Source organism: Streptomyces sp. 351MFTsu5.1 (assembly GCF_000383655.1).
In the GTDB taxonomy this organism is placed as follows: domain Bacteria; phylum Actinomycetota; class Actinomycetes; order Streptomycetales; family Streptomycetaceae; genus Streptomyces; species Streptomyces griseorubiginosus.
In genome coordinates this window covers 57,672-115,342 of the sequence record NZ_KB911801.1, presented here as the reverse complement: position 1 = coordinate 115,342, position 57,671 = coordinate 57,672, and the positions used below count along the sequence as shown (strand labels likewise).

Genomic DNA, 57,671 nt, shown 5'->3' with positions numbered 1-57,671 from the left:
TTGATCAGCTCCAGGTCGCCGGCCTCCACGAACGACCAGTCCGTGATCGACTCCGTCGCCGCGAACAGCGTCTGCGGGTACGCCCCGTGCAGGATGGGGCCGTGGAAGATCCCGCTGGCGAGGTCGTCGATCTTCCGCGCCGCGACCAGGTCCGCCGGGTCCTGCGAGAAGGGCCTGACCGCCGCGGAGTTGAGGCTCAGCGCCACCGAGTTGCGGGCCGGCATGGACGCGCGCAGGGCCGAAGTGCCCAGTCCGTGCGCGAGGTTGAGCGTGTGCGCTGCCCTCAGCGAGGCCGCCGGGTCGGTACGGCCCGGTGCGTGCACCCCGGAGGCGTAGCCCAGGAAGGCCGCGCACCAGGGCTCGTTGACGGTGATCCACTGCTCCACCCGGTCACCGAGCGCCTCCCCCATGATCTGCGCGTACTCGGCGAAGCGGTACGCGGTGTCGCGCTCCGGCCAGCCGCCCGCGTCCTCCAGCTCCTGCGGCAGGTCCCAGTGGTAGAGCGTCACGGCCGGCTTGATGCCGTGCGCGAGCAGCTCGTCCACCAGCCGCCGGTAGAAGTCCAGCCCCCGCTGGATCGCCGGGCCCCGGCCGGTCGGCTGCACCCGGGACCAGGAGACCGAGAAGCGGTACGCCGTCAGGCCCAGGTCGGCCATGAGCGCCACGTCGTCGCGGTAGCGGTGGTAGTGGTCGACAGCGATGTCACCGTGGTCGCCGCCGGCGGTCTTGCCGGGCGTGTGGCTGAAGGTGTCCCAGATGGAGGGCGTACGGCCGTCCTCCCGCACCGCCCCCTCGATCTGGTACGAGGAGGTCGCGGCACCCCAGAGGAAGGAGGGGGGAAAGGTCACCGGGGTCTCCGGAGATGCGGAATCGGGCATGGAAGCGCTCCCATCGGAGGTCGTGAGACCGATTGGTAGAGGGGGAGGGGGAGGGGGAGGTGGAGAGGACAGTGGGCGGGGGCCGGAGCGGCGTCGGTCCGGCCCCCGGGAAGCCGAGGTCAGCCCTTCACGGCACCCTGCATGATGCCGCCCACGATCTGCTTGCCGAAGATCGCGAAGACGATCAGCAGCGGCAGCGTGCCCAGCAGCGCGCCCGCCATGATCAGGGACTGGTCCGGGGTGTAGCCCCGGCCGAGCTGCGCGACCGCGACCTGCACGGTCGGGTTGCCGTTCTGCGTCAGCACCAGGAACGGCCACAGGAAGTCGTTCCAGGTCTGCACGAACATCAGCATGCCGAGGACGGCCATCGCAGGGCGGGCGGCGGGGAACACGACGTGCCACACCACGCGCCAGCTGCTCGCGCCGTCCACCCGGGCCGCCTCGATGATCTCGTCCGGCAGCGCCTGGATCAGGTACTGCCGCATGAAGAACACCCCGAACGCGCTCACCAGCGACGGCAGGATCACCGCCTGGAGCTGGTCCGTCCAGTCGAGCTTGGCGACCATCATGTACAGCGGGATCACGCTCAGCTGCGGCGGCACCATCATCGTGCCGATGACGATCAGCATCATCGCGCCGCGGCCCCGGAAGCGCAGCTTGGCGAAGGCGAACCCGGCGATCGTGGACAGGAAGACGATGGTCAGCGCCGACACACCGGCCACGAAGGTGGTGTTGATGAACGCCTCGCCCAGATTGGCGTCGTTCCAGGCGATGTCGAGGTTGTGGAAGAGGTTGCCGCCGAACCAGAACGGCGGCGGAGTCTGCGCCAGCCGCTGGTTGTCGCGCGAGGCGGCGATCGCCGTCCACACCAGAGGCAGCAGCGAGCCGATGGTGAACAGGGCGAGGATGACGTACGCGATGGGTCCCGCGTGCATCTGCCCGCCCGCACGCGCCGACTTGGGCCGGCGCACCCGCTTCGGGGGCGGGGAACCCGCGTCCGCCGCGGGTTTCGTCAGGGTCGTCGTCACGGCCGGTCTCCTTAACTACTGGCGCGCAGCCGGCGCGAGATGACGTAGTTGACGATCCCGATCACGATGAGGATCAGGAACATCGTCCAGGCGATCGCGGAGGCGCGGCCCAGGTGCATGTTCACCCAGCCCTGCTCGTACAGGTACAGGCCGAGCGTCTGGAACTGGTGCTCCGCGCCGCCGGACGCCCCCTTGTTGGCGTCGAACAGCAGCGGCTCGCCGAACACCTGGCTGGCCCCGATCGTCGAGACGACGACGGTGAACAGGATCGTCGGCCGCAGCGAGGGCAGGGTGACGTGGAGGAACTGCTTCCAGCGGCTGGCCCCGTCCAGGGCCGCCGACTCGTACAGGTCCTGCGGGATCGCCTGCATCGCCGCCAGGTAGATCAGCGCGTTGTAGCCGGTCCAGCGCCAGATGACGATCGACGAAACGGCGATCTGCGAGGGCCACTTGTCGTTCTGCCAGTCGATCGCGTCGACCCCGACGAAGTGCAGAGCCCAGTTGATCATGCCGTAGTCGCGGCCGAAGAGCAGCACGAACACCAGCGAGGCGGCGGCGATCGAGGTCGCGTACGGCGCCAGCATCACGACCCGGTAGAAGGTCGACGCCCGCAACTTGTAGTTGAGGATGTGCGCCAGGCCCATGGCCATCGCCAACTGCGGGACGGTGGAGATGATGCCGATGGTCAGGGTGTTCTTCGCCGCGTTCCAGAAGAAGTCGTCGTCGAAGATCCGTGTGTAGTTGCGCAGGCCCGCCCACTGCATGTCGGTCGGGTCGGTGAGCTCGACCGTGTGCAGCGAGGCCCAGCCCGTGTAGATCAGCGGGAACAGGCCGAACGCGAGGAACAGCAGGAAGAACGGCGAGACGAACGCGTACGGGCTCCAGCGCATGTCCCGCTGCCAGCGGCGGGACAGCCGGGCCCGGCGCCGCTGGTCCTTCTCGTCGGGTACGGCGTCTGCGGGCGGGCGGCCCGGGGCCGCGCCCCCCTCCTCGAGGGGGAGCGCGGCGGTGTCGTGCCGGGTGGCCATACCGGTCACTTCTCCAGGTTGTTGTCGATGGTCTTGGTGGCCGTCTCCCAGGCTTCCTTCGCCGACTTGCCCTTCGTGACGAGGATGACGCCGTTGTCGGTCAGACCCTGCTGGATGATCTGGTCCTTCGGGCCGATCACCTGCGTCGGGATGGCCTTGGCGGCCTCGGCGAAGATCTTGCCGATGGGGGCGTCACCGGTCATCGTGTTCTTGGCGCCGGTGACCTGGGGCAGGTCGTAGGCGGCGGTCGAGCTCGGGAAGCTGCCCTGCACGGCGAAGAGCTTGGCCTGCTGCTCCGGCGCGGTCAGCCAGGTGATCAGCTTCTCCGCCTCCTTCACGTGCTTGCCGTTCTTGGGCACGGACAGGAAGGTGCCGCCCCAGTTGCCGGACTTGGGCGCGGCGGCCACGTCCCACTTGCCGGCGGAGTCGGGCGACGACTTGCCCTTGAGGTAGCCGAGCATCCACGGCGGGCAGGCGATCGCGGCGAACTTGCTCTTGGCGATCGTCGTGTCCCAGGCGGGCTGGAACTGGGTCTGCGCTCCGACCAGTCCGTCCTTGGCGGCCTTCGCGGTCAGGTCGAAGGCGTTCTTGATCGCCGGGTTCGTCTTGTAGATGACCTCGCCGGAGGCGTCGTAGAACTTGTTCTGCTCACTGCTGACGATCGCGTTGAGCAGACCGCCGGGCGAGTCCATGAAGGTGGTGCCCGCAGGGGCCTTCTTCTTGTAGGTCGCGCCCGCGGCGACGAGCTTGTTCCAGTCGCCCGCCCACAGCTTGCCGACCGCCTCACGGTCGCTGGGCAGACCTGCCTGCTCGAAGAGGTCCTTGCGGTAGCAGATCGCCATCGGGCCGATGTCGGTGCCGAGGCCGATGGTCTGGCCGTCCTTGGTGGTGGCCTGCTGCCACTTCCAGTCCACCCACTTGCTCTTGTCCACCCCGGCGACCTTGGACATGTCCACCAGCTTGTCCGCGTTGGTGGAGACGACCTCGGCGATGTTGCCGACCTCGATGGCCTGGACGTCCTGGAGACCGCTGTTGGTGGTGAGGTGGTTGACGAGAGCGGGGTAGTAGTTCTCGTTCCGCTCGACCACGTTCTCCTGGATCTTGATGTTCGGGTTGAGCTTCTCGTACTCCTTGTAGAGTCCGGCCTCCTTGAAGCCCTGGGTGCCGAACAGACCGAGGGTGATCGTGGTCTTGCCGCCGCCCGACGACGAGCCGTCGTCGTCGCCGCCGTCGTCGGCACAGCCGGCCAGCAGCCCGGCGCCCAGCGATGCGACAGCCGCGAGGACTACCGCCCTGTTGCGGGCGGATCGGGTATGTGCTCGCATTGCGTCCTCCTGTTGCCCTGACGTGCCGACCCCCCGGCCAACTGCGTTGTTGGGCCCGTTCGTTCTAGCTGCGGCTCGGGCGGGGAACGTGCGGGAAATGTATGTGTCAGGTACCGTGGGAGCGCTCCCATCGGTGATGTGTTGAAGGTTCGCGGGTCCGGGCGGGGGTGTCAAGGGAGTCGACGCGGAGAGATGCGTTCAGTTATCAGCCTGTTAACTGGACCGGCCCGGCCCGCCCGGCGCGCGGGGGCGGGGCACTCCGGCCCGGACCTGGGCTGTGGGGCAGAGCCCCCGCGACCGTCACTGGAGCAGGCGGGGCTGTTAAATTCCAGGCCAGCGCAAGACAACGGCGGAAGGCGGAGCCCATGGCAAGCCACGGAGCGCGAAGCCGGAGCGGGGGCCGGCCCACCCTCGAAGAGGTCGCCGCGCGCGCCGGCGTCGGCCGGGGCACCGTTTCCCGGGTGATCAACGGTTCGCCCCGGGTCAGCGACGCCACCCGCGCCGCGGTCGAGGCGGCGGTGGCGGAGCTCGGGTACGTCCCGAACACGGCCGCGCGCGCCCTGGCGGCCAACCGCACGGACGCGATCGCGCTGGTGGTGCCCGAGCCGGAGACCCGGTTCTTCGCCGAGCCGTACTTCTCCGACATGCTCAAGGGCGTCGGCGCGGAGATCTCGGACACCGAGATGCAGCTCCTGCTGATCTTCGCGGGTAGCGACCGCGAACGCCGGCGGCTGGCCCAGTACCTCGCCGCGCACCGGGTCGACGGCGTCCTGCTGGTCTCGGTCCACGCCGACGACCCGCTTCCCGACCTGCTGTCCCAGCTGGAGATCCCCGCGGTGATCAGCGGCCCGCGCTCGGCGGGGGAGACGCTGCCCTCGGTGGACTCCGACAACTACGGAGGCGGCCGCTCCGCCGTGGAGCACCTGCTCGCCGGCGGCCGCCGCGCGATCGCCCACATCACCGGCCGCCTCGACGTGTACGGTGCCCAGCGCCGCGTCGACGGCTACCGGGACGCGCTGCTCGACGCGGGCCACGAGGTGGACGAGCGCCTGATCGAGCCCGGTGACTTCACCGAGGAGGGCGGCCGCCGCGCGATGACGAAGCTGCTGGCCCGCCGCCCCGACCTGGACGCCGTCTTCGCCGGCTCCGACGTCATGGCGGCGGGCGCCCGCCAGGTGCTGCGCGAGGAGGGCCGCAGCATCCCCTCGGACGTGGCGCTGATCGGCTACGACGACTCCGCCATAGCGCGCCACATGGACCCGCCGCTCACCAGTGTCCGCCAGCCCATCGAGGAGATGGGCCGCCGCATGATCGACCTGCTCCTCACGGAGATCGCCGACCGCCGCCCGGCGGCGTCCCGTGGCCTGGAGCGCCGGCAGGTCGTCCTGGCGACGGAACTGGTCCACCGGACGTCGTCCTGACCCGAGCGGGGCCGCCCCGAGCCGCCTAAAGAGGTTGAACGCAAGGATCACTCGCGTGGGGGCGGGGACGGGGTCCCGCGTTCCGTCCGCGAACGGGCATGTGGGCTCTTTCGCGAACGGGCACGTCGGTTGGTTTTCGAGCAGGCACGTCGGTTGGTTTGCGAGCAGGACGTCCCCGACTGTCCGGCGCCCCGGTCCGTTCGGGACAGCGGACGGGGTCCCCTGTCCCGACCGTGCCCGACCCCTGCACCGCCCGGGCCGTCGTCCCGTGGTCATCCGCAGCCGCACCCGCCGGTAGTCGCGACCGCCTTCCGCGGTACGGCGGCACAGCGCGCCGTCGCGGCCCAGGGCGGCGCCCCCCGAGCCGGCTGAACGGCGCTGACCCGCCCGGGAGTTGACCGAGCCGTGGCGGCCGGTGTCGTGATGCTCAGCTCGTCCTGAAGTAGTGGCCCGCCTCCAGGTCCGGGATCAGGGCGGGGTGTTCCGGCTGCCAGCCCAGCAGCTTGCGGGTGAGGGTGGCCGAGGCCCGCAGGTCCACGGAGGCGAAGTGGCCGAGCCACCCGAAGTGGTCCGTCGCGTTCTCGGGGGCCACGCCCGCGACCGGCACGCCGAGCCCCTGCCCGATGGTCTCGGCGATCTCACGGAACCGCACGCCCTCGTCGCCGATCGCGTGCAGCCGTACGCCCGCCGGTGCCTGTTCCAGGGCCAGCCGGAACAGCCGGGCCGCGTCCAGGCGGTGGACGGCCGCCCAGTGGTTGGAGCCGTCGCCCACCATCGCCGAGACACCCTTCTCGCGCGCGAGGTCGATGAACATGGGCACGAATCCGTGGTCGCCCTCCCCGTGCACGGTCGGGGGAAGCCGCAGCACCGACGCGCTCACCCCCCGGTCGGCGAGTGCGAGCGTCGCGAACTCCGAGGCGTGCCGGTGCCGCCCGGGGGAGTCCGGGGCGGCCGGGTCGTCCTCGGTGCCGACGCGCCCCGGCGCGGTCAACAGCCCCGACGTGACGACGAGCGGCTTCCCGGTGCCTTCGAGCACGGCCCCGACGGCCTCGATCGCCCGCACGTCGGCCTCGCCGGAGGCGGGCAGGTTGGTGAAGTCGTGGATGAAGGCCAGGTGGGCGACCCCGTCCGCGTCCTCGGCGCCCCGGCGCAGACTGTCGAGGTCGGTCAGATCGCCGCGGTGCACCTCCGCCCCGGCGGCCCTCACCGCCTCGGCGGACCGGTCCGAACGGGCCAGCCCGAGAACCTCGTGCCCGGCGTCGAGAAGTTCGCGGGTGACGGCGGAACCGATGAATCCGGAGGCGCCGGTGACGAATACACGCATGAGAGTCCTTCGCGGTGACGAGTGATGCTTCCAGCACCTCCAGCCTGCGAAGGAGAGAGGGGGCCGGTCCAAAGCCTGTTTCGCATCGCGCAATACACCTCAGGCATCACCGCAGGTGAAACGCCTTGTACATCGACAGACGACGTCGAGGCCGGCATACGCTTCCGGCATGACCGATCTCGATCTGCGCCTGGTCCGGTACTTCACGGCCGTGGCCGAGCACCGGCACTTCGGCCGGGCCGCCGAAGCGCTGCACATCACCCAGCCCTCGCTGAGCAGGCAGATCCGCCGCCTGGAGCAGCAACTGGGCGCGCGGCTGCTGGAGCGGACCCCGCAGGGCAGCCGGCTCACCGAGGCGGGGGAGGTCTTCCTGCCCCGGGGGAAGGCACTGCTGCGGTCGGCGGGACAGGCGGCCGCGCTGACCCGGGCGGCCGCCGAGCCGAGCCGGATCACCGTGGGTTACACGCTGGGGATCATCGTCACCCCCGCGGTGCGCGCGCTGCGCGAACGGTTCCCGGACGCCGACGTCAGGACCGCGTACGTCGACTGGAGCGAGCGCACCTCGGCCCTGTCCGAGCTCAAGGCCGACGTACTGGTGACCCGGCTGCCCTTCCCCACCGAAGGGACCCGGGTGACCGTTCTCTACAGCGAGCCGCGGGTCGTGGTGCTCCCGGTCGGACACCGCCTGGCCGGCCGGGAGTCCGTCACCCTCGACGACATCGCCGAGGAGCCGATGGTCCGGGTGGCCGACCCGGAGTGGAACGCGTACTGGCGCATCGACCCCCGCCCGGACGGCCGCCCGGCACCCGGCGGGCCCCTCCTCGAGGGCGGCCTGGAGGACAAGTTCGAACTCGTCGCCTCCGGACAGGCCCTGGCCATCACCGCGTTGCCGCATGCCGGAGCGCTGCGCCCCGACGTCGTCGCGGTCCCGCTGGACGGGGTCGATCCGGCCCATGTCGTCCTCGCGAGCCGGGCCGAGGACCGCGGGCGTCTGGTGACGGGCTTTCGCCGGGTGGCCCGGGAACACCTCACCGGACCCGCCCGCTGAAACGACCTCAGCCGGTGACCTTGTTTCCAAGGTCACCGGCTGAGGTGATTGGGGTGAGTGACGGGACTTGAACCCGCGGCCACCTGGACCACAACCAGGTGCTCTACCAACTGAGCTACACCCACCATGTTCGGCTGCTCGGATCTCTCCGACCGGCCGAGAAAAAGTGTACAGGGTCCGAAGGGGTGCTCGCGCCCGGCTTTTATCGCGCAGGCAGGACGTGCTTCGCGGCGATCGTCTTGGCGGTGTCGGAGTCCGGCCCGGGCTGCGGGACGAAGATCGCCTCGCGGTAGTAGCGGAGCTCCGCGATGGACTCGCGGATGTCGGCGAGGGCGCGGTGGTTGCCGTTCTTCTCCGGGCTGTTGAAGTAGGCCCGGGGGTACCAGCGGCGGGCGAGCTCCTTGACGGAGCTGACGTCCACGATGCGGTAGTGGAGGTAGTCCTCCAGGGTGGGCATGTCCCGGAGCAGGAAACCGCGGTCGGTGCCGACCGAGTTGCCGCACAGGGGGGCCTTGCCGGGCTCCTTGACGTGCTCGCGGACGTAGGCGAGGACCTGCTCCTCGGCGTCGGCGAGCGTGGTGCCGCCGGACAGCTCGTCGAGCAGTCCGGACGCGGTGTGCATCTGACGCACCACCTCCGGCATCGTCTCCAGCGCCTGGTCCGGCGGGCGGATGACGATGTCCACACCGTCGCCGAGGATGTTCAGCTCGGAGTCGGTGACGAGGGCGGCAACCTCGATGAGCGCGTCGTCGGACAGCGAGAGGCCGGTCATCTCGCAGTCGATCCACACCATGCGATCGTTCATGCGACCACCCTAAGGCGGCCTTCACCGTTTGGGGTGACCGGTGTTGTCAAACGCCGGCCGGGCCGCGGTGGCCCGGCCGGCGTTCACGACCTCGCGTCACACGGTCACGTGCCGCTGCGCTGCCCCGGCAGGCTCGCCCGGCCGCCCACGTACAGCTCGCGGCCGTTCTCCGACGGCGGGCCCACGGAGGCCGGGGTGCGCCGGGTCTGGAGCGGTACCGGGCCGCCCTCCGGGTGCAGCTGCACCGGCGGACCGGGCGGGGGACCCGTGGGGCCACCCACCGGACCGTCGCTGTCCACGGGCCGCTCGCCCTGCGGCCGGCGCGCCCGGTACGCGGCCCGGTAGGCCGCGGGGGACGAGCCCAGCTGCCGCCGGAAGTGCCCGCGCAACGCCACCGGCGAGCGGAAGCCGCAGCGCCCCGCGACCTCGTCCACCGAGTAGTCCGAGGTCTCGAGCAGCCGCTGCGCCTGGAGCACCCGCTGGGTGATCAGCCACTGGAGAGGGGCCGAACCCGTCAGGGAGCGGAACCGGCGGTCGAACGTGCGGCGGCTCATGTACGCGCGCGCGGCGAGCGTCTCCACGTCGAACTGCTCGTGGAGGTGCTCCAGCGCCCAGGCGACGACCTCGGCGAGCGGGTCGGCGCCGATCTCCTCGGGTAAAGACCTGTCGAGGTAGCGCTCCTGACCGCCCGAGCGGCGCGGCGGGACCACCAGCCGGCGGGCCAGCGCGCCGGCCGCCTCGTTGCCGTGGTCCGTCCGCACGATGTGGAGGCAGAGGTCGATTCCGGCCGCGGTACCGGCCGAGGTCAGTACGTCGCCGTCGTCCACGAAGAGTTCTCGTGGGTCCACGTGCACCGACGGGTAGCGCTTGGCCAGCGTCGGCGCGTACATCCAGTGGGTGGTCGCGGGGCGGCCGTCCAGCAGGCCCGCTGCGGCCAGCACGAAGGCGCCGGTGCACAGGCCCACGATGCGGGCCCCCTCCTCGTGCGCGCGGCGCAGTGCGTCGAGCGCTTCCTCCGGTGGCGGAGAAGTGATCGAGCGCCAGGCCGGCACGACGACCGTGCCCGCGCGTGAGATCGCTTCCAGGCCATGCGGCGCGGTGAGTTCCAGGCCCCCTGTGGTCCGCAGCGGGCCTTCTTCGCCGCCGCACACCAAAAGGCGGTAGCGCGGCACGCCGGCGTCCTGGCGGTCAATCCCGAACACCGACAACGGTATGGAACTCTCGAAAATGGGGCCGCCGCTGAACAGCAGCACCGCGACGATCTCCTTGCGGCGTCGCCCGGAGAGCTTCCGGGCCGCGGCTTCCGGCGCGGCAGTGGAGTCGTGGCTCATCCTGCTAAGCCCCCCTCGGTGGTCGCGGCGCCCCTAACTTGTCGGGCATGTCGCTCCAGCACGTTTCCCCTCGGTCCGGCACGAGTCCCCCGCCGTAAGACGTCAAGATCGAATCTACTGTGTCCCGTGGTGCCGGGGTGACCAGTTCGTCATCCGGCACATTGTCGACTTGGCAACTTGGCGTAAAGCATTCGATCACGAAGCGTTGCACTCACGGGCCGTGCAGGGAAGTGCGCCTTGTGGCGGTGGCTAATCCACGTAGGGTGCGCGGGGCCCCCGAGACCCTATTCGTGCAGGTGGAACGGGGGTTGGAGGGTGGTGGAGGCACAGGACACGCCCAACGTGGAAGTTGGCTGAAAAGAATCGTCCCGGTGCATGGAAACCGGTCAGCCGACCGGTGTGCTTCCGCCGGTGTGACGACCGCCTCGGTGGGCCCCGGCGCCACTCCGGTGCCGGCGGCCGCGCTGCGGCACCTCTTCCTCCGCGTGCAGGCGGGCCGCGCCGCGCTCCGACTGGCGCAGGAGGATACGGCAGACGGCCGTCACGGCGGCGAGACCGAGCGCGGTGCCGGCGGCTCCGGCGAGCGAGGTGCCGTACCAGAGCAGCACCACGGGGACGAGGGCGCAGCTGAAGACCGCCCAGCGGACCACGTCCGTGCTGGAGTCCCTGGAGTCCTCGGAAGGCGGTCGGTGTCCGGTCATCGCATGCTCCCTGTGGCGTCTCCCCGTGGCGTGGCTCACGGGTTCAACGCGTGTTCGACCCGTCGGTCACTGTGTCGAGGGGCCGTCCGGGGGTCCGGTCCGGGGCGGGCGGGTGACCGGCGCTTGAATCCTGTGCAAACCGCCTGTACAGCGCAGCAACCATTGCGTTACGGGCGCCCCCTCGTGCATGCTCCCTGGAACCCCACAGCGCGAGGGCGGGATCTGGGCTAAGGATGCGTGGCGCCGTACCCTTGGGGGTATGGGCCGGGAAAGACGATTCCCGGACACAGCTCCGCCGCACAGGCCGTCCCTCCCGAACAAGGATCACAACGCCGAGACAGCCATGGCCGGTCACGAATTCTCCGAACCAGCGGACCGCAAGCGGCCCGTCGCCGATCCCACGGCGGCCGAGCCCCTGGCGGCCGAAGAGCCACGCCACGCCTGCGACCCCGCCTTCAAGCACGGCGTCGTCGTCGGGTTCGACGGCTCCACATCGAGCGAGCGCGCCCTCGCGTACGCCATCGGCATGGCCCATCGCTCCGGCTCGGGCCTGATCATCGTGCACGTCGCCAACCGGCTGCCCACCACCGTGTGGGCCGGCTGCGAGCCACCGGTCTTCGTCGATGTGCCGGACCACCGCACCGAGGTGCTCGGCCTGGAGCTCGCCTGCGCGGACTATCTGGCCGAGGTGCCCTGGATCCTGGTCGAGCGCGGCGGCGACATCTGCCATGAACTCGAGGAGGTCGGGCGGGAGTACGAGGCGGACGCGATCGTCGTCGGTTCCACCCACGGCATCGTCGGGCGCATCTTCGGCTCCGTCGCCGGGCGGCTCGCCAAGCGGGCGAAGCGGCCCGTCATCGTCATTCCGTAACGCCCGGCCCTCCCTGGTGAGATGGGTGAATTCACCGGCGCGCAGAGGTGTTTGTGCCTTTGTGAAGGGCATATAGCCGTCATGGGCTGCCGGCCGGGGCGTGACGGTCACCGGCCAAGTGGCAGTCGGCGCCGGGGTATTGGGCGGCCCCGGCGCGACCGAACGGACCCCCCGTGCGCGGTGGCATCACGAGGGGTCCGTCCCTGTGCGGGGCGAGCGCCTACTCGACCGTCACCGACTTCGCCAGGTTGCGCGGCTTGTCGATGTCCCGGCCCAGGGCCAACGCCGTGTGGTAGGCGAGGAGTTGGAGCGGGATGCCCATCAGGATCGGGTCCAGCTCGTCCTCGTTCTTCGGCACGACGATCGTCTCGTCGGCCTTTTCCTGGTGCTGGTGGGCCACCGCCAGGATCCGGCCGCTGCGGGCCTTGATCTCCTCCAGGGCGGCCCGGTTCTTCTCCAGCAGGTCGTCGTCGGGGACGATCGCGACCGTGGGGAGCGCGGGCTCGATCAGGGCCAGCGGGCCGTGCTTGAGTTCCGACGCCGGGTAGGCCTCGGCGTGGATGTAGGAGACCTCCTTGAGCTTCAGGGAGGCCTCGCGGGCCACCGGGTAGCCCCGGACGCGGCCGATGAAGAGCATCGAGCGGGCCTCGGCGTACTGCTCGGCCAGCTTCTTGATGTGCTCCTCCTGCTCCAGCATCTCGGTGATCTGCGCGGGCAGCTTGCGCAGGCCCTCGATGATCCGCTTGCCGTCGCGGACGGAGAGGTCGCGGGTGCGGCCCAGGTGCAGGGCGAGCAGCGCGAAGGCCACCGTGGTGTTGGTGAAGCACTTGGTGGAGACCACGCAGACCTCCGGGCCCGCGTGCACGTACACGCCGCCGTCGGCCTCGCGGGCGATCGCCGAGCCGACCACGTTCACCACGCCGAGGACCCGAGCGCCCTTGCGCTTCAGCTCCTGGACGGCCGCGAGGACGTCGTAGGTCTCGCCGGACTGGGAGACCGCGATGTAGAGGGTGTCGGGGTCGACGACCGCGTTGCGGTAACGGAACTCCGAGGCGGGTTCGGCGTCCGCGGGGATGCGGGCCAGCTCCTCGATCATCTGGGCGCCGATCATGCCGGCGTGGTACGAGGTGCCGCAGCCGAGGATCTTCACCCGGCGGATCTGGCGGGCCTCGCGGGCGTCCAGGTTGAGGCCGCCGAGGTGCACGGTGGAGAAGCGGTCGTCGATGCGGCCGCGCAGCACGCGGTCCACGGCGTCGGCCTGCTCGTGGATCTCCTTGTGCATGTACGTGTCGTGGCCGCCCATGTCGTAGGAGGCGGCCTCCCACTCGACGGTGGTGGGCTCGGCCGTCGTACGGGTGCCCTCGGTGGTGTAGGTGCGGAAGTCGTCGGCCTTGAGGGTGGCCATCTCGCCGTCGTCCAGCGTCACTATCTGCCGGGTGTGGGCGACCAGTGCGGCGATGTCCGAGGCGACGAACATCTCCTTCTCGCCGATGCCGAGGACGACCGGGGAGCCGTTGCGGGCCACCACGATGCGGTCGGAGAAGTCGGCGTGCATCACCGCGATGCCGTAGGTGCCCTCGATCACCCGCAGGGTGTCGCGGACCTTGTCCTCCAGCTTCTCGGCCTGGGAGCGCGCGATGAGGTGGACGAGGACCTCGGTGTCGGTCTCGGAGAGGAACTCGACGCCGTCCGCCTCCAGCTTGCGGCGCAGGTCGGAGGCGTTGTCGATGATGCCGTTGTGGACCACGGCGACCTTGAGGTCGGCCGACATGTGCGGGTGGGCGTTCACGTCGGAGGGGGCGCCGTGGGTGGCCCAGCGGGTGTGGGCGATGCCGGTGGTGCCCTTGAAGCGGGCCGGGACCTTGGCCTCCAGGTCACGCACCCGGCCCTTGGCCTTGACCATCTTCAGGCCCGCCGTCTTCGGCGAGGTGACGACGATGCCCGCCGAGTCGTACCCGCGGTACTCCAGGCGCTGCAATCCCTCCAGGAGGAGGGGGGCGACGTCACGCTTGCCGATGTAACCGACGATTCCGCACATATAGCTTGTGTCCCCTAGCCGTAGACCATGCGGCGCAGCTGCCTCAGTGTCAGCTCCGGCGGCGCCACCGCTCGATATTTCAGGTCCGCCTCGATCCGTCCGAAGATCTCCGCGTTCACCAGGCCCTGGGCCTGGAGTTCGCGGTGGCGGCGACGGACGTACTCCTCGGTCGTCTCGTCGAAGAACGCGAGCACGTCCTGGATCACCCGCTGTGCCTCGCCCCGGCTGAGGGGCGTGGACCGCGTCAGATGATCAACAAGTTCGTCGTGCACCCGGTAGATCCTGGGGGACCGGGAGCCGTTTCGCAAGAATCCTGCCCGATATCGGGCAGGCTGCTGTTGATGTTCTTATGAACGTCTGTTCGCAAGCTATCCATCCTCCGTCCCACACCCCGTTGCCCGCGGAGACGAGTTTCAGACGCCATGGACATTCCTCGCATGGGAGTACCGGACCAGCTCGCCGAGCGCATGAGCATGGCCGAACAGCACGAGTACCTGCGCGCCAGATTCTCCCGGCGCACCATGATCAGGGGCGGCGCCGTCACCCTGGGCGCCGTCACCGGTGGCGCGTTCGTGCCGGGCGCCGTCGCCCAGGCCGCCACGCCCACCCGGACCTTCGCCTCCGCCGCGACGGTCGACGGCTCCCTGGTCGCCCCCTTCGGGCGGCACCTCGCCTACGGCGCCGACGCCCGCACCGAGATGACGATCTCGTGGCAGGTCCCGGTCGCGGTCAGGAAGCCCTTCGTCCGCATCGGCGCCCACCCCTGGGACCTCTCCCGCAAGATCGAGGCCGAGGTGCGCACCCTCTACACCCCGGCCGGTGTCGGCGCCAGCGGCGACCACACCCAGTACTACGTCCACGCCAGGCTGAGTCACCTCAAGCCGGGCCGGACCTACTACTACGGTGTCGGCCACCAGGGCTTCGACCCGGCCGAGGCGCACCTGGCGGGCACCCTGGGCACCTTCACCACCGCGCCCGCGCACAAGAAGCCGTTCACCTTCACGGCCTTCGGCGACCAGGGCGTCAGCTACCACGGCCTCGCCAACGACAGCCTGATCCTCGGCCAGAACCCGGCCTTCCACCTGCACGCCGGCGACATCGCCTACGCCGACCCGGCCGGCCAGGGCAAGTCCGCCGACACCGGCTTCGACTCGCGGGTGTGGGACCAGTTCCTCGCCCAGACCGAGTCGGTCGCCAAGTCCGTTCCGTGGATGGTCAGTTTCGGCAACCACGACATGGAGGCCTGGTACTCGCCCAACGGCTACGGCGGCGAGGAGGCCCGCTTCACGCTCCCCGACAACGGGCCGGACAAGAAGCACCTGCCGGGCGTCTACTCCTTCGTCCACGGCAACACCGCGATCATCTCGCTGGACCCGAACGACGTCTCCTTCGAGATCCCGGCCAACCTCGGCATCTCCGGCGGCACCCAGACCACATGGTTCGAGGCGCAGCTGAAGAAGTACCGGGCGGCCAAGGACATCGACTTCATCGTGGTGTTCTTCCACCACTGCGCGTACTGCACCTCCACCGCGCACGCCTCGGAGGGGGGCGTGCGCCAGGAGTGGGTGCCGTTGTTCGATAAGTACACGGTGGACCTGGTCATCAACGGCCACAACCACCAGTACGAGCGCACCGACGTCATCAAGGGCGACAAGGTCGTCAAGAAGCTCCCGATCGGCGAGACCGCGTACCCCGAGACCGAGGGCGTCGTCTACGTCACGGCGGGCGCGGCCGGCCGCAGCCTGTACGCGTTCACCGCGCCGGACTCCTACGAGGGGCACCTGAACGAGGTCGACTCGGTCGCCTCCTTCATCAACACCAAGGACGGCAAGGTCAACGAGACCGTCGCCTGGTCCCGGGTGCGCTACCTCGACTACTCCTTCCTGCGCGTGGACGTGGAGCCCGCCCCGCGCGGCCACTACGCGAAGCTGAGGGTGTCGGGCATCGCCGAGACCGGCGACCGCATCGACCACTTCACGGTGGCGCGCAAGGCGAAGTAGCCCGGCGGGCCGGGCCGGGTGCGCAGACCTGGCCTGGCCCGTCACCGCGAGCAACCCCGGCGCGGTCCTACCGGCCCGCGAGGGGGTTGGTCAGGGTGCCTACCAGTTGCAGGGCGCCCGAGGGGTCCGCCAGGTCGACCATCTGCTTGTTGTTGCGCAGCTGGAGCCGGTTGAGGCAGGACAGGGCGAACTCGGGCGCGAACATGTCGTACTGCCGGAACCTGTCGGCCAGTTCGGGCACCGAGTGCTGGTAGTCGCGGGTGACCTCGGCGACCGTCCGCCAGAAGTCGTCCTCCTCCAGGATCCCCTCGGTGGCGAGGTTCGCGGCGAGGAAGCGGAAGAAGCAGTCGAAGACGTCCGTGAAGATCGACAGCAGCTTCTTGTCGTCCGGGACCTCGACCCGCAGCCGCTCGACCGCGGGCGGCAGCACCGCCTCCGGGTCCATGACGGCGATCTCCTCGGCGATGTCCTTGTAGACCGCCCGCTCGATCACGCCGTCCCTCAGGACCAGGATGACGTTCTCGCCGTGCGGCATGAACACCAGGTCGTAGGCGTAGAAACTGTGCAGGAGCGGGGTGTAGTAGGCGCGCAGGTAGCGGCGCAGCCAGTCGGTCGGGGTGAGGCCGGACCGCTCGATGAGCGCGCCCGCGAAGGACCGGCCCTCGTGGTCGACGTGGACCAGGGAGGCCATGGTGGCGAGCGACTCGCCGTCCTGGAGGGACGGCACCGGGCTCTCCCGCCACAGCGCGGCCAGCATCTTGCGGTACGGCGAGTAGCGGTCCGTGGCGGCCTCGTACTCCAGGTGCCGGTAGCCCACCGCGGCCCGCTCGCGGATGATCGACAGACCGGTGGACTTGAGCACCGGATCGCCCTCGATGAGCTGGGCGAGCCAGTCGTTGATGGCCGGGGTCGCCTCCATGTACGCGGCCGAGAGTCCGCGCATGAAGCCCATGTTGAGGACGGACAGGGCCGTCTTCACGTAGTGCTTCTCGGGGTGCGACCGGTTGAAGAAGGTCCGGATGGACTGCTGGGCCAGGTACTCGTCGTCGCCCTCGCCCAGGCACACCAGGAGGTCACGGGCGACCTCGGCGGCGAAGGTGACGGCGAGCTTGTTCCACCACTGCCAGGGGTGGACCGGGATGAGCAGGTAGTCGGCCGGGTCGAGCTCCTTGGCGCGCAGGACGCCGTGGAAGCGCTCGACGGTCTCCTCGCCCAGCTCCTCGCGTACGAAGGACTCGTACGTGATGCCGACGCCGGCCGTGAACGCGGCGCGGGAGCGGTGGGCGGCGAGCCAGACCAGACGGACCGGGCTCGCGGTCTCGGGGGCGTACGAGAGGTACTCGTGGACGCCGAAGCCGAGCCGGCCGTTGTTGGCGACGAAGCAGGGGTGGCCCTCGGTCATGCCGGTCTCGATGTCCTGGAAGCCGGCCGTCACCAACTCGGCGACCGGGACCTGCGGCTTGGTGAGCTTGTAGCAGGTGCCGGAGAGGGTGGAGGAGATCTCCTCCAGGTAGACCGGCAGGATCTCGTCGCTCAGGCCGAGGGTGTCCTTCAGCTCGATGAAGAAGTCCAGGGCCGCGAGGGGGAGTCCGGTGCCGTCGCGGTGCCGGGTGATCGAGTCGGCGTCGACCTGCCAGTGGTCGAGGGAACGGCGGACCGCGGTGAAGTCGTAGCGGGTCTTGCCGTCGTCGCTGCGGACGACGTACTGGTCCTTGTCGGTCTCCTCGGGCTCGATCAGCCGCTCGTGCGCGAACTCGGCGAGGGCCTTGCGGATCAGCAGTCGGTTGGCGGTGTCCCAGCGTTCGGGGGAGAGGTGGGCGACGGCGTCGGTGAGGCTCACGCGGTCACCCCCGTCGCGGCCAGGAACTGATCCCGGGTGCAGAAGCTCAACAGGGCCTTCTTCTCCGGCTTCTGGATCTCACGCTCGGGCACGAACCCGACCGCCTCGTTCAGGGCGTGGACGGCCTTGTTGGAGACATCGGGTTCCACGACGACCCGCTGGACGGCCGGGTCCTCGAAGAGGTGGGCCATGACGGCGGTGATGACGGACCGGGTGAAGCCGTGGACGGGCGTGTCGGTGGCCGGGGTGAGGAAGTGCATGCCGATGTCACCGGGCCGCGGCTCGTACAGGCCGACCAGCTCGCGGTGGGCGGGGTCGTACTTCTCCATCAGGAAGGCGGGCTCGCCGTCCTTGTCGAGGCCGAGCAGCGCGTGGTGGTGCTCGTCGGCCGCGATGTCCATGTAGGCGCGCTCGACATCCTCCAGTGTCGCGTCCTGCATCATCCAGAACGCGGCCTTGGGATGCGTGACCCACCCGTGCAGCAGCTCGGCGTCCTTGAGCGGGTCGAGCGGGCGGAAGGTGAAGGTGTGGGGGGTGGTCATACGGAGAACTCCTGGAACGCGATCGTCTTCTCGACCGGGTAGTACTCGGTGCCGAGCAGCTCACGGATGATGCAGCTGTTGCGGTAGGCACCCATGCCCAGGTCGGGGCTGGTGATGCTGTGGGTGTGGACTCCGGCGTTCTGGAGGAAGACGCCTCTGCCCGTCACGTCGATCGCGTAGGTGCGGGAGACGTCGAAGTTGCCCTGGGAGTCGTACACCAGGCGGTCTCTGACCGGGGCGAGGAACTCCGGTTCGGCGTACTTGTAGCCGGTGGCGAGGACCAGGCCCTGCGTCTCGATCTCGAAGTCCTTCTCCTGCTCCTCCTGGCGGAAGCCGAGCGTGTACGTGCCGTTCTCGTGACGGGCGCTGCGCAGCGAGGAGTTGGTGAGGAGACGGGTGGGCACCGGGCCGCCGAGGTTCTTCTGGTAGAGCAGGTCGAAGATCTCGTTGATCAGGTCGCCGTCGATGCCCTTGAACAGGCCCTTCTGCTCGGCGGTGAGCCGGTAGCGGGTGGCCTCGGGCAGCTCGCGGTAGTAGTCGATGTACTCCGGGGAGGTCATCTCCAGCGTGAGCTTGGTGTATTCGAGGGGGAAGAAGCGCGGGGAGCGGGTGACCCAGTTCAGCCGGTACCCGTGCACGTCGATCTCGGAGAGCAGGTCGTGGTAGATCTCCGCCGCGGACTGCCCGGAGCCGACGATCGTGATCGACTCCTTCCGCTGGAGCTCCGCCTTGTGCTGCATGTAGCGGGAGTTGTGGAAGAAGTCGCCGCCCAGACCGCGCACGGCCTCCGGGTGGTGCGGGGAGGTGCCGGTGCCGAGGACCAGGTGGCGGGCGCGGAACTCGGCACCGGTGTCGGTGCGTACGACGTACACCTCGTCCTCGTACGTCACCTCGGTGACCGTCGTGCCGAAGCGGACGTTGCTCAGCTTGTTCGCGGCCCAGCGGCAGTAGTCGTCGTACTCCACCCGCAGCGGGTAGAAGTTCTCGCGGATGTAGAACGAGTACAGCCGCCCTTTCTCCTTCAGGTAGTTGAGGAAGGAGTACGGCGAGGTCGGGTCGGCGAGGGTGACCAGGTCCGACATGAACGGGGTCTGGAGGTGGGCGCCGTCCAGGAACATGCCGGCGTGCCACTCGAAGTCGGGCTTCGACTCCAGGAGGATCCCGTCGAGTTCGTCGATGGGCTCGGTGAGACAGGCGAGGCCGAGGTTGAACGGGCCGAGCCCGATCCCCACGAAGTCGTAGGTCTTGGTCGGGACTTCAGGACGCGCGGTCAAGGGACTCTCCCAGGTACTGCTCGGCGTGGCCGGCGATCAGGTCGAGGACGGCGGACATGTCCTCGACCGTCGTCTCGGGGTTGAGCAGGGTGAACTTCAGGTAGTGGCGGCCGCCCACCTTGGTGCCCGCGACCACCGCGTCACCGGAGGCGAACAGGGCCTTGCGGGCGTACAGGTTGGCGCGGTCGATCTCGGCGGGGTCGGTGACCGCGGCCGGGATGTAGCGGAAGACGAGGGTGGAGAGGCTGGGCTCGACCACGACGTCGAAGCGAGGGTCGGCGGCGAGCAGCTTCCAGCCCTCGGCGGCCAGGTCGCAGACCTCGTCGAAGAGCTCTCCGATGCCGTCGGCGCCCATCACGCGCAGGGTCATCCACAGCTTGAGGGCGTCGAAGCGGCGGGTGGTCTGGAGGGACTTGTCCACCTGGTTGGGGATTCGTTCCTGCACCATGCGGCGCGGGTTCAGGTACTCGGCGTGGTAGGTGGCGTGCCGCAGCGTGGCCGCGTCGCGCACCAGCACGGCGGACGAACTCACCGGCTGGAAGAAGGACTTGTGGTAGTCGACGGTGACGGAGTCGGCGCGCTCGATGCCGTCGATGCGGTCCCGGTACTTCAGGGAGGCCAGCAGTCCGCAGCCGTAGGCCGCGTCGACGTGCATCCAGGCGCCGTACTGCTCGCACAGTCCGGCGATCTCGGGCAGCGGGTCGATGGAGCCGAAGTCGGTGGTGCCGGCGGTGGCGACGACGGCCATCGGGACGAGGCCCTCCCGCTCGCAGCGCTCCAGCTCGCGGGCGAGCGCGACCGTCTGCATCCGCTTGTCGGCGCCCACGGGGACGGAGACGACCGAATCGGCGCCCAGGCCGAGGAGTTTGGCGGACTTCTTCACGCTGAAGTGGCTGACCTCGGAGGCGAAGATCCGCAGGTCGGCCAGGTTGTCGGTCTTGGCCTCCTCGCGGGCCAGCAGCAGGGCCTGGAGGTTGGACTGGGTGCCGCCCGAGGTGAACACGCCGTCGGCGACCGGGCCCAGACCGATGCGTGCGGTCGTCCAGTCGATCAGCTTGCGCTCGATGAGGGTGCCGCCGGCGGACTGGTCCCAGGTGTCCAGGGAGGAGTTGACGGCGGAGAGGACCGCCTCGCCGAGCACGGCCGGGATGACGACCGGGCAGTTGAGGTGGGCGAGGTAGCGGGGGTGGTGGAAGTAGACCGCGTCCCGGAGGTAGACGTCCTCCAGCTCGTCGAGCACCGCCGTGGTGTCCAGCAGGGGCTTGTCGAGGTCGATCTCGTCGATGCGGGGGGAGAGGGCGTCGACGCCGACGCCGGTGAACGGCTTGGTGGTGGTGGCGAGTTTGGCCGCCACCCGCTCGATTCCTTCGGTCACGGAGCGGCGGTACGTCTCCGCGGTCGTGTCATTGAGCAGGTGCGAGCGCATGCTGGGGTCCTCCGGTGGGGACGATCCGTGCGGGACGGGGCAGGAGCGGGGTGGTGATCCCGGCTTCAACTTAGGTAAGCCTAACCTAACTAAACAGGAGGGAAACCCGCCCCTGCCGTGACCGCCGTCACGTCCACGGCGGTCATTCGGCCGCGCGCAGCTGCTCCTCGGTCATGCCGAGCCGCCAGTACCCCACGAACGTCACCCGGCGCCGGTCGACCCCGCGCTCGCGCACGAAGTGCCGCCGCAGCTCCTTCACGCACCCGGACTCCCCGGCGATCCAGGCGTAGGGATGCGTGGCGGGCGGAAGTTGGGTCTCCCGGATGACGTCGAGCGCACTCTCTCCGACGAGCCAGGTGATCTCGGCGTCCGCGTCGGTCGCCAGATCCTGGATGTCCCCGGCGTCGTGCACCTCCAGCCAGACCCGGGCCCGCTGTCCGGCGGGCAGCGCCTCGAGGATCGCGGAGACGGCGGGCAGCGCCGTCTCGTCGCCCCACAGCAGCACGAGATCGGTGTCGGCGGGCGGACGGAACCGGATGGCCCGGTTGTCGGCGATCGCGGGCCCGAGCAACTGGACCCTGTCACCGGCGGAGGCACGTGCGGCCCACCGGGACGCGGGCCCGGCGGGCTCGTGCAGCACGAAGTCGAGGTCGATCTCGTCGGGTTCGCGGCGGAGAGCTCGCAGGGTGTACGACCGCATCACCGCCCGCACGTCATCGGGCTGCTCCCGCCAGGCCTGCCACCACCCGTCCCCGAGCTCGACGGGAACCCCGGGCTCGGTCCGCCCCTCGGCGGGGAGGAAGAGCGACAGGGACTGGTCGTGCCCGTGCGAGTGGAACGCGCCGAGGTCGTCTCCGGTGAAGGTGACGCGGACCGAGGACGGCCCGAGCCGCCTCGTCCGTACCACCTGGAGTGAGAAGAAACGGAACGGGGCGGCTACGGCCGTGGTCATACAGAGCTCCTGAGGTTCAGGAAGACGGAAGGGGTTAACTGACCTTCTTCGCGGTCTCGATCGCCTTCGCCAGGTTCTCCACCATCGCCACGCACTTGTCGTACGACGGAATCGGCTCGGGAGAACGCGAGATGACCTGCCCCGCCTTCACGGCGGGCAGCTTCTTCCAGGTCGCCTCGGTGATGTCGGCCGGCTGGATCGTCGCCGTACGGTCGTCCATCATGATGATGTCCGCCGGGTACTTGTCGACGTTCTCCCAGCTCAGCGACTCGTACCAGCCACCGGAAGCCTTCAGTACGGACGCCGACGGCTCCACGAAGTTCACCCCGAGCGCCTTGAAGTACTCGAGGTCGACGGAGAGGTTGGAGCCGGAGACGTAGAAGACGTCCTGTGCGGCGGACCCGGCGAGCACCTTGATGTCGGGGTGGGCCTTGGCGGCCGCCCGCAGTCGCTCCGACGCCGCTTCGAACCGCTTCTTCGCGTCGGTGACCTTGGCCGCCGTCATGTCCGCGCCGAGGGACTCGGCCAGCTCCCACACCTTCTGGAGCGGCGCGGTGAGCTGACGGTCGTACACGGAGATGCCGACGCTCGGCGCGAGCTTCGCGATCTTGGAGGCGGAGGCGGCCGGGACGTACCAGAGCGTGCCCGCGCTGTCGAACATGGTGGTGATGAGGACCTCGGGCGCGAAGGCCGCGTACTGCTCGACGTTGAACTGGTCCCAGACGTTGCCGAAGACCGTCAGCTTGCTGACGTCCATGTCGCCGGCCTGGACATCGGCCTTGCCGTCCTTGGTCTTGGTGGGACCGAAGACGCCCTTGACCTCGATGCCGTAGTCGTAGAGCGCGGCCGCGACCCCGGTGAAGGCGACGATCTTCGTGGGGACCTTGTCCAGCTTCACGGTGGTGCCGCGGTCGTCCTTGAAGGACCAGGGGCCGGACTTGGCGGCCGTGGTCCCCTTGTCGCTGCCCGTCGCGCTGGAGTCGTCGTCTCCGCAGGCTGCGAGCACGGCGCCGAGGCCGAGGGCGCCACCCGCGGCGAGGATGCCACGGCGGGTGAGGTGGGCGACTCTTGCGTGGGACATGTGTGGCTGCTTTCGAACGGGGCGAAGCGCCCGCCGGACAAGTTCCAAGGTAGGTTAGCCTAACCTCATCAATTGTCCAGAGGGTGGGTGCGCCGCCCCGTCCGGGCCGAGGGTGCCCTCGGCCTAACCGGCCAGCCCCAACTCCCTTGCGATCAGCATCCGCTGGACCTCGCTCGTGCCCTCGCCGATCTCCAGGATCTTGGAGTCGCGCCACATCCGGGCCACCGGGTACTCGTTCATGAAGCCGTAGCCGCCGTGGATCTGGGTGGCGTCCCGGGCGTTGTCCACGGCGACCGTGGAGGAGTACAGCTTGGCGAGGGCCGCCTCCTTCTTGAAGGGCTCGCCGGCCACCAGCCGCGAGGCCGCGTCGCGCCAGGCGAGCCGGGCCGTGTGGGCCTTCATCTCCATGTCGGCGATCTTGAACTGGATGGCCTGGTTGGCGCCGATGGGCCTCCCGAACGCCTCCCGCTCCTTCGCGTACTTCACCGACTCGTCCACACAGCCCTGGGCGAGCCCGGTCCCGAGCGCCGCGATGGCGATCCGGCCCTCGTCGAGGATCCGCAGGAACTGGGCGTAGCCGCGGCCCTGTTCGCCCAGCAGGTTCGCCGCCGGGACCCGGACGTCCGCGAAGGACAGCTCACGGGTGTCCGAGGCGTTCCAGCCGACCTTCGAGTACGGCGCCGCGACCGTGAAGCCGGGCGTGCCCGAGGGGACGATGATCGAGGAGATCAGCGGCTTGCCGTCGGGCTTGCGGCCGGTGACCGCGGTGACGGTCACCAACCCCGTGATGTCGGTGCCGGAGTTGGTGATGAAGCACTTGGTGCCGTTGATCACCCACTCGTCGGTGTCGGGGTCGAGGCGGGCCGTCGTCCGGGTCGCCCCGGCGTCGCTGCCGCCGTCCGGCTCGGTCAGGCCGAAGGCGCCCAGGATCTCCCCGGAGCACAGCCGGGGCAGCCACTCGCGCTTCTGCTCCTCGGTGCCGAACAGGTGCAGCGGCATGGCCCCCAGGGAGACGCCGGCCTCCAGGGTGATCGCCACCGACGAGTCCACGCGCGCGAGTTCCTCCAGCACGAGGCCGAGCGCCAGGTAGTCGCCGCCCATCCCGCCGTACTCCTCGGGGAACGGCAGCCCGAACAGGCCCATGCGGCCCATCTCGCGGACGATCTCGTACGGGAACTCGTGGTGCTCGTAGTACTCGCCGATCTTGGGCGCCACTACGTCATGGGCGAACTCCTCGACGGTACGGCGGAGTTCTTCCAGCTCGGGGGAGAGGCGGTGGTCCATCGGAGTTCACTCCTGGTGGGAGAGGGCGCGGACGGTGCGGGACGGGCTGGGTCGGCCCAGGTGTTCGGCCATCCAGGCGCTGGTGGCGACGAGACGGCCGAGGTCGACACCGGTGTCGATGCCGAGGCCTTGAAGCATCCACACGAGGTCCTCGGTGGCGAGGTTGCCGGTGGCGGACTTGGCGTAGGGGCAGCCGCCGAGGCCGCCCGCGGAGGCGTCCACGGTGGTGACGCCGTGCTGGAGGGCTGCGTAGGTGTTGGCGAGGGCCTGGCCGTAGGTGTCGTGGAAGTGCACGCCCACCTTCTCGACGGGGACGTCGAGTTCGGTCAGCAGCGCGCGGACATGGCCCGGGGTCGCCACCCCGATGGTGTCGCCGAGGCTCAGCTCGTCGCAGCCCATGTCGAGCAACGCGCGGCACACGCGCACGACCTGGGGGACCGGGACCGCGCCCTCCCAGGGGTCGCCGAAGCACATCGACAGGTAGCCGCGCACATGCACGCCCTCGGCCTTCGCCCGGCCGACGACCGGCTCGAACATGGCCAGCGCCTCGTCGACCGTGCGGTTGAGGTTGGCCTTGGCGAAGGACTCGGTGGCGCTGGCGAACACGGCGACGCGGGTCGCGCCCAGCGCGAGGGCGCGGTCCAGGCCGCGTTCGTTCGGCACCAGCACCGGCAGGTCCACCGACAGGTCGCTGATCTGCGGGAACAGCTGCTCGGCGTCGGCCAGTTGGGGCACCCACTTCGGGTGGACGAAGCTGGTCGCCTCGATCGTCGTCAGCCCGGCCTCGGCGAGGCGGCGCACGAACTCCGCCTTCACCTCGGTCGGCACGGTCGACTTCTCGTTCTGGAGGCCGTCGCGGGCGCCGACCTCGTGGATACGGACGCGGGCCGGGAGCCCCGGTTCGGGGACGGTCATGGGCAGGCTCACCGCGCCACCTCCTCGTGGGGTGCGATCACGGCCAGCACCTGGTCCATGGCGACCGTGGTGCCCGGCGTGACGTCCAGCTCGGCGACGGTGCCGGCGTGCGGGGCGGAGATGACGTGCTCCATCTTCATCGCCTCGACGACCAGCAGGCTCTGCCCCGCGGCCACCTCGTCCCCGACCGCCACCTTCACCACCGTCACCGTGCCGGGCATCGGCGCGGTGAGGGAGTCGGCGCCGGCGTGGGCGGCCCGGGTGAGGGACGCGGCCACCGGGTCGTGGTCCCGGACCTGCCAGGCGTCGCCGTCCCGGCCGATCCAGTCGGCGGCGCGGTGGAAGGTGTGCCGGACGCCGTCGAGGGTGACGGTGACCTGGTCGTCGGTGAGGGTGTGAGTGCCGCGCGGGACGTACTCGACCGGGTCCTGCACCCGCAGGTGGAAGCCGACGGGCCTCGAAGCGCCCCCCATCCGCCACCCGCTCGGCACCGAGAACGGGTCGGTCCAGCCCCCTTCACGAGGCCGCAGCGCGTCGAGCCGTACGGCCGCCGCCGCCTCGTACACCTCCTCCGGTACGTCCGTGCTGACCAGGTCGTCCACCACCCGCTCCACGAGCCCGGTGTCCAACTCGCCCTTCACCACGTCCGGATGGGCGAGGAGCCGCCGCAGGAACCCGGCGTTGGTCTGCACGCCCAGCGTCACCGTCTCCGCGAGGGCCGACCTGAGCTTCCTGAGCGCGGTCTCCCGGTCGGGGCCGTACGCGATGACCTTGGACAGCATCGGGTCGTACAGGCTGCCGACCTCCGTGCCCTCGCTGAGCCCGGAGTCGGTGCGCACACCGTCGCCCTGGGGCTCGCGCAGCTTGACCACCGTGCCCCCGGAGGGGAGGAAGCCGCGTGCCGGGTCCTCGGCGCAGATCCGGGCCTCGATCGCGTGGCCGGTCAGCCGGACGCCCTCCTGCCCGTACGGCAGCCGCTCGCCCGCCGCGACCCGCAGCTGCCACTCCACCAGGTCGAGGCCGGTGACCAGTTCGGTGACCGGGTGCTCCACCTGGAGGCGGGTGTTCATCTCCATGAAGTAGTACGAGGACGGGTCGTCGCCCGGCACGATGAACTCCACGGTGCCCGCGCCCCGGTAGCCGCAGGAGCGGGCCGCCTGGACCGCCGCCTCGCCCATGGACGCGCGCGTGGCCTCGTCCAGGAGGACGCTGGGCGCCTCCTCGACGATCTTCTGGTGGCGGCGCTGGAGGGAGCACTCGCGCTCGCCGAGGTGGATCACGTTGCCGTGGCCGTCGGCGAGGACCTGGATCTCGATGTGCCGGGGCCGGTCCACCCAGCGCTCCACGAGCAGGGTGTCGTCGCCGAAGGAGGAGCGGGCCTCGCGGCGGGCGGCGGCGATCTCCTCCTCCAGGACGGTGAGGTCCCGCACCAGCCGCATGCCCTTGCCGCCGCCGCCCGCGCTGGGCTTGAGGAGCACGGGGGCGCCCAACGCGCGGGCGGCCTCGGTGAGTTCGGGGTCGCGGCCGCCGGGGACGACCGGTACCCCGGCCGCCTGGACGGTCTCCTTGGCGCGGATCTTGTCGCCCATCAGCGCGATGGCGTCCGCGGGCGGGCCGATGAAGACCAGGCCCGCGTCGACGCACGCGCGCGCGAAGGCCGCGTTCTCCGCGAGGAAGCCGTAGCCGGGGTGGACGGCCTGGGCGCCGGTGCGGGCGGCCGCCTCCAGGAGCCGCTCCACGGACAGATAGCTCTCCGACGCCGGCGCCGGTCCCAGCCGTACGGCGGTGTCGGCCTCCCGGACGTGCCGGGCGTCGGCGTCCGCGTCGGAGAAGACGGCGACGGAGCGTACGCCCAGGGACCTGAGCGTGCGGATGACGCGGACCGCGATCTCGCCCCGGTTGGCGACAAGCACTGTGTCAAACATGGGTCCTCACATCCGGAAGACGCCGAACTGGGGGGCGTCGTAGTCCCTTTGGGAAAGTGGCGCGTTGGCGCATGCGGTCAGGGCCAGGCCGAGCACCTGACGGGTGTCGAGCGGGTCGATGACCCCGTCGTCCCAGAGGCGGGCGGTCGCGTAGTAGGCGTTGCCCTGGCGCTCGTACTGGGCGCGGATCGGGTCCTTGAAGGTCTCCTCGTCCTCGGCGGCCCAGGTCTCCCCGCGCCCCTCCAGCTGGTCCCGCTTCACGGTCGCGAGGACGGAGGCGGCCTGTTCGCCGCCCATGACGGAGATCTTGGCGTTGGGCCACATCCACAGGAAGCGGGGGGAGTAGGCCCGGCCGCACATGGAGTAGTTCCCGGCGCCGTAGGAGCCGCCGACGACCACGGTCAGCTTGGGCACGCGCGTGCAGGCGACCGCGGTCACCATCTTGGCGCCGTGCTTGGCGATGCCACCCGCCTCGTAGTCCTTGCCGACCATGAAGCCGGAGATGTTCTGGAGGAACAGCAGCGGGATGCCGCGCTGGTCGCACAGTTCGATGAAGTGGGCGCCCTTCTGGGCGGACTCGGAGAACAGGATGCCGTTGTTGCCGATGATCCCGACCGGGTGGCCGTGGATCCGGGCGAACCCGGTGACGAGGGTCTGCCCGAACTCGGCCTTGAACTCTGCGAACCGGGAGCCGTCGGTGATGCGGGCGATGATCTCGCGGACGTCGTAGGGGGTGCGGGAGTCCACCGGCACCGCGCCGTACAGGCCGTAGGGGTCGACCTTGGGCTCCACCGCGGGCTCGACGGACCAGGGCAGCGGCCCGCGCGCGGGGAGGGTCGCGGCGATGTTCCGCACGATCCGCAGGGCGTGGGCGTCGTCCTCGGCGAGGTGGTCGGTGACGCCGGACACGCGCGCGTGCACCTCGCCGCCGCCGAGCTCCTCCGCGGTGACGACCTCGCCTGTGGCGGCCTTCACGAGGGGAGGGCCGCCCAGGAAGATCGTGCCCTGGTTGCGGACGATGACGGCCTCGTCGCTCATGGCCGGGACGTAGGCGCCCCCGGCCGTGCACGAGCCGAGCACCGCGGCGATCTGCGGGATGCCCGCGCCGGACATCCGGGCCTGGTTGTAGAAGATCCGCCCGAAGTGCTCGCGGTCCGGGAAGACCTCGTCCTGCATGGGCAGGAAGGCGCCGCCGGAGTCCACCAGGTAGATGCAGGGGAGCCGGTTGTCGAGGGCGACCTCCTGGGCCCGCAGGTGCTTCTTCACCGTCATCGGGTAGTACGTGCCGCCCTTGACGGTGGCGTCGTTGGCGACGACCACGCACTCGCGCCCGCTCACCCGCCCGATCCCGGCGATGACCCCGGCGGCCGGGGCCTGTCCGTCGTACATCCCGTCGGCCGCGAGCGGGGCCAGCTCCAGGAACGGCGAGCCCGGGTCCAGCAGGGTGTCGACGCGGTCCCGGGGCAGCAGCTTGCCCCGCGCGGTGTGCCGCTCGCGCGCCCGCTCCCCGCCGCCCAGGGCGGCAGCGGCGAGCTTGCCGCGCAGCTCGTCCACGAGGGCCCGGTGGGCCTCCTCGTTGGCCTTCCAGGCCGCCGACGCGGGGTCTGCCGCGCTCGTCAGCTCCGGTGCCTGATCCATGTCCGGTGGTCCCCTCACCCAGTGATCGCCTGTTAATGAGCGTTAACCATTTCCTTTAGGTTAACGACCGCTAACCTCCCTGTCTAGAATTGCTCGCATGGCCACGAGAACCGACGCCCCCACCCGTCGCGAGCAGATCCTCAAGGAGGCCGCGCGGCTCTTCGCCGAGCGCGGGTTCCACGGTGTCGGCGTGGACGAGATAGGCGCCGCGGTCGGCATCAGCGGCCCCGGCCTCTACCGCCACTTCGCGGGCAAGGACGCGATGCTCGCCGAGCTGTTGGTGGGCATCAGCGGCCAGCTGCTGACCGGCGGCAAGCGGCGGGTCGCCGAGTCGGACGGCGGCGACCCCGAGGTGCTGCTCGACTCCCTGATCGAGGGCCACATCGACTTCGCGCTCGACGACCGCCCCCTGATCACCCTGCACGACCGTGAGCTGGACCGCCTGCGCGACAGCGACCGCAAGCTGGTCCGCCAGCTCCAGCGCCAGTACGTCGAGCTGTGGGTGGAGGTCCTGCGCGAGGTCTACCCCGGCCTCCTGGAGCCCGCGGCCCGCTCCGCCGTGCACTCCGTCTTCGGCCTCCTGAACTCCACCCCGCACCTGGGCCGCCCGGGTTCGCTCCCGGGCCGCGCGGCGACGGCCGCCCTGCTGCACCGGATGGCGCGCGGCGCCTTCGCGGCCGCCGGGGCGTGACGAGCGTTACGGGATCAGCTCTGGACGCCTCTTCGTACTCGCCGGTACCGTTGATCTGAGCAAGCGCTTAGACATGGACCCTTTGAGTCAGGTGGAGGTGGCGGCGGTGCGCCGTACGGTGTTCAACGAGGACCACGAGGCGTTCCGGGAGACCCTCCGCGCCTTCATCGAGGCCGAGGTCGTGCCCGTCTACGACGAGTGGTTCGCGGCCGGCCAGGCGCCCCGCGACTTCTACTACAAGCTCGCCGAGCTCGGCATCTTCGGCATCCGCGTGGACGAGGAGTACGGCGGCGCCGGCATCGACTCGTACAAGTTCGAGGCCGTGATGTACGAGGAGACCGCGCGCGCGGGCGTGCAGTTCGGCGGCTCCGGTGTGCACGTCCTGCTCGGCCTGCCGTACATCAAGATGCTCGCCACCGACGAGCAGAAGAAGCGCTTCCTGCCCAAGTTCGTCTCCGCCGAGGAGATGTGGGCCCTCGCGATGACCGAGCCGGGCACCGGCTCCGACCTCGCGGGCATGAAGACCACCGCCAAGCTCTCCGAGGACGGCACGCACTACGTCCTCAACGGCGCCAAGACCTTCATCACCGGTGGCGTGCACGCCGACCGGGTGATCGTCTGCGCCCGCACCTCCGCGCCGACCGCCGAGGACCGCCGCTTCGGCATCTCCCTGTTCGCCGTGGACACCAAGTCCGAGGGCTACTCCGTCGGCCGCAAGCTGGACAAGCTCGGCCTGAAGACGTCCGACACCGCCGAGCTGGCGTTCGTCGACGTCAAGGTGCCCGTCGAGGACCTCCTCGGCGAGGAGAACAAGGGCTTCTACTACCTCGGCCACAACCTCGCCTCCGAGCGCTGGGGCATCGCCTTCGGCGCCTACGCGCAGGCCAAGGCCGCGGTCCGGTTCGCCCAGCAGTACGTGACGGAGCGCACCGTCTTCGGCAAGCCGGTCGCGTCCTTCCAGAACACCAAGTTCGAGCTGGCCGCCTGCAAGGCCGAGGTCGACGCGGCCGAGGCCGTCGTGGACCGCGCCCTGGAGGCTCTCGACGCCGGTGAGCTGACCCCCGCCGAGGCCGCCAGCGCCAAGCTGTTCGCCACCGAGGTCGCCCACCGCGTCATCGACCGCTGCCTCCAGCTGCACGGCGGCTACGGCTTCATGAACGAGTACCCGATCGCCCGCCTGTACGCGGACAACCGCGTCAACCGCATCTACGGCGGCACCAGCGAGATCATGAAGTCGATCATCGCGAAGGACATGGGCCTGTAGTCGGCGCGGAATCAGCGACCGGTACAACAGCTCCATGAGCCAGGCACTTCAGGACCTCCTCGATCTGCTCGACCTCGAGCAGATCGAGGAGAACATCTTCCGCGGCGCCTCCCGCCCCGCCGTCGTCCCCCGGGTCTTCGGCGGGCAGGTCGCCGCCCAGGCGCTGGTCGCCGCCGGGCGCACGGTCCCCGAGGACCGGCTCGCCCACTCCCTGCACGCGTACTTCCTGCGCCCGGGCGATCCCGGCGCACCGATCGTCTACACCGTCGACCGCATGAACGACGGCCGGTCCTTCACCGCCCGCCGGGTCCTCGCGGTCCAGCACGGCCAGCCGATCTTCGCCCTCTCCGCGTCCTTCCAGCGGTACGAGGAGGGCTTCGAGCACCAGGCCGCCATGCCGGCCGCCCCCGACCCGGCCACGCTCCCCACCTCGCAGGAGCGGCTGCGCGGCTACGACCACCTGGACCCGGCGGTCGTGGAGCGGTTCCTGGAGGCCCGTGAGGCCATCGACCTGCGCTACGCCGAGGAGCCGCCGTACGGCAGGTTCGGCGAGCCGCGCGAACCGCACTCGCAGGTGTGGTTCCGCACCAACGGGAAGCTCGCCGACGACCCGCTTCTGCACGTCGTCCTCGCCACGTACGTCTCCGACATGACGCTCCTCGACTCGGTGCTCCTCGCGCACGGCCGCGGCGGCTGGGCCACCGGAGACGTCGTCGGTGCCTCGCTGGACCACGCGATGTGGTTCCACCGCCCCTTCCGGGCCGACGATTGGCTCCTGTACGACCAGGAGTCCCCGTCGGCCTCCGGCGGCCGCGGCCTCGGCCAGGCCCGCATCTGGACCCAGGACGGCCAGCTGGCCATCTCGGTGATCCAGGAGGGCGTGGTCCGGGCCCCGAGGTGACCCGGGGCCTGCCGCAGGCGGGCCTCGGCGGTCAGATGACCCGGGCCTGCCGCAGGCCGGCCTCGGCGCCCGGGTGACCCTGGTCTGGGGCAGAGTGGCCTCGGCGACCAGATGAGCCGGGTGAGCCGCAGCCGCCTCGGCCCCCAGCTGGCCGGGCCCTGTCGCAGGCCGCCTCGGCGGCCGGGTGACTCGGGGCCTGCCGCAGGCCGGCCTCGGTGCCCGGGTGAGCCGGGTCCACCGCAGTCGCCTCAGCGCCCAGGGACCCGAGCTTCCCGCAGCCGCCTCGCTGCCCAGGGACCCGAGCTTCCCGCGGCCGCCTCGTCGCCCAGGTGACGCATAACCGCCGCAGATCGCCTCGCGCCCAGGTGCGCCGGGGCCTATCGCAGACCCGCCTCGCTCAGCAGGTACGCCGTCATCGGGTCGTAGTGGCGCGGGCTCACCACGTGGTCGTCGAGCGGGACGGTCACCTGGACCGTGCCCTCCGACTCGCCCACGAAGAGCGCCGGGTCGTTGCAGTCGGCGTACCCGACGGAGTCCACGCCGTGCTGGGCGGCGTACCCCGCCCACCCGTGGTCGGCGACGACCAGGTCCGGCAGCGGGCGGCCCTCGCGCTCCAAGGCCGTGAGGATGGCCTTCATCGGGTCGCCGGAGTGGGTGTGCCAGAGCGTCGCGCCGTGCTCCAGGACCGCCACGTCCGCGAACTGCATGACGTACCCCTCGTCCGTCTGGAGCCCGTCCGGGATGACCACGATCTCGCAGCCGGCCGAGCGCAGCGCGGCGGCGGTGGCGTGGTGGACGTCGAGGAGCCCGCCGGGGTGGCCGGTCGCGAACAGCACCCGCTGCTGCCCGTCCGCCGCCTTGCGCAGCCGCGCCGCCATCCGCTCCAGACCGCCGACGGTCAGCTCCGGGTCGATGGTGTCCTGGCCGTACCGGTACTCCGGGTCGTCGTTGACCCCCACCCGCTCCGCCATCACCGCGAGCACGTCCTGCTCGTCGCTCCAGCGGTCCCCCAGCTCGAGCCCGAGCCAGTAGTGGCGGTTGCCGTTCGCCAGCTGGCGGTAGTGCGAGAGGTTGTTCTCCCGCGGGGTGGCGACCTCGCCCGCGATACGGGTTCTCACAAGGTGGTCGACGAGCTCGGCGCGGCTGGGTGTCCCGGGTATCGGCATGTCTCCCATTCTGATGCACGCCTTCACACCGCCGCCGCGCATCCCGCACGCTGGGACGCGGGTCACGCGGTCACCGCCGCCGCAGCGCGAACCACAGCTCCATCCGTACGTCCGGGTCGTCCAGGTCCAGCTCCAGCAGCGCCGCGCACTTCGCGATCCGCTGCCGCACGGTGTTGCGGTGCACGTCCAGGGCGACCGCCGTACGGTCCCAGCCGCCGTGCAGGGACAGCCAGGTGCGCAGGGTCTCGGCGAGGGCGGGGGTCAGCGGCGCAAGCAGGGCCAGGGCATGCGCCTCGGCGTCCGCAGGCGGCACCAGGTCCGCGAGCGCCGGGCGGTCCCCGTACCGCACCAGCCCGGCGCGGACGGCCCGGGCGCGGGCCAGCGCCCGGCCTGCCTGGACGTCGGCGCGGGCCCACTCCGCCGGCCCGGCGACGGCACTGACCCCGAGCGTCCACCCCGGCTGCGGGCCCGGCTCCCGCTCGGCGGGCAGCAGCACCCGTACGACGTCTCCCGCCGCGTCGACCAGCGGTGACCCGAGCGCCGCACCGAGAGCGGAGGCGGCCACGGGGTCAGGAGCGCCCGCATCGGGCCGGGCGTGCACGACGACCCACCGGCCGCCACCGAGCAGCGGGGCCACGTCCTCGGCCGACGCGCCCAGCAGCAGCCGTACCAGAGCGGACGACCGCGCGGCCCCCGACCCGCTCTGATGCTCACCGGTGAGCAGGGACAGCAGCACGGCGGCGACGGAGGCGACGGTGTGGTCCCCGGGCTCACGGCGGGGACTGACGACCCCGAGCACGAACCCGCGCCCGGCACCGAGGGACCAGGCGGCGAGGTGGAGGCCGGAGACGGTGTCGGTGGCGGAGGCGGGGGCCGCGGAGGGGGTGTTGTGTGCGGCGGTCGGGGAGGTGGGGCTGCCCGGCCCGGCGCCGGCGCCCGGCCCGGCCGGTGCCGGACCGGCGGGCGGGACCGGGGCCGTGGGCTGTACGACGCGGGCCAGCGCGGCCAACGCGTCCCGCACCTGCCGGCCGTCGAGGCCCCCTGCGGCCTGCGTCCGCTCGGCACCCCGCCCCGCCGCCGCGACCTCCGCCCCGTCCGGCCCGAACAGCACCGCTCGGCCGCCCACCCGGCGGGCCAGCTGCCGCAGCACCGACGGCACCGGGTCCGGGCGGGACGCGGCGGCGGCCAGGCTCTGCTGGGCCTCCGTCACACGGCGGAGTTCGGCGTGCCGGGCCTGCGCCATCAGCTGCCAGACCGCGCGGGCCACGCCGGAGAAGGTGGTCCGGGGCGGCACCTCGATCAGGGGCAGTTCGTAGCTGTCGCAGGCCGCGACCAGGGCCCGGGGGACGGTGTCGTGCACGGGTGCCAGGCCGAAGCCGAGCGCCACGCCGCCCGCCGTGACGATCCGGGAGACGTAGTCGTCGAAGTAGGTGCCCGAGCCCGCCGCCTCCGGGATGTGCACCCCCGCCGTCAGCAGCAGCTCACCGCCCAGCAGATACGGGTACGGGTCCGCCATCTCCGAGGTGTGCGCCCAGTGGATCACCGTGTCCGGATCCGCGGGCCCCGCGATCTGCCGCAGCCCCAGGTCCTCGCGGGCCAGCAGCGCGGCCAGCGGGACCGGTGGGGTGGGTGGGACAGCCGGGTCCGGCATGGTGGACGTTCCCTCCATCCCGTGCGGCTCGAATGGATGAAACGTACACTTCGCAGTCGCTTTCCGGCCACCTACTGTCGACGCAGACCGGCAGGCACAGACCGGCAGGAGGAGGGCTTTCATGGCCGTCGACTACACCGTCATCGTCGTCTATCTGGCCGGCATGCTGGCCATGGGCTGGTGGGGCATGCGCCGCGCCAGGTCCAAGAGCGACTTCCTGGTCGCCGGGCGCCGCCTCGGTCCCGCGATGTACTCCGGCACCATGGCGGCGATCGTCCTCGGCGGCGCCTCCACCATCGGCGGGGTCGGCCTCGGCTACCGGTACGGCCTCTCCGGCGCCTGGATGGTCTTCACCATCGGCCTCGGCCTGCTGGCCCTGTCCGTGTTCTTCTCCGCCCGCATCGCCCGCCTCAAGGTCTACACCGTCTCCGAGATGCTGGATCTCCGGTACGGCGGCCGGGCCGGGGTCATCTCCGGTGTGGTCATGTGGGCGTACACCCTGATGCTCGCGGTGACCTCGACCATCGCGTACGCCACGATCTTCGACGTCCTCTTCGACATGAACCGGACCGTCGCGATCATCCTGGGCGGCTCGATCGTCGTCGCGTACTCCACGCTCGGCGGCATGTGGTCCATCACCCTCACCGACATGGTGCAGTTCGTGGTGAAGACCATCGGCGTCCTGCTCCTTCTCCTCCCCATCGCCGTCGTCAAGGCGGGCGGCTTCGGCGAGATGAAGGCGAAGCTGCCCACCGAGTACTTCGACCCGCTGGGCATCGGCGGCGAGACGATCTTCACCTACGTGCTGATCTACACCTTCGGCATGCTCATCGGGCAGGACATCTGGCAGCGCGTCTTCACCGCCCGCAGCGACACCACCGCCAAGTGGGGCGGCACGGTCGCCGGCACCTACTGCCTCGCCTACGCCCTCGCCGGCGCCGTCATCGGCACCGCCGCCAAGGTCCTCTACCCGAACCTCGCCAACGCGGACGACGCCTTCGCGACCATCGTCAAGGACGAACTCCCCGTCGGCGTACGGGGCCTGGTGCTGGCCGCGGCCCTCGCCGCGGTGATGTCGACCTCCTCCGGCGCGCTGATCGCCTGCGCGACCGTCGCCAACAACGACATCTGGTCGCGGCTGCGCGGAAGGACCGCCGAGGGCGAACGCGACGAGGTCCGGGGCAACCGCGCGTTCATCCTCGTCATGGGCATCGCCGTCATCGCCACGGCCATCGCTCTCAACAACGTCGTCGAGGCGCTGACGGTGGCGTACAACCTCCTCGTCGGCGGCCTCCTCGTCCCCATCCTCGGCGGCCTGCTGTGGAAGCGCGGCACCGCCCAGGGCGCTCTCGCCTCCGTGGCCGTGGGCGGCCTCGCCGTGATCGGCCTCATGGCGGGCTACGGCATCCTCGCCAACGAGCCCGTGTACTACGGCCTGCTGGCCTCCCTGGTCGTCTACGTCGCCGTATCCCTGGCGACCCCGGCGACCGACACCGCGGTCCTCGCGGCCTGGCGGGAACGACTCGCCGGGCGCGAGGTCCCCGAACCGGTTCCGGCACCCCGGTAGACCGAACGCAGCAGCACAAGGAAGGCATACGACCATGAGCTCCCCCGAGACCCCCCGCGGCCCCGTCGACTCCTCCCGCGTCCCGCGCTACGCCGGACCCGCGACCTTCGCCCGGCTGCCGCGCCTCGACGAGGTCGGCCGGGCCGACGTCGCCGTGGTCGGCGTCCCGTTCGACTCGGGTGTCTCCTACCGGCCCGGCGCCCGCTTCGGCGGCAACGCGATCCGCGAGGCCTCCCGGCTGCTCCGCCCGTACAACCCGGCGCAGGACGCCTCCCCGTTCGCCCTCGCGCAGGTGGCGGACGCCGGCGACATCGCCGTGAACCCGTTCCACATCAACGAGGCCGTCGACACCGTCGAGGCGGCGGCGGACGACCTGCTCGGCACCGGCGCCCGCCTGATGACCCTGGGCGGCGACCACACCATCGCGCTCCCGCTGCTCAGGTCCGTCGCCAAGAAGCACGGCCCGGTCGCCCTGCTGCACTTCGACGCCCACCTCGACACCTGGGACACCTACTTCGGCGCCGAGTACACGCACGGCACGCCGTTCCGGCGGGCGGTGGAGGAGGGCATCCTCGACACCTCGGCGCTCTCCCACGTCGGCACCCGCGGCCCGCTGTACGGCAAGCAGGACCTCACCGACGACGAGAAGATGGGCTTCGGCATCGTCACCTCGGCGGACATCTATCGCCGGGGCGCCGACGAGGTCGCCGACCAGCTGCGGCAGCGCATCGGGGACCGCCCGCTCTACATCTCCATCGACATCGACTGCCTGGACCCGGCCCACGCGCCCGGCACCGGCACCCCCGAGGCGGGCGGCATGACCTCCCGCGAGCTGCTGGAGATCCTGCGCGGTCTGGCATCGTGCAACCTGGTGTCGGCGGACGTCGTCGAGGTGGCCCCCGCGTACGACCACGCGGAGATCACCTCGGTGGCCGCCTCCCACACCGCCTACGAACTGACCACGATCATGTCCCGCCAGATTGCAGAGGCCCGCGCGCAGTGACTCACGACCACGACCTGGTGCTCCGTCCGACGGAGGCGCAGATTTCCGCTGCTCTCAACCCTCCTCCCGGCCGCAACGGCGGAGACCTGGTCGTGGAGACACTGGCGGCGCTCGGCTCGACGACAGTCTTCGGCCTGCCCGGCCAGCACGCGCTCGGCATGTTCGACGCCCTGCGCCGCTCCGACCTGCGCTACATCGGTCTGCGGGTGGAGAACAACGCGGGCTTCGCGGCGGACGCGTACGGCCGGATCACCGGCGAGGCGGCGCCGCTGCTGCTGTCGACGGGCCCGGGGGCGCTGACCTCGCTCGCCGCGCTCCAGGAGGCGGCCGCCGCCTCCGCTCCCGTCCTCGCGATCAGCAGCCAGATCCCGACCGCGGGCCTGGGCGGCGGCCGGCACGGCTATCTGCACGAACTCCCCGACCAGTCGGCCTCGTTCCGGGGCGTGGTCAAGTCGGTCCACACCGTCCGCACCCAGTCCCAGATCCCCTCCGCGATCGAGGCGGCCTGGAAGTCGGCACTGACGGCTCCGCACGGCCCGGTGTGGGTGGAGATCCCGCAGGACGTGCTGCTCGCCGAGACGCCGGTCCCGGTGGTGACGGGCGGCGACGCCTTCCCGGAGGAGCTGCCGCCGCGCCCCGAACTGACGGCGGTGGCGGCCGACCTGCTGTCCCGCGCCGAGCGCCCGGCGATCATCGCGGGCGGGGGAGTCGTACGGGCGGACGCGGCCGGGAAACTGCGGCAGCTGGCCGAGGTGGTGCAGGCGCCCGTCGTCACGACCCCCGGCGGCAAGGGGGCGTTCCCCTGGACGCACCCCCTGTCTCTCCAGTCCTGGATCGAGGACCGGCACACGACGGACTTCCTGGAGGACGCGGACGTGCTCCTGGTCGTCGGCTCCGGACTGGGCGAACTGTCCTCCAACTACCACACGTTCAAGCCGCGCGGCCGGGTGATCCAGATCGAGGCGGACCTCGGCAAGCTGGAGTCCAATTACCCGGCGCTGGGCATCCACGCGGACGCGCGGCTGGCCCTGCAGGCGCTGCTGGAGACGGTGTCGCCGAGGGAGGACGCGCAGGCTCAGGACCGGGTCCGGGAGGTGCTGGCGCGCGTCTCGGAGCGCATCGCCGCGCAGGAACTCACCCTGGAACAGGACCTGTTGGCGTCCGTCCGCCGGGCGCTGCCCGCCACCTCCCCGTCCTTCTGGGACATGACGATCCTCGCGTACTGGGCCTGGTCGGCGTTCGACGCCAAGGGCTCCAACCTGTTCCACTCCGCCCAGGGCGCCGGAGGTCTGGGCTACGGCTTCCCGGCGGCGCTGGGCGCGGCGGTGGCCGACCCCTCCCACCCGGTCCTGGCGGTCTCGGGAGACGGCGGCGCCCTGTACTCGATCGCCGAGCTGGCGACGGCCCGCCAGTACGACCTGAACGTCACCTGGCTGATCGTCGACGACGGCGGCTACGGCATCCTGCGCGAGTACATGACGGACGCCTTCGGCCAGGCCACGGCGACGGAGCTGTCCCGCCCCGACTACGTGGCACTGGCCGAGTCGTTCGGCGTCCCCGGGGTCCGTACGACCCCGGAGACTCTGGCGGACGACCTGGCGAAGGCCCTGGCCGCACCGGGGCCCTCGGTGGTCGTCCTCCCGGCGGTGCTGCGGATGTTCGCAGCCACGCACCTGTAGCCGGGCCGCGCTCCTACCAGATCGCCTCGACCCACTCCGGGTGGTCGATGAACGGGTTGCGGTTGTGCTGGTAGGTGTCGTAGATGACCTGGTTGCGCTTCTCCTCGAAGGCGCTGGGCGGGTCCGCCTCGTTCCACGCCTTGAGGACGGAGAGCTTGCCCATGTAGGGGTTGGAGCCGTTGCCCACCTTCTCGTTGGGCTCCAGGTCGGCGAAGCCGTCGCCGCCGTCGTAACGCACCGCCATGTAGAGGATCATGCGGGCCACGTCACCGCGGTCCGCGGCGCGCGGTGCGAAGGAGTCGGAGTCGACGGTGGAGCCGCCGCCGTTGGTGACGGCGCTGCCGCCGTTGTCGAAGTCCAGGTTGCCGCGGATGCTGTTGACCTGGACGTCGGCCGGGCGCAGGTGGTGCAGGTCGGTGCCGGGACCGGTGACCTCGCCGAAGTCGCCGTGGGACTTGGCCCACACGTGCTCGCGGTTCCAGTCGCCGACGTCCCCGCCGTTGAGGGACTTGGCGCGGGAGACACCGCTGTAGAGCAGGATCACGTTGCTGCTGTTGTTCGGGTCCTGGTCGGTCACCTTGAGGGCGTCCCAGACCGCGGAGTACGAGATCTTCGAGACGTTGGCGCTGATGATGGTGTGCAGGGACGACTTGAGGCTCGTCCCCGTCTTGCCGATCGCGTTCTTGTAGTACGTCGAGTCGTACGCCGTCGTCGTGGCGGCGGCCGGGGTGGTGGTCACGACCGGGGCGGCCAGACCGACCAGCACTGCGGCGGTGGTCAGCGCCACCGACTTCCAGCTGCGGATGCGTGTCGCCAGCATGAAGGGGGTCCCATCTACGCGGGTTGAACGGAGGCGGCAGTTGGGAGCGTGACATGTGCATGCGGCCCTGTAAATGGATGGCGCGTGTCCATTGAGTGACGCGAAACGGCAAATCGGGCCGTGTCTACGCGAGTTGACACGCGTAACGGCCCCCGACGCGTGATCGGGGGCCGTTGACCGGGTCTTGGTCCGTTCTTGGGTCAGGTGACGTCGGACGGGTCCAGGCGGTAGATCGTCGAGGTGGTCGTTCCCGACGAGGAGCCGCTGCTCGCGCCGTAGTCGCTTGCCTTCACCGCTGTGCCGTTCTTCTGGACCCAGGTGGTGACTTCCTGGCTGAGGCTGCTGTTGCCGCCCATGCCGCCTCCGCCGCCGAGCTGGATGTAGTGCAACTCGCCGCTCTTCACCAGTTCCTTGAGCCTGGCCAGGGTCATCGCGCGGTCGCTGCCGGTGAAGCCCCACATGGAGATGACCGGCTTGTGGGTGCTGAGGACCAACTGGCCCGCGCTCTGTGAATTCGACACCGCCAGCAGCCACTTGGCGCCGTCCTGGTGCTTCTCCAGGTAGGAGATCAGCGCGCTGTCGAGGCTGCCGCCCATGCCGCCACCGCCGAAGCCGCCGCGGGGGGAGCCGGTGCCGCCGGGGGCGGTGCCGCCGTTCCGGGTGCCCGGGTTCTCACCGGCGCCGGGGAAGGGGTTGGTGCCGTTCTGCCGGCCGTCGTTCTGTTGGCCGCCGTTCCGGGGGAGTTCGCCGATTCCGCCGCCGGACGGCATCTGGCCGTCGCCGGAACCGTTGCCGCCGGGGAGCTCGGCGTTCGCCCGGCCGCCGCCCTGCTGGGTGCCGCCCGGCAGCTGCCCGCCGGGGCCGCCGCCCCTGCCACCGCCCCCGAAGCGGCCCATGCCGCCCCCGGTCGACGGGCCCGCCGTCGGGTTGGCGCCGCCCATGCCGCCGTTCGTGGCCGAGAAGGCCGGTGACACCGCGTACGCCGTCGGGCCCGCGAGAGCCGCCACGATCGCCGCGGCCACGGACACGGCCAGCAGCCGGACCCTCGTGGCCGAGCCCGCCGTACGGAAGACGAGCAGTCCCACGACCGCGAGGACCGTCAGCACGGCGACCGCGGGCCACAGCCAGGTGTTCCAGCCGGTGGCCCGGCGCAGCAGCACGACCGCCCAGACTCCGGTGACCGCGAGACCGGCCGGCAGCACCCAGGACCAGCGCGCGTCACCGCCGCGGAAGGCGCGCCACAGCAGCACCCCGCCGCCACCGCACAGCGCCGCGACGGCGGGGGCCAGGGCGGTCGTGTAGTACGGGTGCATGGTGCCCTCGGCCAGCGCGAAGGTCAGGTAGTGCAGCACCAGCCAGCCGCCCCACAGGACGAGCGCGGCCCGCGTCGGGTCGGTGCGCGGGGCACGGCCGCACAGCACCAGACCGGCTGCCAGCGCGAGGAGGGCGAAGGGGATCAGCCAGGAGATCTGGCCGCCGAGGACGTCGTTGAACATCCGGCCGATGCCCGCGGTCCCGGCGAAGCTGCCGCCCCCGCCCCCACCGCCCCCGTTGCCCTCGCCGCCGAGGACCCGGCCCAGGCCGTTGTAGCCCATGATCAGGTTCCAGGCGGAGCCGTCGGTCGAACCGCCGATGTAGGGGCGGTCGTCGGCCGGGACGAGAGAGACCGCCGTCGCCCACCAGAAGCTGGAGACCGCCAACGCCACCGCCGCGACGGCCAGGTTGAGGGCCTTCCTCCTCCAGCCGAGCCTCGACGCGTAGACGTACACCGCGAAGACGGCGGGCAGGGCGATCCAGCCCTGGAGCATCTTGGTGTTGAAGGCGAGGCCGAACAGGACCGCGGAGCCGATCAGCGGGAGCAGCCGGTCGGTGCGCACCGCGCGCAGGGCGAGGGCCGCGCCGCCGACCATCAGCAGGACCAGGACGGTGTCGGGGTTGTTGTCCCGGTTGATCGCGACGGTGATCGGGGTGAGGGCGAGGACCAGCGCGGCGACGGTGGCCGCCACATGTCCGAAGTACCGCTTGACGGAGGCGTGCAGGATCCAGATCGTGCCGAGGGCGGCCGCAATCTCGGGGGCCATCATCTGCCAGGTGCCGAAGCCGAAGACCCGGCAGGACAGGCCCATGACCATGAGCGCGAACGGCGGCTTGTCGACGGTGAGGAAGTTCCCCGCGTCGAGCGACCCGAAGAACCAGGCCTTCCAGCTCTGCGTCCCGCTGTAGACCGCGGCGCTGTAGAAGCTGTTGAGGCTGTTGCCGCTCAGGTTCCAGCCGTACAGGACGCCGGCCAGGACCAGGATCGCGAGCAGCGCGGGCAGTGACCAGCGGGGGGCCCTGTCCGGGGGTGCGGCGGGTGGGGTGGGCGGTGCCCAGTCGGCCGACACGGTCTCGGTGTGGGGGTGGGGATCGGTGGCAGATGTCACCCCGGCATCGTGCAAAGGGGGTTTGGGTGAGGGCTGTGGCGTACCTGGTGTCTTGCTGTGAAAACGCCAAGGGCTAAGTAACGACTCGCACAATCATTCTTCATGCGTACAACCATTCCCCTCGGCCCGGGAGTCAACTGGGCATGACACGGGGGATATTCAGACACACGAAATGGGTCGCGGCCGGTGCGCTGGCCGCCTGCGTCGCCGCCGCCACTCCGGCCGCCGCGGCCACCGCACCGACCGTCAGCTGCACGTCCGCCAAGGCGGGCCTCGCCGACAAACTCAAGCGGGACATCACGTCCGCCGTCTCCAACCGCTCCGGCACGATCGCCGTCGGCCTCTACGACCGTACGACCAACACCACGTGCACCCTGCGCTCCTCCACGGCCTACGACTCCGCGAGCGTGGTCAAGGTGACCGTGCTCGCCACGCTGCTGTGGGACGCGAAGAAGCACAACCGGTATCTGACCGACCGTGAGGCCACTCTCGCCAAGGCCATGATCACCAAGTCGGACAACGACTCCACCAGCAAGCTGTGGAAGCAGCTCGGGCTGACGAAGATCAAGGGGTTCCTCTCCGCGGCCGGCATGACCCAGACCAAGCCGGGAGCGAACAACTACTGGGGTCTGACCCAGATCACCGTCACCGACGAGCAGAAGCTGCTCAAGCTGATCACCGCGAAGAACAGCGTCCTGAGCGACAACTCCCGTGCCTACATCCTGAAGTTGATGGGCCAGGTCATCTCCTCGCAGCGCTGGGGCACTCCCTACGGCCGCCCGTCCGGGGTCTCCTGGCACGTCAAGAACGGCTGGCTCCAGCGCTCCACGCACGGCTGGCGGGTCCACAGCGTGGGCACCTTCACGGGCGGCGGCCACGACTACATGATCACCGTGCTCACGCACGGCAACAGCACGATGAACTACGGCATCACCACGATCCAGGGCGTGGCGAAGGCCATCCACAAGGACCTGGCAGCAAGCTGACCCACCCGACCGTCCGGGCGACGCCGTGCTCTTCCGCGGTGACGCCCGGCCGGTGGCGTGGTCCTGGCGGCTCGCGTCCCGATCGGCTCCTGGCCCACCACCAGATGGTCGAACTCCCGGACGGCGAGCCCGCAGGCGCGCGTCGTTCCCGCAGGGGATCGTGCACGGGCCCGGAATCACCTGCGGTGGCCCCGGTCCTACGGCACGGTCTGTCCCCCCGGTCCCGCGCGTCACCGACCCGCCCGGCCCCGCCCTTCACCACCCCGCCTCCCAGACGTCACGAACCCGTCCTACCGTGACGCGCATGCAGCTGAGAACCGTACTCGCGACCGTCACCGCGGCCCTCGCCACGGCGACCTGTCTCACCGCGGCCGGACCCGCCCTCGCCGCGGTCCCGAACCGTCACGCCTGCTCCCCCTCCGTCTCCCTCGACCGTTTCTCCGACGCGCTCGACAAGACGACGTTCGACGGCACCTTCGTCGGCAACCTCTCCGCGCTCGCGCTGGACCGGGACGGCTCCCTCGCCGCCCTCTCGGACCGCTCCGCCCTCTTCGACCTGGACGCGCGGACGCTCCAGCCGAAGAAGGCCGTCCCGCTCGCCGACGAGAACGGGGCCGCGCTGGACTCCGAGGGGCTGGTGGTCGACCGGGACGGCACCCGGCTGGTCACCTCCGAGACCGAGCCGTCGATCCGCCGCTACAGCACCGACGGGAAGATCCTCGACCGGCTCCCCGTCCCGGCCCCCCTCCTCGTCGCCCCGGCCGGCCGCGCCACCTCCAACCAGACCTTCGAGGGCCTGACCCTCCTGAACGGCGGCCGCACCCTGCTCGCCTCCATGGAGTACGCCCTCGCCGGCGACACGCCCGGCATCGTCCGCTTCCAGACCTGGACCCGGACCAGGGACAACCACTTCAGGCCCGCCGCCCAGTACGCCTACCGCACCGACGCCGCCTTCCTCGGCGTCCCCGAGGTCCAGGCCCTCCCCGACGGCCGCCTCCTCGTCCTGGAACGCGGCTTCACCTCCGGCGTCGGCAACACCGTCCGCCTCTACCTGGCCGACCCCCGCCACGCGACGGACACGGCGGGCATCGAGAACCTCACGGGCCAGGACGGCGTACGCCTGATCAAGAAGACCCTGCTCACGGACGTCGCCGACTGCCCGACGCTCGGTGCCACGGCGAAGCAGCCCCAGCCGAACCCCCTCCTGGACAACATCGAGGGCATGGTCGTGACGGGCCACGACAAGGGCCGCCTGAAGGTCCTGCTGGTCAGCGACGACAACCAGAACGCGGCGCAGACGACCCGTTTCTACTACCTGAGGGTCCGGACCTGACCCGGATCCGACCGTCGGCTTTGTTGCGGAGGGATGAAATCCGCTTCGGTCCGCGTTGGTGTCTTCCGGTAGATCAGGACGACGAACGAACCGGAGGGCACCCGCGTGACACCGCAACGGGGATGGGCACGACGACTGGCCGGGTACGCCTGGCGGTACCCGAAGGACGTCGTACTCGCCCTCGGCTCCTCCCTCGGCGGCATGGCCGTCATGGCGATCGTCCCCCTGATCACCAAGGTGATCATCGACGACGTCATCGGCGACCACACCCGGGACATGGCCCCCTGGGCCGGCGCCCTGATCGCTGCCGCCGTCCTCGTCTACGTCTTCACCTACATCCGCCGCTACTACGGCGGCCGCCTCGCCCTGGACGTCCAGCACGACCTCCGTACCGAGATGTTCGGCACGATCACCCGCCTCGACGGCCGCCGCCAGGACGAGCTGTCCACGGGCCAGGTCGTCGGCCGCGCCACCAGCGACCTCCAGCTGATCCAGGGCCTGCTCTTCATGCTGCCGATGACGATCGGCAACTTCGCGCTCTTCGTGATCTCCCTGGTCGTGATGGCCTGGCTGTCGGTCCCCCTCACCCTGGTCGCCCTGGCGGTCGCCCCGGCCCTGTGGGTCATCGCCAAGCGCTCCCGGGCCAAGCTGCACCCCGCCACCTGGTACGCCCAGGCCCAGGCCGCCGCCGTCGCGGGCGTGGTCGACGGGGCCGTCAGCGGTGTCCGGGTGGTGAAGGGCTTCGGACAGGAGGACCAGGAGACCGGGAAGCTCAGGGAGGTCGGCCGCCGCCTCTACGCGGGCCGGCTGCGCACCATCCGCTTCAACGCGAAGTACACCCCCGCCCTCCAGGCCGTCCCCGCCCTCGGCCAGGTCGCGATGCTCGCGCTCGGCGGCTGGCTCGCCGTCCGCGGGCACATCACCCTCGGCACCTTCGTCGCCTTCTCCACCTACCTCGCCCAGCTCGTCGGCCCGGTCCGCATGCTCGCGATGGTCCTCACGGTCGGCCAGCAGGCCCGCGCCGGCACCGAGCGCGTCCTGGAGCTGATCGACACCGAGCCGTACCTGAAGGACGGCACCAAGGAACTCCCCGCCGACGCGCCGGCCACGGTCGAGTTCGACGACGTGTCCTTCGGATACGACCACGAGCGGCCGGTGCTGCGAGGCCTCAGCTTCGAGATCCGCCCCGGCGAGACCCTCGCGGTCGTCGGCTCCTCCGGCTCCGGCAAGTCCACGGTCTCGCTCCTGCTCCCGCGCTTCTACGACGTCACCCACGGCGCGGTCCTCGTCGGCGGCCACGACGTCCGCGAGCTCACCCTGGACTCGCTCCGGGCCGCGATCGGCCTGGTCCCCGAGGACTCCTTCCTGTTCTCGGACACGGTCCGCAACAACATCGCCTACGGCCGTCCCGACGCGACCCAGGAGCAGATCGAGCAGGCCGCCCGCGCCGCCCAGGCGGACAGGTTCATCACCGAACTCCCCGAGGGCTACGACACCAAGGTCGGCGAGCACGGCCTGACCCTCTCCGGCGGCCAGCGCCAGCGCGTCGCCCTCGCCCGGGCGATCCTCACCGACCCGCGGCTGCTCGTCCTCGACGACGCCACCTCCGCCGTGGACGCCCAGGTCGAGCACGAGATCCACGAGGCGCTCAAGCAGGTCATGGAGGGCCGCACCACCCTCCTCATCGCGCACCGCCGCTCCACCCTGAACCTCGCCGACCGCATCGCCGTCCTGGACGACGGCCGCCTCGCCGACGTCGGCACCCACGAGGAGCTGGAGCGGCGCTCCGCCCTCTACCGCCGTCTGCTCACCGACCCCGACGGCCTCGGCGGGGTCTCGCCGGGCCACGCCCAGCCGGTCGCCGTCCGGGAGGACACCTCCGTACGGGAGGAGCTGGACGCCGAGTTCGATGCCGAGCGCGGAGTCACGCCCCGGCTGTGGACCGGCGACCGCGAGCGCAAGGACACAGCCCTCGCCGGCACCCCGGCCACCCCCGAACTCCTCGCCGAGGTCGACGCGCTGCCCCCGGCCACCGACACCCCGGACGTCGACGAGGCCCGCGCGGTCACATCCGAGGAGTCGTACGGCCTGCGCCGGCTGCTGCGGGGCTTCGGGCGCCCGCTGCTGATCAGCCTCGGCCTGGTCGCCGTGGACGCCGGCATGGGCCTGCTGCTGCCCGTGATGATCCGGCACGGCATCGACGACGGTGTCTCGCGGATGGCCATGGCCGCGGTCTGGACGGCGACCCTGCTCGCCCTGCTCTCGGTGCTCGTCCAGTGGGCGGCCCAGATCGGCGAGACCCGCATGACCGGACGCACCGGGGAACGCGTCCTCTACTCGCTCCGCCTGAAGATCTTCGCCCAGCTCCAGCGGCTCGGACTCGACTACTACGAGCGGGAGTTGACCGGGCGGATCATGACGAGGATGACGACGGACGTCGACGCCCTGTCGACCTTCCTCCAGACCGGTCTGGTCACCGCGTTCGTCTCGGTCGTCACCTTCTTCGGCATCATGGTCGCCCTGCTGGTGATCGACGTGCAGCTGGCGCTGGTCGTCTTCGCGACGCTGCCGCCGCTGATCGTCGCCACGTACTTCTTCCGCAAGGCGAGCGTGAAGGCGTACGAACTGGCCCGGGAGCGCGTCTCGTTGGTCAACGCGGACCTCCAGGAGTCGGTGTCCGGGCTCAGGATCGTGCAGGCGTTCCGGCGCGAGGGCGACGGCGGCCGGCGTTTCGCGGAGCGCAGCGACAGCTACCGCCAGGCCCGGATCCGGGGCCAGTGGCTGATCTCGATCTACTTCCCGTTCGTGCAGCTGCTGTCCTCGGTGGCCGCGGCCGCCGTCCTGATCGCGGGCGCGGGCCGAGTGGACGCGGCGACCCTCACCACGGGTGCCCTGGTCGCCTACCTCCTCTACATCGACCTGTTCTTCGCCCCGGTCCAGCAGCTCTCCCAGGTCTTCGACGGCTACCAGCAGGCGACCGTCTCGCTGGGCCGCATCCAGGAGCTGCTCCAGGAACCGACGTCCACGAAGACGGCCGAGGAGCCCCTGGAGGTCCTCTCCCTGCGCGGCGAAGTGGCCTTCGAGAACGTGCACTTCGCCTACGGCGACGACGAGGAGGCGCTGGGCGGCATCGACTTGAAGGTCCCGGCGGGCCAGACGGTCGCGTTCGTCGGTGAGACGGGCGCGGGCAAGTCCACGCTGGTGAAGCTGGTGGCCCGGTTCTACGACCCGACGGGCGGCCGGGTGACGGTCGACGGCACCGACCTGCGCACCCTGGACCTCACCTCCTACCGCCACCGCCTGGGCGTGGTCCCGCAGGAGGCGTACCTCTTCCAGGGCACGGTCCGGGACGCCATCGCCTACGGCCGCCCGGACGCCGGCGACGCCGAGGTCGAGGCGGCGGCCCGCGCGGTCGGCGCCCACGAGATGATCGCCACGCTGGAGGGCGGCTACCTCCACGAGGTCGCCGAGCGGGGCCGCAACCTCTCGGCGGGCCAGCGCCAGCTGATCGCCCTGGCCCGGGCGGAACTGGTCGACCCGGACATCCTCCTCCTCGACGAGGCCACGGCAGCCCTCGACCTCGCCACCGAGGCCCAGGTCAACCAGGCCACCGACCGCCTCGCGGGCCGCCGCACCACCCTCGTCGTAGCCCACCGCCTCACCACCGCCGCCCGAGCCGACCGAGTGGTCGTCATGGACCACGGCAGAGTCGTAGAGGACGGCACCCACGACGAACTCCTCACCCTGGAGGGCCGGTACGCCGAGCTGTGGCGGACCTTCGTGGGGGAGGACGAGCCGGCGGCGGCGTGAGGGGGCGCGGGAATCGGGGCCGACTGGAGCGCCGGGCGGAGCCCGGCCGTCGTGCGCTGCCCGGGAGGCCCCCCGGGGCCGAGCGGTGCGAGGGCGACATCAAGAGACTCTGCCACGGCAGAGTCGTCGAAGACGGCACCCACGACGAACTCCTCGCCCTGGAGGGCCGGTACGCCGAGCTGTGGCGGACGTTCGTGGGGGAGGACACGCCCGCGGCGGCGTGAGGGGCCCGGTGGGGGTGGGGCGCTGTCGGGTGTGCAACCGTCGGACATAGGTTGTGCGTCCGTACACCTGTACGCCCGAAAGCTGCGGGAGGGACGGCAGTGAAGAGTGGAGCGATACGCCGGCTGGCGGTGGGGCTGGCCGTGACGGTGGCGGCCGGTGTGCTCGGGGTCGCGGTGCCGGGACAGGCGCAGGCGGCGGGCTCGTCGTGCGAGGGGCGCAAGGTGCGGACGTTCCCGTTCGACACCGGCACCGTCGAGGTGTACCGGCGGGGCGGCTACGTCTGCGCGGTCACCCTGCCCAAGCGCCCCGGCGCACGGCAGTACATGCGGGTCAGCCTGCGCGCCTACGCGCTCCAGCCGGTCGAGGACGCCGGACGGTACAAGTACCGGGCCGGCCCGGTCACCGTGCACGCCGGGCAGCGCAAGCTGTGGATCAAGGGCGCGGTCGGCCGGGGCACGTTCGACACCGAGGGCTGGATCCGGCTCTGACGCACAGATTCCTCACAGGGTTTTCCCCATCGAGGCCCCATCTCCCCTGGTGCGGACCGCACTTGCGCCGCTAGCGTCCGGCGGACATCTGTACTCACAGGGGAGGGTGCATGCGCAAGGCGCTCAGATGGCTTCTCACGCTGGTCGTGCTCATAGGCACGGTCGGCACGGCGAGCGCGGCCACCGCCGCCGAGCCGGGGGCCAAAGGCACCGGTGCCACCACCGACATCAAGGATCAGCTTCTCGCCGTTCCGGGGATGAGCCTGATCGAGGAGAAGCCGTACACCGGTTACCGCTTCTTCGTGCTCAACTACACCCAGCCGGTCGACCACCGGCACCCGTCCAAGGGCACGTTCCAGCAGCGCATCACCGTGCTGCACAAGGACGTGAGCCGGCCGACGGTCTTCTACACCGGCGGCTACAACGTCTCCACCACGCCTCGCCGCAGTGAGCCGACCCAGATCGTGGACGGCAACCAGGTCTCCATGGAGTACCGCTTCTTCACGCCGTCCCGGCCCGCCCCGGCCGACTGGTCCAAGCTGGACATCTGGCAGGCCGCCAGCGACCAGCACCGCATCTTCAAGGCGCTGAAGAAGATCTACACCAGGAACTGGATCGCCACCGGCGGCTCCAAGGGCGGCATGACCGCCACCTACTTCGAGCGCTTCTACCCGCACGACATGGACGGCGTCGTCGCGTACGTCGCCCCCAACGACGTGGTGAACGACGAGGACTCGGCCTACGACCGGTTCTTCGCGAAGGTCGGCACCACGGAGTGCCGCGACCGGCTGAACGCGGTGCAGCGCGAGGCCCTGGTCCGGCGCGAGTCCCTGGAGAAGAAGTACGCCGACTACGCGACGGCGGAAGGCCTCACCTTCACCACCATCGGCAGCCTCGACAAGGCGTACGAGGCCGTCGTACTCGACTACGTCTGGGGCTTCTGGCAGTACAACCTGCTCGCCAACTGCGGTGACGACGAGCTGATCCCGCCGGACGCCAAGACCGCGACCGACGACCAGATCTGGAACTCGATCGACACGATCTCCGGTTTCTCCGCCTACGCCGACCAGGGCCTGGAGACGTACACGCCGTACTACTACCAGGCGGCCACCCAGCTCGGCGCGCCGACGATCAGGTTCCCGCACATCGAGAAGAAGTACATCCGCTACGGCTACCAGCCGCCGCGCAACTTCGTCCCGCGCAGCATCCCGACGACGTTCCAGCCGTACGCGATGCGGGACGTGGACACCTGGGTGCGGCACAACGCCCGGCACATGCTGTACGTCTACGGCCAGAACGACCCGTGGGGCGCGGAGCGGTTCCGCGTCGACAAGGGCGCGAAGGACGCGTACGTGTTCACCGCGCCCGGCATGAACCACGGGGCGAACGTCGCCGGTCTGGTCGCCGACCAGAAGGCGCTGGCCACGGCCAGGATCCTCGCCTGGGCGGGTGTGTCCGCCACGGCCGTGACCGAGGCCAAGCCGCTCGCGAAGTTCGACCGCAAGCTGGACGTGCGGGACGTGGAGCGGGAGCCCACCCTGCGTCCGTAGTCCGCTCGCCGCGCCCGGCCGGGTTCACACCGGCCGGGCGCAGCCCACCGGACGGGCGCCGCCGAGCTGCACGTACAGGGCCGTCGACAGCGGGCACTGCGTGCGCTCGGCGACCGCCTTCACCACCCGGTACTGCGGTTTCCGCGCGCCCGCGCCGTCGCACGTCGTCTCGCGGACCTGCCCGTCGCCCGAGCCGTACACACAGTCCCCGACGATGGTCCGGGGCCCGCCCCCGCCTCCGGGGTCGCCCGGGTGCGGCGGCTCCAGGTTGCGCATGCAGGCGTACCCCTGGTGCACCGCCCCGTCGCCGTCCTCGTCGGAGATCCGGCTCTGCTCGCTGATGTGCAGCACGAAGTCGGTGGTCGCGGGACACGGCGGCCCGTCGGCCGTGGTGCCGTCGTGCCGGGCCACGACCCGGGCCGCCGCCCGCTCGCCGGTGCAGGGCACCTCGGTGAAGCTGGCCTTGCCGAAGGAACTGCACTCGTCGACCGCGAGGAACACCGCGCCGAACCCGGAGGTCCGGACGGCGGACGGCGTGGCCGGGCCCGTGGCCCGGGGCCCGTCGCCGCTCTCCCCGCCGGCCGCCGGCTGTGTACACCCCGTCAGCAGGGCGGCGAGCAGTGCGGTCAGTACGCACACCACCCCCGCGGAACACTTCTCACGCATCGCAATCCCCCCGTGCTGCCCCCGCCGTCCAGCGTGACCGCCGCGACGGGGCCACGCCAGACATCTGGGGTCCTTTGCGCCTTTCGGGGGTGATGTACGAGTTGCGAGGCGTACGGGATCTACGTCCCGCGGGCTATCGGCCGTACGACAGCCCGTACCCGACCGGGTACAGCACCTTCGCCGGATCGTCGGCCCGCTGCACCGGCACCGGCAGCCTCCCGCGCGGTACCGCCTTCCCGGCGATCACCCGTGCGGCCGCCCGCAGTTCGACGTCGGTCCAGGAGTAGGTCGCCAGGTATGCCGGGACGGTGGGCAGTTGGGCCACGTCGTAGGGGTTGCGGATCGCGAGCGCCACCACCGGCTTCCCCGACGCCACGAGCTGCTCGACGAGCGACTTCTGGGCGGCGGTGATGTTGTACGTCCCGACGATCACCGCGTCCGCGTCCCGTGCCGCCGCCAGCGCCTGGGCGACGACGGCCGCCGAGGGGGCCGTACCGGTCGACAGGGCGGTCGCTGTGAACCCCAGTTCGGTCAGGGCCGTGGCGAGGACGCCGGTGGGCGGGCCGGTCGTGCCGGAGGGGGAGGCCGGGTCGGCGCCCAGCACCAGCAGCTTGCGGTGGGTGCGCCGGGACAGCGGCAGCAGCCGCTTCTCGTTGACCAGCAGGGTCGTGGTGCGCTCGGCGATCCGGTCGGCCGCGGAGAGATGGGCCCGGGTGCCGACGGTCCGGGTGACACCGGCCTGGCTGACGTACGGCTCCTCGAAGAGCCGCAGCCGGGCCTTGAGCCGCAGGATCCTGAGGAGCGACTCGTCGAGCCGCGCCTCGGTGAGCTCTCCGTCCCGTACGGCGTTCAGGACCGCGTTCCACGCCACGTCCAGGGAGGGCGGGTTGAGGAGCTGGTCGACACCGGCCTTGAGGGCGAGTACGGGGACGCGCTCGTCGCCGTACTTGGTGCGGACGCCCTCCATGCCGAGGGAGTCGGTGACGACCACGCCGTCGTAGCCGAGTTCGCCGCGCAGGATGCCGGTGAGGATCGGGTGGGAGAGGGTGGCCGGGTCGCCGGAGGCGTCGAGGGCCGGGAACTGGATGTGCGCGGTCATGATCGAGTCGATGCCGGCGCGGATCGCGGCCCGGAAGGGCACGGCGTCCAGGTCCTCCCACAGTTCGCGGCTGTGGGTGATGACCGGGAAGCCGTAGTGGCTGTCGACGGCGGTGTCGCCGTGCCCCGGGAAGTGCTTGGCGGTGGCGGCGACCCGGGCGCCCTGGTACCCGGCGACCTCGGCGGCGACGAGAGCGGCGACCTGCCGGGGGTCGGAGCCGAAGGAGCGGACGCCGATGACGGGGTTGGCCGGGTTGACGTTGACGTCGGCGACGGGGGAGTAGTTCTGCCGGATGCCGATCGCCCTGAGCTCCTGTCCGGCGATCCGGCCGAGGGTGCGGGCGTCCCCCCGGGAACCGCCCGCGCCCATCGCCATCGCGCCGGGGAAGAGGGTGGCGGGCGCACCGACCCGGCAGACGATCCCGTGCTCCTGGTCGGTGGAGACGAGGACGGGCAGTCCGCGCGGCTGCTCCAGCGAGGCCCGCTGGATGCCGTTGGAGAGGTCGGCGATCTGGTGCGGATCACGGGTGTTGTGCGCCCAGGTGAAGTAGATGATCCCGCCCACCCGGTACTTCGCGATCATCTCGGCGGCCGAACGGACGCCGATCTCCTGGAGGTTGGCGTCGACGTCCGCCTGGTCGGGGGCGGTGGCGGAGTGGCCGTAGACCCGCATCACGAAGAGCTGACCGACCTTCTCCTCCGGGGTCATGCGGGAGATGAGGGAGCGGAGCTTGCGGTCGTCCTTTTCGGTGTCCGCGTGGGCGGTCCCGCCGACGGCGAGGGCCGAGGTGACCCCCGCCGTGGCGGCGAGGACGGTACGTCTGGAGGGCACGTGCGCTCCTTCCGGAGGTGATCCGCTGAAGGAAACTTCCGAGAAGCCAGCAATAACCGGGAAGTTTCTGCCAGTCAAGGGAGTGCACAGTAACCCGGCCCGGGGGTGAGGGCGCCGCCATCGGCGCTGTGGAGGGGGGCGCGCCGATGGCGGCGTGTGCTGCCGGCCGCGGTACGGAGGAGAGGGTTGGTCAGCGTTCGCAGCCAGCAGCGAGGCCGACGCCGTACCGCGGTGACTCTCCGGCAGCTTGCGGGTTGGACGAGCCGGGGCGGGGACGGGTTCCCGGCAGCCCCCCGATTTACGGAAGTTGGTGGGGCCGGGGCGCGTGGGACGGTTGAGCCGATCCGGCGGCGCCGACCTCGTGGATACGACCTCGCGGATCCGCCCCTCGTGGATCCGCTCCCGTGTCGGCGGCCGGGCTCCCGGCGTAGGGTCGGCGCATGAGTCGGCTCCTTCCGCTCCTCCCGCTTCTGGCGGTCCTTGCCGGGCTCGCCGCGACCCTGGCCCTGCTCACCCTGCTGGCCCGGCACGTCCGGCGCCGCGGCACGGCGGGTGCGGGCCTGCGCGGGGCCCTGGCGGCCCACGACGAGATGTGGCACGGCACGGCGGCGGACTCCTACCACGAACTCCAGGTGCAGGCGCACCGCAAGGACCCACTGCCGGACGACCGGTGGAGGCGACGGGCGGGGCGGTGAGGCCGGGGGGCCGGGGGAGGGGCCGGCCGGGGTCCAGTTCGTGGACGTTCCGGCGTCGGAGTCCGGTGCGGGGCGATCATGAGGGGTATGCCCGTCGACACGTCCGCCCCGCGGTCCCTCGCTCTTCCCGGCTCGAAGTCCATCACCGCCCGCGCCCTCTTCCTGGCCGCCGCGGCCGACGGCGTGACCACCCTGGTCCGCCCGCTCCGCTCCGACGACACGGAAGGCTTCGCCGAGGGCCTGACGCGGCTCGGCTACCGCGTCGGCCGTACCCCCGAGACCTGGCAGGTGGACGGCCGCCCGCAGGGACCCGCGGTCACCGCGGCGGACGTCTACTGCCGGGACGGTGCGACGACGGCCCGCTTCCTGCCCACCCTCGCCGCGGCCGGCCACGGCACGTACCGCTTCGACGCGTCCGAGCAGATGCGCAGGCGCCCGCTCGCCCCGCTGAGCCGGGCCCTGCGTGACCTCGGCGTGGACCTGCGGCACGAGGAGGCGGAGGGCCACCACCCGCTGACCGTGCGGGCGGCCGGGGTCGAGGGCGGCGAGGTGACACTGGACGCCGGGCAGTCCTCCCAGTACCTCACCGCGCTCCTGCTGCTGGGCCCCCTCACCCGCCGCGGTCTGCAGATCCGCGTCACGGACCTGGTGTCGGTGCCGTACGTCGAGATCACGATCGCGATGATGCGGGCGTTCGGGGTGGAGGTGGCCCGGGAGGGCGACACCTACGTGGTCCCGCCGGGCGGCTACCGCGCCACCACCTACGCCGTCGAACCGGACGCGTCCACGGCGAGCTACTTCTTCGCGGCGGCGGCGATCACCCCGGGCGCCGCGGTGACCGTGCCGGGCCTCGGCACCGGAGCCCTCCAGGGCGACCTCGCCTTCGTGGACGTGCTGCGGCGGATGGGCGCGGAGGTGACCGTCGGCGCCGACGCCACCACGGTCCGGGGGACCGGCGAACTGCGCGGCCTGACCGTCAACATGCGGGACATCTCGGACACCATGCCGACTCTTGCGGCGATCGCCCCCTTCGCCTCCGGGCCCGTCCGCATCGAGGACGTGGCGAACACCCGGGTCAAGGAGTGCGACCGTCTGGAGGCCTGCGCGGAGAACCTGCGGCGGCTCGGCGTACGGGTCTCCACGGGCCCGGACCGGATCGAGATCCACCCGGGCGCGGCCCCCTCGCCCACGACGGAGATCACGACGTACGGCGACCACCGCATCGTCATGTCCTTCGCGGTCACCGGGCTGCGAGTGCCGGGTATCTCGTTCGACGACCCGGGATGCGTACGGAAGACTTTCCCCGGTTTCCACGAGGCGTTCGCGGAGTTGAGCGCAGTGAACCGGACGTGACGGATGGACGTAATGCGCCTGCGTGATGTCACCGTGGACGACGTGGACGCCTATGTGCGGATGCGCTGTGATCCCGTGATGATGGCCGGTCTGGGCGGGCCGTTGCCGCGGGAGGGGATGGTGGACAAGGTGAGGCGGGACGCCGAGGAGGCGGCGGCCGGTCAGGCGTGGATCAAGATGATCGTGCCCGACCCCGGACGGCCCGAGGCGGTAGCCGGGTCCGTGACCGTCTGGTCGCACGACTCCGGCGACGGACCGATCTCCGAGATCGGCTGGATGGTGCTGCCCGAGTTCCAGGGACGCGGTCTCGGCAAGCGTGCCGTCCGGGCGCTGCTCGACAGGGCCTGGGACGAGGGACGTTGGGGCGACATCCACGCCTTCCCGGCGGTCGGCAACGGGCCCTCCAACGGCATCTGCCGTTCCCTGGGCTTCCGTCACGTCGGTGAACTCGACATGCCGTTCGCGGACCGCGTCCTGCGCAGCAACCACTGGACGATCACACCACCCACCCGCTGAGGAGGGTCAACTCCCCTCCAGGGAACCCTCGTCGATCGGGTCGGTTGTGGGTGGGAGGGCTCGTAGCTCCGGTGTGCTCGCTCCGACGTATCCCACCGCCGCCACGCACAGCAGGCCGCCCGTGATCAGTGCTGTCGCCCCCGAACTCCAGCCCGCGACCAGGCCGCCGCGGAGATTGCCGAGGTGCGGGCCCGCCTGGCCGACGATCATCTCGGCGGCCGTGACCCGGCCCAGCAGGGCGTCGGGGGTACGGGTCTGGACGATGGTCGTGCGGGACAGGACGGCGAGGGCGTCCGCCGCGCCCGCCAGGGCCAGCAGGGCGAGGCCCGCCCAGGCACTGGTCGTCAGCCCGAACACGGCCAGGCTCGCCCCCCAGGTCGCCGACGCGCACAGCATCACCGGGCCGGGGCGGGCAAGCCGGGTGACCGGGCCGGAGAGGACCGTCGCGGCCACCCCGCCCACCGCGAGCGCGGACAGGAACAGGCCCAGCGTGCGCGGGTCACCGCCGAACCGCTCGTCGTTGACCAGCGGGAACATGCTCACCGGCATGGACAGAACGGTGGCCGCCAGATCGGTCAGCAGCGCGCCCCGCACCACCCGGTGGCCGGTCAGGAAGCGCAGCCCGTCCAGGACGCCGTGCACCCCAGGCCGGGACTTCTCGCCCTCCGGCGGCAGAGCGGGCAGCCCGTAGGCGCCGTAGAAGGACATCGTGAAGCTCAGGGTGTCCAGGAGGTAGCAGACGCCGATGCCCCACCAGCCGAGCACGACCCCGGCGACGGCCGGACCGACCAGCATCATCGCCTGACCGGTCACCTGCTGGAGGGCGAGACCGGCGGCCACCTGTTCCTTCGGCAGCAGCCGCGGCACGAACACCCCCGCCGCGGGTGCGCCGAGCGCGGCGAACGACGTCTGCACGGCCACCAGCAGCAGGACGACGGCCACCGGCGCATGCCCGGCGAAGCCCTGCACGGCCAGCAGCAGCGAGCACACCGCCGAGCCCACGGTGCCCGTGAGGTACACCCGGCGCCGGTCGGCACGGTCGACCCAGGCCCCCGCGAACAGGCTCACCGCGACCATCGGCACGGCCTGCGCGACACCGACCGCGCCGCTCCAGACCGCGCTGTGGGTCATGTCCCAGACCTGGTACATCACGGTGACCATGGTCATGAAGGACCCGAGCGTGGACACCGTGCGCCCGAACAGCAGCCGCCGGAAGACCGGTGAGGTGCGCAGGGGCCGTACATCGAGGAACGTACGGCTGAGGCTCATGACACGGGGAGCGGGGGAGAGGCGGGCTGATGCACCCGGGGACGGTATCGGGAGGGCCGCGATCCGGCCACCGAATTACCGGCCCGCCCGCATCCCACTGAATTTCCGGCCCGCCCGCATCACCGGCCCGCCTCGGGCCGGTTACGCCGCGTCGTTGAGGAGCCGCGCCAGGTGCTCGCGGCCCGCGCCGAGCAGGTCCTCCAGCGGGGCCGCCTGCTCGTACCAGCGCTTCTCGTACTCCCAGCACAGCCAGCCGTCCCAGCCGTGCCGGGAGAGGACCTCCACGCACTCCGCGAGGGGCAGGACACCGGCGCCGAGCCCGACCGGGGTGGTGTCCTCGGCCGAGGCGATGTCCTTGACCTGGACGTATCCGAGGTGCGGGGCGAGGGCCGCGTAGGTCTCGGAGGGCTGCTCGCCGCCGAGCCAGGTGTGCATGACGTCCCAGAGCGCGCCGACCTGACGGTGGCCGACCGGGCCGAGGATCCGAATCGCGTCGGCGGCCGTGCGGTGCGAGTCATGGGTCTCGAGGAGGATCCGTACGTCGAGGTCGCCGGCGTACTCCGCGGCCGTACCGAGGCGCCGGGCGGCCGTGGCGTCGGCCTCCTCGGCGGACTGGTCGGAGGCGGCGCCGGGGAAGACCCGCACGAAGCCGGCGCCGAGGTCGCGGGCGAGGTCGAGGAGGCGGTGGATCTCCTCGACCACGGGCTCGTCGTCCCCGGGCGCGGCCACGCGCGCGTACCCGGCGAGGCCCAGCACCTCGACCCCCGCCGCCTTGCACTCGGCCACCGCGTCGGCCCGTTCGGCGAGCCCGATACCCGGGTGCACCGGCTCCTCCGGGTGCGCGCGCAGTTCTACGCCGTGATAGCCGTACGTGGTCGCGAGCCGCAGCACGTCGGCGAGGGGGAGGCCGGGGACACCGAGGGTGGAGAACGCCAGTTTCATGCCTCCTACTCTCACCCCCTGAAGAGGCCGAGGTCCAGCCCGGCCGGGCGGCCCACCCGAGCGGCAGC

Annotated in this window: 47 protein-coding genes and 1 tRNA gene (1 of these 48 only partly in view); 19 read left to right on the top strand and 29 right to left on the bottom strand. The window is 71.0% G+C overall.

The genetic code is table 11. The features are described from left to right. The 4 genes from H295_RS0139620 to H295_RS0139605 all read right to left on the bottom strand — a co-directional run. Positions 1–878: the 5' portion of a GH1 family beta-glucosidase gene (locus tag H295_RS0139620; RefSeq protein WP_028810175.1), read on the bottom strand. It extends 568 nt beyond the left edge of the window; the window shows 878 of its 1,446 coding nt (coding positions 1–878); the start codon lies at positions 876–878; its stop codon lies off the left edge, out of view. 119 nt (positions 879–997) lie between these two features. Next, positions 998–1,906, bottom strand: coding sequence for a carbohydrate ABC transporter permease (locus H295_RS0139615; protein WP_020140908.1), 909 nt, complete (start codon positions 1,904–1,906; stop codon positions 998–1,000). A gap of 11 nt (positions 1,907–1,917) precedes the next feature. Then, complete coding sequence (locus tag H295_RS0139610; protein WP_020140907.1) at positions 1,918–2,934, bottom strand: carbohydrate ABC transporter permease; 1,017 nt, start codon at positions 2,932–2,934, stop codon at positions 1,918–1,920. A 5-nt stretch (positions 2,935–2,939) separates the two neighbouring features. Beyond that, positions 2,940–4,259, bottom strand: a complete 1,320-nt coding sequence (locus tag H295_RS0139605) for an ABC transporter substrate-binding protein (RefSeq protein ID WP_020140906.1) — start codon at positions 4,257–4,259, stop codon at positions 2,940–2,942. A 365-nt stretch (positions 4,260–4,624) separates the two neighbouring features. Between H295_RS0139605 and H295_RS0139600 the strand changes: the two genes are divergently transcribed. Continuing rightward, positions 4,625–5,680, top strand: coding sequence for a LacI family DNA-binding transcriptional regulator (locus H295_RS0139600; protein WP_020140905.1), 1,056 nt, complete (start codon positions 4,625–4,627; stop codon positions 5,678–5,680). A gap of 427 nt (positions 5,681–6,107) precedes the next feature. On the opposite strand, the gene H295_RS0139595 is transcribed toward H295_RS0139600, so the two are convergent. Then, positions 6,108–7,004: an SDR family oxidoreductase gene (locus H295_RS0139595; protein ID WP_020140904.1), complete on the bottom strand. Its 897-nt coding sequence runs from the start codon at positions 7,002–7,004 to the stop codon at positions 6,108–6,110. 169 nt (positions 7,005–7,173) lie between these two features. Between H295_RS0139595 and H295_RS0139590 the strand changes: the two genes are divergently transcribed. Then, complete coding sequence (locus H295_RS0139590; RefSeq protein ID WP_020140903.1) at positions 7,174–8,052, top strand: LysR family transcriptional regulator; 879 nt, start codon at positions 7,174–7,176, stop codon at positions 8,050–8,052. 49 nt (positions 8,053–8,101) lie between these two features. Here H295_RS0139590 and H295_RS0139585 read toward each other — a convergent pair. The 4 genes from H295_RS0139585 to H295_RS0139570 form a co-directional block, all read right to left on the bottom strand. After that, a tRNA-His gene (locus tag H295_RS0139585) sits at positions 8,102–8,177 on the bottom strand. 77 nt (positions 8,178–8,254) lie between these two features. Continuing rightward, on the bottom strand, positions 8,255–8,857 hold the full coding sequence (gene orn / locus H295_RS0139580; RefSeq protein ID WP_028810174.1) for an oligoribonuclease: 603 nt from the start codon (positions 8,855–8,857) through the stop codon (positions 8,255–8,257). A 104-nt stretch (positions 8,858–8,961) separates the two neighbouring features. After that, positions 8,962–10,188, bottom strand: a complete 1,227-nt coding sequence (locus tag H295_RS0139575) for a helix-turn-helix domain-containing protein (protein ID WP_020140901.1) — start codon at positions 10,186–10,188, stop codon at positions 8,962–8,964. 386 nt (positions 10,189–10,574) lie between these two features. Next, positions 10,575–10,889 (bottom strand): hypothetical protein, encoded by a 315-nt coding sequence (locus tag H295_RS0139570; protein WP_020140900.1) that lies wholly within the window; start codon positions 10,887–10,889, stop codon positions 10,575–10,577. A 343-nt stretch (positions 10,890–11,232) separates the two neighbouring features. Here H295_RS0139570 and H295_RS0139565 point away from each other — a divergent pair, with 343 nt between their 5' ends. Continuing rightward, positions 11,233–11,760, top strand: a complete 528-nt coding sequence (locus H295_RS0139565) for a universal stress protein (protein WP_020140899.1) — start codon at positions 11,233–11,235, stop codon at positions 11,758–11,760. A gap of 220 nt (positions 11,761–11,980) precedes the next feature. On the opposite strand, the gene glmS is transcribed toward H295_RS0139565, so the two are convergent. Together glmS and H295_RS0139555 are read right to left on the bottom strand one after the other, a co-directional pair. Next, positions 11,981–13,798, bottom strand: coding sequence for a glutamine--fructose-6-phosphate transaminase (isomerizing) (gene glmS, locus H295_RS0139560; RefSeq protein WP_020140898.1), 1,818 nt, complete (start codon positions 13,796–13,798; stop codon positions 11,981–11,983). A 14-nt stretch (positions 13,799–13,812) separates the two neighbouring features. Further along, positions 13,813–14,070, bottom strand: coding sequence for a hypothetical protein (locus tag H295_RS0139555; protein ID WP_020140897.1), 258 nt, complete (start codon positions 14,068–14,070; stop codon positions 13,813–13,815). Between the two features lie 165 nt (positions 14,071–14,235). Between H295_RS0139555 and H295_RS0139550 the strand changes: the two genes are divergently transcribed. Continuing rightward, positions 14,236–15,798, top strand: a complete 1,563-nt coding sequence (locus tag H295_RS0139550; RefSeq protein WP_020140896.1) for a purple acid phosphatase family protein — start codon at positions 14,236–14,238, stop codon at positions 15,796–15,798. A gap of 67 nt (positions 15,799–15,865) precedes the next feature. On the opposite strand, the gene H295_RS0139545 is transcribed toward H295_RS0139550, so the two are convergent. The 10 genes from H295_RS0139545 to H295_RS0139500 form a co-directional block, all read right to left on the bottom strand. After that, a complete protein-coding gene (locus H295_RS0139545) occupies positions 15,866–17,638 on the bottom strand; it encodes an IucA/IucC family protein (RefSeq protein WP_020140895.1) in 1,773 nt (590 codons plus the stop codon). Then, entirely contained in the window at positions 17,635–18,180 is a 546-nt protein-coding gene (locus H295_RS0139540) for a GNAT family N-acetyltransferase (protein WP_020140894.1), read from the bottom strand. Before H295_RS0139540 ends, H295_RS0139545 begins: the two co-directional genes overlap by 4 nt. Continuing rightward, positions 18,177–19,454 carry a lysine N(6)-hydroxylase/L-ornithine N(5)-oxygenase family protein gene (locus H295_RS0139535; protein ID WP_020140893.1) on the bottom strand — a complete coding sequence of 426 codons (1,278 nt, stop codon included), beginning with the start codon at positions 19,452–19,454 and terminating at the stop codon, positions 18,177–18,179. Before H295_RS0139535 ends, H295_RS0139540 begins: the two co-directional genes overlap by 4 nt. Next, a complete protein-coding gene (gene desA, locus H295_RS0139530) occupies positions 19,438–20,880 on the bottom strand; it encodes a lysine decarboxylase DesA (RefSeq protein ID WP_020140892.1) in 1,443 nt (480 codons plus the stop codon). Before desA ends, H295_RS0139535 begins: the two co-directional genes overlap by 17 nt. Before the next feature lie 142 nt (positions 20,881–21,022). Then, a complete protein-coding gene (locus tag H295_RS0139525) occupies positions 21,023–21,832 on the bottom strand; it encodes a siderophore-interacting protein (RefSeq protein ID WP_020140891.1) in 810 nt (269 codons plus the stop codon). Positions 21,833–21,866: 34 nt separating this feature from the next. Beyond that, on the bottom strand, positions 21,867–22,913 hold the full coding sequence (locus H295_RS0139520; protein WP_020140890.1) for an ABC transporter substrate-binding protein: 1,047 nt from the start codon (positions 22,911–22,913) through the stop codon (positions 21,867–21,869). Positions 22,914–23,036: 123 nt separating this feature from the next. Next, positions 23,037–24,197: an acyl-CoA dehydrogenase family protein gene (locus tag H295_RS0139515; RefSeq protein ID WP_020140889.1), complete on the bottom strand. Its 1,161-nt coding sequence runs from the start codon at positions 24,195–24,197 to the stop codon at positions 23,037–23,039. 6 nt (positions 24,198–24,203) lie between these two features. Continuing rightward, positions 24,204–25,124: a hydroxymethylglutaryl-CoA lyase gene (locus H295_RS0139510; RefSeq protein ID WP_020140888.1), complete on the bottom strand. Its 921-nt coding sequence runs from the start codon at positions 25,122–25,124 to the stop codon at positions 24,204–24,206. Next, positions 25,121–27,037, bottom strand: a complete 1,917-nt coding sequence (locus tag H295_RS0139505; protein WP_028810173.1) for an acetyl/propionyl/methylcrotonyl-CoA carboxylase subunit alpha — start codon at positions 27,035–27,037, stop codon at positions 25,121–25,123. The genes H295_RS0139510 and H295_RS0139505 overlap by 4 nt, the downstream gene beginning before the upstream one ends. 6 nt (positions 27,038–27,043) lie before the next feature. Next, complete coding sequence (locus H295_RS0139500; protein ID WP_020140886.1) at positions 27,044–28,675, bottom strand: carboxyl transferase domain-containing protein; 1,632 nt, start codon at positions 28,673–28,675, stop codon at positions 27,044–27,046. A gap of 97 nt (positions 28,676–28,772) precedes the next feature. On the opposite strand from H295_RS0139500, the gene H295_RS0139495 reads away from it, so the two are divergent. From H295_RS0139495 to H295_RS0139485, 3 genes are all read left to right on the top strand, one after another. After that, the gene (locus tag H295_RS0139495) at positions 28,773–29,366 is read left to right on the top strand and encodes a TetR/AcrR family transcriptional regulator (protein WP_020140885.1); all 594 of its coding nucleotides are present in this window, start codon (positions 28,773–28,775) and stop codon (positions 29,364–29,366) included. Between the two features lie 106 nt (positions 29,367–29,472). After that, positions 29,473–30,630, top strand: a complete 1,158-nt coding sequence (locus tag H295_RS0139490) for an acyl-CoA dehydrogenase family protein (RefSeq protein ID WP_028810172.1) — start codon at positions 29,473–29,475, stop codon at positions 30,628–30,630. A gap of 34 nt (positions 30,631–30,664) precedes the next feature. Beyond that, positions 30,665–31,531: an acyl-CoA thioesterase gene (locus H295_RS0139485; protein ID WP_020140883.1), complete on the top strand. Its 867-nt coding sequence runs from the start codon at positions 30,665–30,667 to the stop codon at positions 31,529–31,531. A gap of 377 nt (positions 31,532–31,908) precedes the next feature. Here the strand turns inward: H295_RS0139485 and H295_RS0139480 are convergent, their stop codons facing one another. Both H295_RS0139480 and H295_RS0139475 read right to left on the bottom strand, forming a co-directional pair. Then, on the bottom strand, positions 31,909–32,697 hold the full coding sequence (locus H295_RS0139480; RefSeq protein ID WP_020140882.1) for a phosphatase: 789 nt from the start codon (positions 32,695–32,697) through the stop codon (positions 31,909–31,911). Positions 32,698–32,767: 70 nt separating this feature from the next. Further along, positions 32,768–34,348: a PucR family transcriptional regulator gene (locus H295_RS0139475; RefSeq protein WP_020140881.1), complete on the bottom strand. Its 1,581-nt coding sequence runs from the start codon at positions 34,346–34,348 to the stop codon at positions 32,768–32,770. 121 nt (positions 34,349–34,469) lie between these two features. Between H295_RS0139475 and H295_RS0139470 the strand changes: the two genes are divergently transcribed. The 3 genes from H295_RS0139470 to H295_RS0139460 are packed head-to-tail and all read left to right on the top strand — an operon-like array spanning position 34,470 to position 38,597. Further along, positions 34,470–35,915 carry a sodium:solute symporter gene (locus H295_RS0139470; protein WP_020140880.1) on the top strand — a complete coding sequence of 482 codons (1,446 nt, stop codon included), beginning with the start codon at positions 34,470–34,472 and terminating at the stop codon, positions 35,913–35,915. 34 nt (positions 35,916–35,949) lie between these two features. Further along, the gene (gene speB, locus H295_RS0139465) at positions 35,950–36,918 is read left to right on the top strand and encodes an agmatinase (protein ID WP_020140879.1); all 969 of its coding nucleotides are present in this window, start codon (positions 35,950–35,952) and stop codon (positions 36,916–36,918) included. Further along, positions 36,915–38,597, top strand: a complete 1,683-nt coding sequence (locus tag H295_RS0139460) for a thiamine pyrophosphate-binding protein (RefSeq protein WP_020140878.1) — start codon at positions 36,915–36,917, stop codon at positions 38,595–38,597. The genes speB and H295_RS0139460 overlap by 4 nt, the downstream gene beginning before the upstream one ends. A gap of 13 nt (positions 38,598–38,610) precedes the next feature. Here the strand turns inward: H295_RS0139460 and H295_RS0139455 are convergent, their stop codons facing one another. Together H295_RS0139455 and H295_RS0139450 are read right to left on the bottom strand one after the other, a co-directional pair. Continuing rightward, on the bottom strand, positions 38,611–39,417 hold the full coding sequence (locus H295_RS0139455; RefSeq protein WP_020140877.1) for an endonuclease I family protein: 807 nt from the start codon (positions 39,415–39,417) through the stop codon (positions 38,611–38,613). 200 nt (positions 39,418–39,617) lie between these two features. Beyond that, entirely contained in the window at positions 39,618–41,840 is a 2,223-nt protein-coding gene (locus H295_RS0139450; protein ID WP_020140876.1) for an ArnT family glycosyltransferase, read from the bottom strand. A gap of 143 nt (positions 41,841–41,983) precedes the next feature. Here H295_RS0139450 and H295_RS0139445 point away from each other — a divergent pair, with 143 nt between their 5' ends. The 6 genes from H295_RS0139445 (at position 41,984) to H295_RS0139420 (ending at position 50,232) form a co-directional block, all read left to right on the top strand. Then, the gene (locus tag H295_RS0139445; RefSeq protein WP_020140875.1) at positions 41,984–42,826 is read left to right on the top strand and encodes a serine hydrolase; all 843 of its coding nucleotides are present in this window, start codon (positions 41,984–41,986) and stop codon (positions 42,824–42,826) included. A 304-nt stretch (positions 42,827–43,130) separates the two neighbouring features. Continuing rightward, complete coding sequence (locus H295_RS0139440) at positions 43,131–44,159, top strand: esterase-like activity of phytase family protein (protein WP_020140874.1); 1,029 nt, start codon at positions 43,131–43,133, stop codon at positions 44,157–44,159. 105 nt (positions 44,160–44,264) lie between these two features. After that, positions 44,265–47,969, top strand: coding sequence for an ABC transporter ATP-binding protein (locus H295_RS0139435; RefSeq protein ID WP_020140873.1), 3,705 nt, complete (start codon positions 44,265–44,267; stop codon positions 47,967–47,969). Then, the gene (locus tag H295_RS0139430) at positions 47,966–48,193 is read left to right on the top strand and encodes a hypothetical protein (RefSeq protein WP_020140872.1); all 228 of its coding nucleotides are present in this window, start codon (positions 47,966–47,968) and stop codon (positions 48,191–48,193) included. The genes H295_RS0139435 and H295_RS0139430 overlap by 4 nt, the downstream gene beginning before the upstream one ends. 99 nt (positions 48,194–48,292) lie before the next feature. After that, positions 48,293–48,682, top strand: a complete 390-nt coding sequence (locus H295_RS0139425; RefSeq protein WP_028810171.1) for a hypothetical protein — start codon at positions 48,293–48,295, stop codon at positions 48,680–48,682. 110 nt (positions 48,683–48,792) lie between these two features. Further along, positions 48,793–50,232, top strand: coding sequence for a S28 family serine protease (locus H295_RS0139420; protein WP_020140870.1), 1,440 nt, complete (start codon positions 48,793–48,795; stop codon positions 50,230–50,232). A 24-nt stretch (positions 50,233–50,256) separates the two neighbouring features. Here H295_RS0139420 and H295_RS0139415 read toward each other — a convergent pair whose 3' ends face one another. Beyond that, entirely contained in the window at positions 50,257–50,898 is a 642-nt protein-coding gene (locus tag H295_RS0139415) for a hypothetical protein (RefSeq protein ID WP_020140869.1), read from the bottom strand. Positions 50,899–51,031: 133 nt separating this feature from the next. After that, positions 51,032–52,828: a glycoside hydrolase family 3 protein gene (locus H295_RS0139410; RefSeq protein WP_020140868.1), complete on the bottom strand. Its 1,797-nt coding sequence runs from the start codon at positions 52,826–52,828 to the stop codon at positions 51,032–51,034. 440 nt (positions 52,829–53,268) lie between these two features. On the opposite strand from H295_RS0139410, the gene H295_RS47370 reads away from it, so the two are divergent. From H295_RS47370 to H295_RS0139395, 3 genes are all read left to right on the top strand, one after another. Beyond that, the gene (locus tag H295_RS47370) at positions 53,269–53,523 is read left to right on the top strand and encodes a hypothetical protein (protein WP_020140867.1); all 255 of its coding nucleotides are present in this window, start codon (positions 53,269–53,271) and stop codon (positions 53,521–53,523) included. An 87-nt stretch (positions 53,524–53,610) separates the two neighbouring features. After that, positions 53,611–54,876 (top strand): 3-phosphoshikimate 1-carboxyvinyltransferase, encoded by a 1,266-nt coding sequence (gene aroA, locus H295_RS0139400; RefSeq protein WP_020140866.1) that lies wholly within the window; start codon positions 53,611–53,613, stop codon positions 54,874–54,876. A 12-nt stretch (positions 54,877–54,888) separates the two neighbouring features. Next, positions 54,889–55,392 carry a GNAT family N-acetyltransferase gene (locus H295_RS0139395; RefSeq protein WP_020140865.1) on the top strand — a complete coding sequence of 168 codons (504 nt, stop codon included), beginning with the start codon at positions 54,889–54,891 and terminating at the stop codon, positions 55,390–55,392. 6 nt (positions 55,393–55,398) lie between these two features. Here the strand turns inward: H295_RS0139395 and H295_RS0139390 are convergent, their stop codons facing one another. Then, on the bottom strand, positions 55,399–56,661 hold the full coding sequence (locus H295_RS0139390; protein WP_020140864.1) for an MFS transporter: 1,263 nt from the start codon (positions 56,659–56,661) through the stop codon (positions 55,399–55,401). Positions 56,662–56,802: 141 nt separating this feature from the next. Further along, positions 56,803–57,603: a sugar phosphate isomerase/epimerase family protein gene (locus H295_RS0139385; protein ID WP_020140863.1), complete on the bottom strand. Its 801-nt coding sequence runs from the start codon at positions 57,601–57,603 to the stop codon at positions 56,803–56,805. Positions 57,604–57,671: the final 68 nt, after the last annotated feature.

Coding starts and splice junctions, on each gene's coding strand:
- H295_RS0139610 (WP_020140907.1), bottom strand. CDS start 2,934: ATGGCCACCCGGCACGACACCGCCGCGCTCCCCCTCGAGGAGGGGGGC.
- H295_RS0139605 (WP_020140906.1), bottom strand. CDS start 4,259: ATGCGAGCACATACCCGATCCGCCCGCAACAGGGCGGTAGTCCTCGCG.
- H295_RS0139600 (WP_020140905.1), top strand. CDS start 4,625: ATGGCAAGCCACGGAGCGCGAAGCCGGAGCGGGGGCCGGCCCACCCTC.
- H295_RS0139595 (WP_020140904.1), bottom strand. CDS start 7,004: ATGCGTGTATTCGTCACCGGCGCCTCCGGATTCATCGGTTCCGCCGTC.
- H295_RS0139590 (WP_020140903.1), top strand. CDS start 7,174: ATGACCGATCTCGATCTGCGCCTGGTCCGGTACTTCACGGCCGTGGCC.
- orn (WP_028810174.1), bottom strand. CDS start 8,857: ATGAACGATCGCATGGTGTGGATCGACTGCGAGATGACCGGCCTCTCG.
- H295_RS0139575 (WP_020140901.1), bottom strand. CDS start 10,188: ATGAGCCACGACTCCACTGCCGCGCCGGAAGCCGCGGCCCGGAAGCTC.
- H295_RS0139570 (WP_020140900.1), bottom strand. CDS start 10,889: ATGACCGGACACCGACCGCCTTCCGAGGACTCCAGGGACTCCAGCACG.
- H295_RS0139565 (WP_020140899.1), top strand. CDS start 11,233: ATGGCCGGTCACGAATTCTCCGAACCAGCGGACCGCAAGCGGCCCGTC.
- glmS (WP_020140898.1), bottom strand. CDS start 13,798: ATGTGCGGAATCGTCGGTTACATCGGCAAGCGTGACGTCGCCCCCCTC.
- H295_RS0139550 (WP_020140896.1), top strand. CDS start 14,236: ATGGGAGTACCGGACCAGCTCGCCGAGCGCATGAGCATGGCCGAACAG.
- H295_RS0139540 (WP_020140894.1), bottom strand. CDS start 18,180: ATGACCACCCCCCACACCTTCACCTTCCGCCCGCTCGACCCGCTCAAG.
- desA (WP_020140892.1), bottom strand. CDS start 20,880: ATGCGCTCGCACCTGCTCAATGACACGACCGCGGAGACGTACCGCCGC.
- H295_RS0139525 (WP_020140891.1), bottom strand. CDS start 21,832: ATGACCACGGCCGTAGCCGCCCCGTTCCGTTTCTTCTCACTCCAGGTG.
- H295_RS0139520 (WP_020140890.1), bottom strand. CDS start 22,913: ATGTCCCACGCAAGAGTCGCCCACCTCACCCGCCGTGGCATCCTCGCC.
- H295_RS0139515 (WP_020140889.1), bottom strand. CDS start 24,197: ATGGACCACCGCCTCTCCCCCGAGCTGGAAGAACTCCGCCGTACCGTC.
- H295_RS0139505 (WP_028810173.1), bottom strand. CDS start 27,037: ATGTTTGACACAGTGCTTGTCGCCAACCGGGGCGAGATCGCGGTCCGC.
- H295_RS0139500 (WP_020140886.1), bottom strand. CDS start 28,675: ATGGATCAGGCACCGGAGCTGACGAGCGCGGCAGACCCCGCGTCGGCG.
- H295_RS0139495 (WP_020140885.1), top strand. CDS start 28,773: ATGGCCACGAGAACCGACGCCCCCACCCGTCGCGAGCAGATCCTCAAG.
- H295_RS0139485 (WP_020140883.1), top strand. CDS start 30,665: ATGAGCCAGGCACTTCAGGACCTCCTCGATCTGCTCGACCTCGAGCAG.
- H295_RS0139480 (WP_020140882.1), bottom strand. CDS start 32,697: ATGCCGATACCCGGGACACCCAGCCGCGCCGAGCTCGTCGACCACCTT.
- H295_RS0139475 (WP_020140881.1), bottom strand. CDS start 34,348: ATGCCGGACCCGGCTGTCCCACCCACCCCACCGGTCCCGCTGGCCGCG.
- H295_RS0139470 (WP_020140880.1), top strand. CDS start 34,470: ATGGCCGTCGACTACACCGTCATCGTCGTCTATCTGGCCGGCATGCTG.
- speB (WP_020140879.1), top strand. CDS start 35,950: ATGAGCTCCCCCGAGACCCCCCGCGGCCCCGTCGACTCCTCCCGCGTC.
- H295_RS0139455 (WP_020140877.1), bottom strand. CDS start 39,417: ATGCTGGCGACACGCATCCGCAGCTGGAAGTCGGTGGCGCTGACCACC.
- H295_RS0139445 (WP_020140875.1), top strand. CDS start 41,984: ATGACACGGGGGATATTCAGACACACGAAATGGGTCGCGGCCGGTGCG.
- H295_RS0139440 (WP_020140874.1), top strand. CDS start 43,131: ATGCAGCTGAGAACCGTACTCGCGACCGTCACCGCGGCCCTCGCCACG.
- H295_RS0139420 (WP_020140870.1), top strand. CDS start 48,793: ATGCGCAAGGCGCTCAGATGGCTTCTCACGCTGGTCGTGCTCATAGGC.
- H295_RS0139415 (WP_020140869.1), bottom strand. CDS start 50,898: ATGCGTGAGAAGTGTTCCGCGGGGGTGGTGTGCGTACTGACCGCACTG.
- H295_RS47370 (WP_020140867.1), top strand. CDS start 53,269: ATGAGTCGGCTCCTTCCGCTCCTCCCGCTTCTGGCGGTCCTTGCCGGG.
- aroA (WP_020140866.1), top strand. CDS start 53,611: ATGCCCGTCGACACGTCCGCCCCGCGGTCCCTCGCTCTTCCCGGCTCG.
- H295_RS0139395 (WP_020140865.1), top strand. CDS start 54,889: ATGCGCCTGCGTGATGTCACCGTGGACGACGTGGACGCCTATGTGCGG.
- H295_RS0139390 (WP_020140864.1), bottom strand. CDS start 56,661: ATGAGCCTCAGCCGTACGTTCCTCGATGTACGGCCCCTGCGCACCTCA.
- H295_RS0139385 (WP_020140863.1), bottom strand. CDS start 57,603: ATGAAACTGGCGTTCTCCACCCTCGGTGTCCCCGGCCTCCCCCTCGCC.